At 71.0% G+C, this 50591-nt stretch carries 38 protein-coding genes and 2 pseudogenes; 21 read left to right on the plus strand and 19 right to left on the minus strand.

Annotation, left to right across the window (positions count from 1 at the left end; genetic code table 11):
* Positions 1-233 precede the first annotated feature (233 nt).
* The 3 genes from ACWGIG_RS07940 (at position 234) to ACWGIG_RS07950 (ending at position 5353) form a co-directional block, all read left to right on the plus strand.
* On the plus strand, positions 234-2741 hold the full coding sequence (locus tag ACWGIG_RS07940) for a protein phosphatase 2C domain-containing protein (protein ID WP_453320668.1): 2508 nt from the start codon (positions 234-236) through the stop codon (positions 2739-2741).
* A 75-nt stretch (positions 2742-2816) separates the two neighbouring features.
* The gene (locus tag ACWGIG_RS07945; protein ID WP_453320669.1) at positions 2817-4559 is read left to right on the plus strand and encodes a pyruvate dehydrogenase; all 1743 of its coding nucleotides are present in this window, start codon (positions 2817-2819) and stop codon (positions 4557-4559) included.
* Positions 4560-4807: 248 nt separating this feature from the next.
* Positions 4808-5353 carry an ATP-binding protein gene (locus ACWGIG_RS07950; protein ID WP_453320670.1) on the plus strand — a complete coding sequence of 182 codons (546 nt, stop codon included), beginning with the start codon at positions 4808-4810 and terminating at the stop codon, positions 5351-5353.
* Positions 5354-5411: 58 nt separating this feature from the next.
* Here the strand turns inward: ACWGIG_RS07950 and ACWGIG_RS07955 are convergent, their stop codons facing one another.
* Both ACWGIG_RS07955 and ACWGIG_RS07960 read right to left on the minus strand, forming a co-directional pair.
* On the minus strand, positions 5412-6485 hold the full coding sequence (locus ACWGIG_RS07955) for a DUF2637 domain-containing protein (protein WP_453320671.1): 1074 nt from the start codon (positions 6483-6485) through the stop codon (positions 5412-5414).
* 243 nt (positions 6486-6728) lie between these two features.
* Positions 6729-7607 (minus strand): (2Fe-2S)-binding protein, encoded by an 879-nt coding sequence (locus ACWGIG_RS07960; protein ID WP_453320672.1) that lies wholly within the window; start codon positions 7605-7607, stop codon positions 6729-6731.
* A gap of 175 nt (positions 7608-7782) precedes the next feature.
* Here ACWGIG_RS07960 and ACWGIG_RS07965 point away from each other — a divergent pair, with 175 nt between their 5' ends.
* Entirely contained in the window at positions 7783-8442 is a 660-nt protein-coding gene (locus tag ACWGIG_RS07965; protein ID WP_453320673.1) for a GntR family transcriptional regulator, read from the plus strand.
* A gap of 76 nt (positions 8443-8518) precedes the next feature.
* Here the strand turns inward: ACWGIG_RS07965 and ACWGIG_RS07970 are convergent, their stop codons facing one another.
* Both ACWGIG_RS07970 and ACWGIG_RS07975 read right to left on the minus strand, forming a co-directional pair.
* Entirely contained in the window at positions 8519-9340 is an 822-nt protein-coding gene (locus ACWGIG_RS07970) for a hypothetical protein (protein ID WP_453320674.1), read from the minus strand.
* Positions 9341-9512: 172 nt separating this feature from the next.
* Entirely contained in the window at positions 9513-11213 is a 1701-nt protein-coding gene (locus ACWGIG_RS07975) for a PucR family transcriptional regulator (protein WP_453320675.1), read from the minus strand.
* 319 nt (positions 11214-11532) lie between these two features.
* On the opposite strand from ACWGIG_RS07975, the gene ACWGIG_RS07980 reads away from it, so the two are divergent.
* The 5 genes from ACWGIG_RS07980 to ACWGIG_RS08000 all read left to right on the plus strand — a co-directional run bounded on the left by ACWGIG_RS07980 (position 11533) and on the right by ACWGIG_RS08000 (position 17734).
* Positions 11533-12426 (plus strand): FAD binding domain-containing protein, encoded by an 894-nt coding sequence (locus ACWGIG_RS07980; protein ID WP_453320676.1) that lies wholly within the window; start codon positions 11533-11535, stop codon positions 12424-12426.
* A 2-nt stretch (positions 12427-12428) separates the two neighbouring features.
* On the plus strand, positions 12429-13055 hold the full coding sequence (locus tag ACWGIG_RS07985) for a (2Fe-2S)-binding protein (protein WP_453320677.1): 627 nt from the start codon (positions 12429-12431) through the stop codon (positions 13053-13055).
* Positions 13056-13296: 241 nt separating this feature from the next.
* Positions 13297-14754, plus strand: a complete 1458-nt coding sequence (locus tag ACWGIG_RS07990) for an NCS2 family permease (protein WP_453320678.1) — start codon at positions 13297-13299, stop codon at positions 14752-14754.
* A gap of 58 nt (positions 14755-14812) precedes the next feature.
* Positions 14813-16027, plus strand: a complete 1215-nt coding sequence (locus ACWGIG_RS07995; RefSeq protein WP_453320679.1) for an XdhC family protein — start codon at positions 14813-14815, stop codon at positions 16025-16027.
* Positions 16028-16363: 336 nt separating this feature from the next.
* Positions 16364-17734 (plus strand): glycoside hydrolase family 6 protein, encoded by a 1371-nt coding sequence (locus ACWGIG_RS08000; RefSeq protein WP_453320680.1) that lies wholly within the window; start codon positions 16364-16366, stop codon positions 17732-17734.
* 30 nt (positions 17735-17764) lie between these two features.
* On the opposite strand, the gene ACWGIG_RS08005 is transcribed toward ACWGIG_RS08000, so the two are convergent.
* Both ACWGIG_RS08005 and ACWGIG_RS08010 read right to left on the minus strand, forming a co-directional pair.
* A complete protein-coding gene (locus tag ACWGIG_RS08005) occupies positions 17765-20209 on the minus strand; it encodes a SpoIIE family protein phosphatase (RefSeq protein ID WP_453320681.1) in 2445 nt (814 codons plus the stop codon).
* Positions 20206-24204, minus strand: a complete 3999-nt coding sequence (locus tag ACWGIG_RS08010) for a HAMP domain-containing protein (RefSeq protein WP_453320682.1) — start codon at positions 24202-24204, stop codon at positions 20206-20208. Before ACWGIG_RS08010 ends, ACWGIG_RS08005 begins: the two co-directional genes overlap by 4 nt.
* Before the next feature lie 584 nt (positions 24205-24788).
* Here ACWGIG_RS08010 and ACWGIG_RS08015 point away from each other — a divergent pair.
* Positions 24789-25361: a DUF6328 family protein gene (locus ACWGIG_RS08015; RefSeq protein ID WP_453320683.1), complete on the plus strand. Its 573-nt coding sequence runs from the start codon at positions 24789-24791 to the stop codon at positions 25359-25361.
* 81 nt (positions 25362-25442) lie between these two features.
* On the opposite strand, the gene ACWGIG_RS08020 is transcribed toward ACWGIG_RS08015, so the two are convergent.
* From ACWGIG_RS08020 to ACWGIG_RS08040, 5 genes and pseudogenes are all read right to left on the minus strand, one after another.
* A complete protein-coding gene (locus ACWGIG_RS08020) occupies positions 25443-26099 on the minus strand; it encodes a LysE family transporter (RefSeq protein ID WP_453320684.1) in 657 nt (218 codons plus the stop codon).
* On the minus strand, positions 26096-27532 hold the full coding sequence (locus ACWGIG_RS08025) for a B12-binding domain-containing radical SAM protein (RefSeq protein WP_453320685.1): 1437 nt from the start codon (positions 27530-27532) through the stop codon (positions 26096-26098). Before ACWGIG_RS08025 ends, ACWGIG_RS08020 begins: the two co-directional genes overlap by 4 nt.
* A 31-nt stretch (positions 27533-27563) precedes the next feature.
* On the minus strand, positions 27564-28994 hold the full coding sequence (gene amrS / locus ACWGIG_RS08030) for an AmmeMemoRadiSam system radical SAM enzyme (protein ID WP_453320686.1): 1431 nt from the start codon (positions 28992-28994) through the stop codon (positions 27564-27566).
* A 68-nt stretch (positions 28995-29062) separates the two neighbouring features.
* Positions 29063-29389, minus strand: a pseudogene (gene fdxA / locus ACWGIG_RS08035) (ferredoxin); the annotation flags it as partial.
* A gap of 390 nt (positions 29390-29779) precedes the next feature.
* Positions 29780-30904, minus strand: coding sequence for a magnesium and cobalt transport protein CorA (locus tag ACWGIG_RS08040; protein ID WP_453320687.1), 1125 nt, complete (start codon positions 30902-30904; stop codon positions 29780-29782).
* A gap of 264 nt (positions 30905-31168) precedes the next feature.
* Between ACWGIG_RS08040 and ACWGIG_RS08045 the strand changes: the two genes are divergently transcribed.
* Positions 31169-32329 carry a winged helix DNA-binding domain-containing protein gene (locus tag ACWGIG_RS08045; RefSeq protein ID WP_453320688.1) on the plus strand — a complete coding sequence of 387 codons (1161 nt, stop codon included), beginning with the start codon at positions 31169-31171 and terminating at the stop codon, positions 32327-32329.
* 25 nt (positions 32330-32354) lie between these two features.
* Here ACWGIG_RS08045 and lysA read toward each other — a convergent pair whose 3' ends face one another.
* The 3 genes from lysA to ACWGIG_RS08060 all read right to left on the minus strand — a co-directional run bounded on the left by lysA (position 32355) and on the right by ACWGIG_RS08060 (position 35061).
* Complete coding sequence (gene lysA, locus ACWGIG_RS08050) at positions 32355-33695, minus strand: diaminopimelate decarboxylase (RefSeq protein ID WP_453320689.1); 1341 nt, start codon at positions 33693-33695, stop codon at positions 32355-32357.
* Positions 33685-34062 carry an SAV_915 family protein gene (locus ACWGIG_RS08055; protein WP_453320690.1) on the minus strand — a complete coding sequence of 126 codons (378 nt, stop codon included), beginning with the start codon at positions 34060-34062 and terminating at the stop codon, positions 33685-33687. The genes lysA and ACWGIG_RS08055 overlap by 11 nt, the downstream gene beginning before the upstream one ends.
* Before the next feature lie 189 nt (positions 34063-34251).
* Positions 34252-35061: a response regulator transcription factor gene (locus ACWGIG_RS08060; RefSeq protein WP_453320705.1), complete on the minus strand. Its 810-nt coding sequence runs from the start codon at positions 35059-35061 to the stop codon at positions 34252-34254.
* 141 nt (positions 35062-35202) lie between these two features.
* Here ACWGIG_RS08060 and ACWGIG_RS08065 point away from each other — a divergent pair, with 141 nt between their 5' ends.
* The 4 genes and pseudogenes from ACWGIG_RS08065 to ACWGIG_RS08080 all read left to right on the plus strand — a co-directional run.
* Positions 35203-36744 (plus strand): AMP-binding protein, encoded by a 1542-nt coding sequence (locus tag ACWGIG_RS08065; RefSeq protein WP_453320691.1) that lies wholly within the window; start codon positions 35203-35205, stop codon positions 36742-36744.
* Positions 36745-36799: 55 nt separating this feature from the next.
* Entirely contained in the window at positions 36800-37708 is a 909-nt protein-coding gene (locus ACWGIG_RS08070; protein ID WP_453320692.1) for an aldo/keto reductase, read from the plus strand.
* Between the two features lie 17 nt (positions 37709-37725).
* Entirely contained in the window at positions 37726-39342 is a 1617-nt protein-coding gene (locus ACWGIG_RS08075; protein ID WP_453320693.1) for an AMP-binding protein, read from the plus strand.
* A gap of 220 nt (positions 39343-39562) precedes the next feature.
* Positions 39563-39895, plus strand: a pseudogene (locus ACWGIG_RS08080) (hypothetical protein); the annotation flags it as partial.
* Positions 39896-39912: 17 nt separating this feature from the next.
* Here the strand turns inward: ACWGIG_RS08080 and ACWGIG_RS08085 are convergent.
* Positions 39913-40494, minus strand: a complete 582-nt coding sequence (locus tag ACWGIG_RS08085) for a GNAT family N-acetyltransferase (protein WP_453320694.1) — start codon at positions 40492-40494, stop codon at positions 39913-39915.
* A 31-nt stretch (positions 40495-40525) separates the two neighbouring features.
* Complete coding sequence (locus tag ACWGIG_RS08090; protein ID WP_453320695.1) at positions 40526-41437, minus strand: hypothetical protein; 912 nt, start codon at positions 41435-41437, stop codon at positions 40526-40528.
* A 328-nt stretch (positions 41438-41765) separates the two neighbouring features.
* Here ACWGIG_RS08090 and gcl point away from each other — a divergent pair, with 328 nt between their 5' ends.
* On the plus strand, positions 41766-43550 hold the full coding sequence (gene gcl / locus ACWGIG_RS08095; protein WP_453320696.1) for a glyoxylate carboligase: 1785 nt from the start codon (positions 41766-41768) through the stop codon (positions 43548-43550).
* Positions 43551-44260: 710 nt separating this feature from the next.
* Here gcl and ACWGIG_RS08100 read toward each other — a convergent pair.
* From ACWGIG_RS08100 to ACWGIG_RS08110, 3 genes are all read right to left on the minus strand, one after another.
* Entirely contained in the window at positions 44261-45721 is a 1461-nt protein-coding gene (locus ACWGIG_RS08100) for a catalase (protein WP_453320697.1), read from the minus strand.
* Positions 45722-45956: 235 nt separating this feature from the next.
* Positions 45957-46847, minus strand: coding sequence for a 2-hydroxy-3-oxopropionate reductase (locus tag ACWGIG_RS08105; RefSeq protein WP_453320698.1), 891 nt, complete (start codon positions 46845-46847; stop codon positions 45957-45959).
* Between the two features lie 37 nt (positions 46848-46884).
* The gene (locus ACWGIG_RS08110) at positions 46885-47724 is read right to left on the minus strand and encodes a TIM barrel protein (RefSeq protein WP_453320699.1); all 840 of its coding nucleotides are present in this window, start codon (positions 47722-47724) and stop codon (positions 46885-46887) included.
* 123 nt (positions 47725-47847) lie between these two features.
* On the opposite strand from ACWGIG_RS08110, the gene ACWGIG_RS08115 reads away from it, so the two are divergent.
* From ACWGIG_RS08115 to pucL, 5 genes are all read left to right on the plus strand, one after another.
* Positions 47848-48102, plus strand: a complete 255-nt coding sequence (locus ACWGIG_RS08115; protein WP_453320700.1) for a hypothetical protein — start codon at positions 47848-47850, stop codon at positions 48100-48102.
* Positions 48099-48476 (plus strand): helix-turn-helix domain-containing protein, encoded by a 378-nt coding sequence (locus ACWGIG_RS08120; protein ID WP_453320701.1) that lies wholly within the window; start codon positions 48099-48101, stop codon positions 48474-48476. Before ACWGIG_RS08115 ends, ACWGIG_RS08120 begins: the two co-directional genes overlap by 4 nt.
* Positions 48477-48675: 199 nt before the next feature.
* Positions 48676-49203, plus strand: a complete 528-nt coding sequence (uraD, locus tag ACWGIG_RS08125) for a 2-oxo-4-hydroxy-4-carboxy-5-ureidoimidazoline decarboxylase (protein WP_453320702.1) — start codon at positions 48676-48678, stop codon at positions 49201-49203.
* A gap of 1 nt (position 49204) precedes the next feature.
* A complete protein-coding gene (uraH, locus tag ACWGIG_RS08130; RefSeq protein WP_453320703.1) occupies positions 49205-49606 on the plus strand; it encodes a hydroxyisourate hydrolase in 402 nt (133 codons plus the stop codon).
* A gap of 5 nt (positions 49607-49611) precedes the next feature.
* Positions 49612-50535, plus strand: coding sequence for a factor-independent urate hydroxylase (gene pucL / locus ACWGIG_RS08135; RefSeq protein ID WP_453320704.1), 924 nt, complete (start codon positions 49612-49614; stop codon positions 50533-50535).
* The last annotated feature ends 56 nt before the right edge of the window (positions 50536-50591 follow it).

The following is a 50591-nucleotide window of genomic DNA, read 5'->3' on the forward strand; positions in this document are numbered from 1 at the left end:
GCGAAGAAGTCGGAGGTCATGCCCCTAATCAGCGGTCAGTCAGTGCCTCCGGGACCGGTGACACCACCCCCCGGATCATGGTCAACAAGGGGGGGAAGTCATGCCGGTCCCGGAGGCCGGAAGCTCCGTTGCGGAGCCAACGAAAACGGTAATGGGGGGGGTGGGGTTGCCCGGCGGACCATTTTTTCGGCTTGCCCCGTTTCCGAATCGCCCCAGCGGTGGACAATAGGGGCATGAGTCAGCAGGGGGAGCGGCGCACGCACGCCGAGGACGACTGGTGGGACAGGCTGTACGACGAGGCCACCCCGGGAACCGGCCCGACGACGGGCACGGACCACACCGTGGACGACCACTTCGACTCGACACCGGGTATGATCTCCGACCGGAGGCCGGCCGAGACGTCGGGCCCGCCCGCACCACCGGAGGAACTACCGCGCCAGGAAAGGGGGTTGCCGGGCTTCTCCGAGCGCGGCGGCCCCTTCGCGGCGCCCCGCGACCGCGCTCCGTGGGAGCCCCCGGAGCCCCCCGGGCGCACGGATCCCCCGGAGCGCACGGATCCGCCGGGCCCGCCCCGCACTCTCGGACCGGACCCGCGCACTTCCGCGCCCCTGCGGGAGGGAGGGCGGACGGACGTGCCGGAGGGCGGACCTGGGGGCGGGCAGGAGGCGACCGGGGAATGGGATGCCTGGCTGCCGACACCCCGCCGAAGGACGGGAGTTGAGCCCGGCGGACCAGAGCTTGACGGCCGGATGGAGCGGGGCGGCGAGCCGGAGCGGGACAGCTGGGCCGAGTGGGGCAGCAGTACGGAGCAGGACGGCCGGGCCGAGCAGGACAGCCGGGCCGAGCGCGACGTCAGGGACGTGGGCGGCGGAGCAGGGCCGGAGGCCGTGGCGGAGTCCGCGCCCGAGTCCGTCGCGGAGCCCGCGGTGAAGCGCCCTGGTCCGCACGCTCCACCCGAGCCGGACGTGTCGACGTTCCCGTTCGCGAGGGGGGATGACACATCGCGGACCTCCTCGACATGGGGCCCGCCCCCTTCGCCGCCCGGCCCGCCCGGTGCCCCCGGGCCCCGTCCGGACCGCCACCGCACCCGCCGCCTGTGGGACGAACCAGGACCCCACGGAACGCCACCGCCCGGCCCCGACCCGGACGCGACCACCGTGACGGGCCCGGCCCCCGGCGTGATCCCGCCGTCCGATGCGAGCCCGGCCCCCGGCGTGAGCCCGCCGTCCGATGCGAGCCCGCCACCCGTCCGGAGCTCCGACGCGACGGCAGGGCCCGCCGACCCGGAAGCGGACACGGGCGCGGACGGCGCCCCGGGTGCGCAGTCCGCGCCCGTCCCCGACCCCCGGCGCTCCGAGCCCCGGCACACGGAGGTCCGGCGCTCCGAGCCCCGACACACCGAGGCCCCGCACACCGAGGCCCACCACACAGAAGCCCGCGCGGAGGCCCCCCGGCGCACCGGGACCCGCGCCGATGGCCACCTCCGCAACATCCCGCCCCTGCCCACCTCCTTCCCGCCGTGGTCCGGGAACCAGGACCACGCACCGGACCCGGTCGGCAAGGACCGTGGCAGCACGGACCGCAGCAGCTCGGTCGGCCAGGACCGCGGTAGCACCGCCGAGTGGGAGGCGCCCCCGGTGCCGCCCGCCGCCCCCCTCGTACCCCCGGCAACACCACCACCTCCGGCCGCACCCGCACCACCGTCCGCGGCCCCCGCCCCGCCTCCGGCCCCCTTCCTCGCCCCGCGTCCCGTCCTCGCCCACGTGGGCGACGGCCCGCCCACCTATGACGCCGAGCCGACCGCGCTCGCCGCCGCCGACCCGCAGAATCTGGACGGGCTCGTCGCGGACACCGTGCTCGACGGCGCGCAGTACGGGTCGTACACCCTGCGGGCGGCCTCCGTGCGCGGGGACTCCGCCCGGTACCGCGGCGAGCCCCGCCGCGACACCCTGCTCACCGCCCGCTTCGGCAGCGGCCCCGGCGGCCTCGTGCTGGTCGCCGTCGCCAGCGGTGCCCGCGCCGCCGAGGGCGCGCACCTGGCCGCCGCCGACGCCTGCCGGTGGATCGCCGGATCGGTCGGCCGCAGCCACGCCAGGCTGGCCGAGGACATAAGGGCCGGGCGGCGCGGCGACCTCAAGTCGGGGCTGCACCGGCTCACCGACCGCAGCTACGGCAAGCTCCGCGCCCACGCGGCCGAGCTCGGCCTGGAACCGGGGGAGTACACCGCCGACCTGCGCTGTCTCCTGCTCTCCGCCGACCCGGACTGCCGCACCCGGATCTACTTCGGCGTCGGCGACGGCGGCCTGTTCCGGCTGCGCGACGGGGTCTGGCAGGACATAGAGCCCCCGGAGCCCCGCCCCGACGCCCTCACCGGCGAACCGGTGGTCGGCTTCGGCTCCGTACCGGCGGACGAGGAGCTGCCCGAGGAGGGCCCGGACGGCGACCGGCTCACCATGGACCTCGGTATCACCACACCGCCGTCCCCGCACATCGACGGCGTGCCGCCCACCTCACCCTTCCGGTTCCGGGCCTCGGTGGCCAGGCCGGGTGACGTGCTGCTGCTGAGCAGCGCGGGCCTCGCGGAGCCGGTGCGCGGCGAGCCCGCCCTCGCCGGGGAGCTGGCCGCACGCTGGGGCGGGCAGCAGCCCCCGCCGGGCCTGGCCACCTTCCTCGCGGACGTCGCCCTGAGGGTCAAGGGGTACGCGGACGACCGGACCGCAGTAGCAGTCTGGGAGGCATAAGCGCATATTTCGTGGGTTCATGGACAGGCGAGGGGGGATCGTCACTTTGTCCTACCGAGAGGGTGTGCCCACGTCATGGCGAAGCAGAAGGTGGCCGAGCAGTTCGTCGACATCCTCGTCCAGGCGGGAGTCCAGCGCCTGTACGGGGTCGTCGGCGACAGTCTGAACCCGGTCGTGGACGCCATTCGCCGCAACGACGCCATCGACTGGGTGCACGTCCGGCACGAGGAGACCGCCGCCTTCGCGGCCGGCGCCGAGGCCCAGATCACCGGGAAGCTCGCCGCCTGCGCGGGGTCCTGCGGACCCGGCAACCTCCACCTCATCAACGGCCTCTTCGACGCCCACCGCTCGATGGCCCCGGTGCTCGCCCTCGCCTCGCACATCCCGTCCAGCGAGATCGGCCTGAACTTCTTCCAGGCCACCCACCCCGACAAGCTCTTCGACGAGTGCAGTCACTACAACGAGCTGATCTCCAGCCCCCAGCAGATGCCCCGGGTCGTCCAGTCCGCGATCCAGCACGCGGTCGGGCGCGGCGGTGTCGGCGTGGTCTCGCTGCCCGGCGACGTGGCGGGCGAGCCGGTCGTCGACGAGCCGTCCGAGCAGGCGCTGGTCACCTCGCGGCCGACGGTCCGCCCGGGCGACGCCGACCTCGCGAAGCTGACCGCGCTGATCGACGACGCCGAGAAGATCACCCTGTTCTGCGGCAGCGGCACCGCGGGCGCGCACGCCGAGGTGATGGAGTTCGCCGAGCGGATCAAGTCCCCGGTCGGGCACGCCCTGCGCGGCAAGGAGTTCATCCAGTACGACAACCCGTACGACGTCGGCATGAGCGGTCTGCTCGGCTACGGCGCCGCCTACGAGGCCATGCACGAGTGCGACCTGCTGATCCTGCTCGGCACCGACTTCCCGTACCACGACTTCTATCCCAGGGACGTGAAGATCGTCCAGGTCGACGTCAGGCCGGAGAACCTCGGCCGGCGCTGCAAGCTGGACCTCGGGGTCTGCGGAGACGTGCGCGAGACGCTGCGCTGTCTGACCCCGCGCGTGCGGGCCAAGAGCAACCGCCGCTTCCTCGACAAGATGCTCAAGAAGCACGCGGACGCTCTGGAGGGCGTCGTCAAGGCGTACACCCGCAAGGTCGAGAAGCACACCCCGATCCACCCCGAGTACGTGGCGTCCGTACTGGACGAACTCGCCGACGACGACGCGGTGTTCACCGTCGACACCGGCATGTGCAATGTCTGGGCGGCCCGCTACCTCACCCCCAACGGCCGCCGCCGCGTCATCGGTTCCTTCTCGCACGGCTCGATGGCCAACGCGCTGCCGCAGGCCATCGGCGCCCAGTTCGTCGACCGGAACCGGCAGGTCGTCTCCATGTCGGGCGACGGCGGATTCTCGATGCTGATGGGCGACTTCCTCACCCTGGTCCAGCACGACCTGCCGGTGAAGGTCGTCCTGTTCAACAACTCCTCGCTCGGCATGGTCGAGCTGGAGATGATGGTCGACGGGTTGCCGTCGTACGGCACCGCCAACCGCAACCCGGACTTCTCGGCGGTGGCCCGCGCCTGCGGTGCGTACGGAGTCAGGGTCGAGAAGCCCAAGCAGCTCGCCGGAGCCCTGAAGGACGCGTTCCGGCACCGGGGCCCCGCCCTCGTCGAGGTCGTCACCGATCCGAACGCGCTGTCCATCCCGCCGCACATCAAGGCCCAGCAGGTGAAGGGCTTCGCCCTGTCCGCCGGAAAGGTCGTACTGGACGGCGGCGTCGGCCGGATGGTCCAGATGGCACGCTCCAACCTGCGGAACGTACCGCGCCCTTGAAGCCGTACGGATCCCACGCCCTCAGGACGCACGGCCGGGACGGGGACGGCGGGGAGGTCTCCCCAGCCGTCCCCGGCGCGTGCCGTGTACGTCCGGAACGGCAGCCGTGCATCGGGCGATGGGGCCAACCGCCGTACTCGGTCTTCACTCCCTCCCGGGCGGACATGAGTGCCTTTCTCTGAGAGGGGCATCCATTCCGTGAGGGTGTTCGAGGGAGAAAGGGCCAAACAGGGGTGTGGGTGGGGGCTATGACGAGGCAACAGCCGGGCCGGGCCGGGCAGATCCCGTACGGCCGCTCGGTGCCGAAGGACCTACGAACGGTGTCGGAGGGGGCGCGGACGGTGCCGGGGGACGTGCGGGCGGCCGAGGCGGCCGAGACGACCGACAGGGCACGCGGGGCGCTCGACCTGCGGTGGCGACTGGGCCGGGCGGACCTGACCGCCGTACCCGAAGTGCGGCGCGCACTGCGCGAGTTGCTGCGGCACTGGGGACGCCCGGGCTGCGCGGACGTCGCGGAACTGCTCACCAGCGAGCTGGTGACCAATGCGCTGATACACACCGAGAGCGATGCGGAACTGCACGCGACCCTGGCCGCGTCCAAGCTCCGGGTCGAGGTGCACGACCATCTGTCCCGCCTTCCGGAGCCCCGGCCCGCGGGCCGCGACGAGAGCACGCACGGCCGGGGACTGCTCCTGGTCCAGTCCCTCGCGGACGCCTGGGGCGTACGAATGCAGGGGCACGGACCGGGCAAGGTGGTGTGGTTCGAACTGGACGGGGGCCCGGCCGGCGCCTGACCGGACCGGGCCCCCATTCCCATACTGCGAGCTGACGAAGCGTCAACTCAGGTGTCCACTAACCGAATTGCTGCTCAAGATCCTTGAGCTTCTGCTCAAGGGAGTCGAGCCGGGGCAGTGCCTGGGTGTCGTCCTCGGCGGTCAGGTCGACCGTCCGTGAGTCACCTCCCTTGGTCCCAGAGCCTTTCACGGCCTGGAGGGAGGGCCGGTTGCGAAGCGGCAGTTGTCCGGGTTCTGGTATGGCGGGCTCCGCGACGGCGTGCGGCGCGGAGCCCGATCCGCCGGTCCCCAGCGCCGGTACGTCCACCTGACGGCCGCCCCGGCTGCGCCCCCAGGCGCGGTGCTGCCGGTTGATGGCCTTCAGCTGCGCCCGCTCCAGCTTCTCGTGCTCCCGCCTGCGCATCCGGTTCTGCGTCTTCTGCCGCTGGTCCTCACGGACCTCGTCGACCGCCTCGTCCAGCGTCCGTACGTTCTCCAACAGCATCAGCGACCAGGCCCCGAAGGTCTCCCTGGGCGCCCGCAGCCACCGAACGATCCGGATCTGAGGCAGTGGGCGCGGTACCAGACCCTGCTCGCGCAGCGCCGCCCGGCGGGTCTGCTTGAGCGCCCGGTCGAAGAGCACCGCCGCCGAGAGCGACATCCCGGCGAAGAAGTGCGGGGCGCCCGCATGCCCCAACCCCCTTGGTGCGTGAACCCAGTTGAACCAGGCGGCGGCCCCGGCGAACGTCCACACCAGCAGCCGCGAGCCGAGCGCCGCGTCACCGTGGCTCGCCTCCCGCACCGCGAGTACGGAACAGAACATCGCCGCTCCGTCCAGCCCGAACGGCACCAGGTACTCCCAGCCGCCGGACAGGCTCAGATTCTGCTGCCCGAAGCCGACCAGCCCGTGGAAGGAGAGCGCGGCGGCGACGGCGGCGCAGCAGAACAGCAGGACGTAGGAAGCGCTCCCGTAGAAGGCCTCCTTCCTCCGGCGCCGCTCCTCGCTGCGTTCCCACGATTCCTCGCTGCTGCCGGCGGCGGCCTTCTGGCCCGCGCGCTTGCCGCGTGCGATCACTGCGACCGCCGCCAGAACACCCGCGATCATCACGACGCCAGGAAGCAGCCAGTCCAGCGATATGTCGGTCATTCTCATGCGGAGTCCCTTTGCGTCAGCGCAGCGGCGACCGCATCCATGCAGACGGATCACGGACCGCGGATCGCGCTCAGTGCGTTTCGGCGACATATTGGCTCACGTCGCGAGGTGCACAAGGGGTTTCCGGGCAAGAGGACCCCATGGGGAGTCCGCACCATGCGGATAGGTGGCAATAACTCGAACCACCGCTCTATCGGGTCGAGTTGGGTTCGAATAGCGCCACCCGCACGGGTGGCGTGGCGATCAGGCGGAGGTTACGGCCTCTGCGCTCAGCTTCTTCACCCGGTCCGCGTCGCAGGTACGGGGGCAGGTGGTGCAGGTGTCCTCGGGGCGCAGCGTGTAGAAGAGGCAGCAGGTGGCGCGGTCCCGGGTGGGCAGTGATTCGCCGTTCGGGCCCGTCAGCTCGCGGAAGCCCGCGGCGGCGCGGTAGGGGCCCGTCGCGCCGGGCAGCAGCAGTTCGAGCTCGGCCATCGCGCGCTGCTCGTCGCCCAGCAGATGGGCGAGGTACCAGAGGCCCTCGACGATCTCGTCCGTCGCCATGCCCCACAGTGCGTGCTTGCGGCGCCGCATGCGCGGCCCGAAGCCTTCGAGCACCGGCTCCAGCTGCTCCGCGAGGGCGGCCCGCGCCTCGCCGCGCAGCGCCTCCTCGTCCGGCACGACACGGGCGCCGGGCAGTGCCGCCGCGGGGTCGCCCGGCAGGCACGCGAAGCTGTCCACCCGTACGGTCATCCGGCCGAGCACCCGCTGGAAGGCGATGTCCTCGACCTTGATCAGGGGCACCCTGCGGTGCAGGAACCAGGGGATCGTCACCAGCAGGCAGGCGGGCCACGCGTACCGGTGCAGGCCGAAGCTGGCGATCACGTCGGGGCGGGCCTGCTGTCCGTAGTCACGTAGCACCTGTGCGTTGTCCCAGGCCAGGAACGCGTCGAGGGCGGGTCCCGCCGCGGCCAGCTCGTCCGCGCCGACCCAGCCGCCGCCGCGCGGCGCCCGCTCGGCCGGATCCGTCAGCTCTCGTACGACCAGCGAGGGGAAGACCTCGGTGAGGCGCGCATACGAATCCGCGACGGCGGAGGAGGCGGCGGGGCGCGCGGCGGGGGACGGCCGGAGGGCGGGGACGGTCATGCGGGGGACCACCGAATCGCATCGCGGGGGTGTGCAGCACGGACGGGCAACGCACGTGCACACGCGGGCTGTGCAGGTAAGCCTTACCTTACCCGATCACCGATGTGTTTGAACTGTCGGATGAGCCACCTAGGCTGCACACGGACATACGTACGCACAACGGAGGGTGGACCAGGTGGAGCAGCCCAGGGGGCGCCGGCCCGCCGCACCCCGGCTGGTCCGGCACTCCGTGCGCGGGCAGGTGCTCGACGCGCTGCGCGCCGCGCTGATCAGCGGTGAACTGGCCCCCGGCGAGGTCTACTCGGGCCCGGGGCTCGGCGCCCGCCTCGGGGTGTCGGCGACCCCGGTCCGCGAGGCGATGCAGCAACTGGCCCTGGAAGGAGCCGTGGAGGTCGTCCCGAACCGGGGCTTCCGGGTCACCGAACGCGGTGCGTCGGACCTCTCCGACCTGGCGGAGGTGCGCGCCCTGATCGAGGTGCCGATCATGCTCAGGCTCGCCCGTACGGTCGAACCCGGGTGCTGGTCCGCGCTGCGGCCCCTGGCCGAGGCGGCCACGGCGGCAGCGGCCAGGGGGGACAGGGCCGCGTACGCCGAGGCGGACTGCGCCTTCCACAGTGCCGTGCTCGCCCTGGCGGGCAACGCCCAGCTGGTGGACGTCGCCGCCGGGCTGCACCGGAGGGCGCAGTGGCCGACGGCGGGTGCGCGGGTGCCGCGCCAGGCCGATCTGGTGGCGGACGCAGCCGAGCACATGGCCCTGCTGGAGGCCCTGATAGCCCAGGACCTCCCGGTCGTGCAATCACTCGTACGAGAACACTTTGCCGGGGCGCCCCTCTAGGGCGCGGGGCTGTGCTGGATCCGCGGCTCGCCGCGTGGGCGCGACCAGCCCTCCACCGGCCCGCAGCTTCCGACGGTCAGACTGCCGCCGCCGGCGGCGGCGAAAGCTGGGCGGCCAGCCAGGTCGGGACACCGTCCAGCAGGTGGAAGAGCCGCGCCGCCTCCGCCCGCAGCCGACTCGCCTCCGGCTCCGGCTCCGCATCCGCCAGCGCTGCCAGCGCCGGCGCCGTGCCGACCAGGTAGCCCAGCTCCTCCCTTATCCGCAGCGACTCCGCGAAACCGTGCCGCGCCTCCGCCAACTCCCCCTCGCGCAGGGCGAGTCCGGCGAGGTGGCGCCAGGTGAAGGAGAGCAGCAGGGCCTTGTGGTGGGTGGTCGCCCCCGCGTGCGCCCTGCGGTACGCGGCCCGCGCCGACTGCGGGGAGTCCGAGAGGTGTTCGGCGACCAGGCCCCTGCGGAAGTCCAGGAGTGGGCGGTTGGGCGAGTTGGGGTGCAGCAGGGCCGCCGCCCTGCCGAGCGCGGAACGGGCCTCGTCGGCCCGGTCCTGGACGCCCAACACCGTTGAGGCGTAAGCGAGATGGCCGCGTTCGCAGGCGGCGCTGCCGCGCTCGTCGTCGTCCTTGGCGAGGGCTTCCGCACCGCGCAGGGCCTCCTCGGCCGCGGGCCAGCCGTGCTCCGTGAACAGACAGCGCTCCACGAGGAGCGAGGCCCGCTGGAGGGCGGCGGCGGCGCCGGGGCGCGATTCCAGCAGGGCTGCCGCGTCGGCCCAGCAGCCACGGGAGCGCAGCCGCCACACCGCCGTCTGGAGTGGCCCCCCGCCTCCCTCGAACCCCTCGAAGAACCTCTGTGCTCCGGCTCCTCCTGTGTCAGAAGTGGAACCCGACATGGCGGTGTCCGCCACATTGCCCTCCCCGAGCGCGCCATTGAGCTGTGAAGTCCGACCGGTCGACGTGCGGTCGTGCGCGCATCACAGCATGAAATGACGCATGGGGCCAAGGGGCCGGGTGAATGTTTTCACAAAGGGTGGTCCCCGCCCGGCAGTGGGGACCCGGTGAATTCGCGGTGACTTTTCGTCAGCTCATGCGCAGGGCCAGGAAGAAGTCCAGTTTGTCTTCCAGCCGGGAGAGGTCACGGCCCGTCAACTGCTCGATGCGGCCCACCCGGTAGCGCAGCGTGTTGACGTGAAGGTGGAGCCGGGTCGCGCAGCGCGTCCAGGAACCGTCGCTGTCGAGGAACGCCTCCAGGGTCGGAACGAGCTCCGCGCGGTGGCGCCGGTCGTAGTCGCGCAGCGGGTCGAGCAGCCGGGCGGTGAAGGCGCGGCGCACGTCGTCCGGGACGAAGGGGAGCAGAAGGACGTGCGAGGCGAGCTCGTGGTGTCCGGCGGCGGCGACCCTGCCGGGGCGTGCGGCGGCGACCCGGCGGGCGTGCCTGGCCTCCTCCAGCGCCCCGCGCAGACCCTCGGCCGAGTGCACCGGTGCGCTGACGCCCAGCGTCAGCCGGCCGTCGTCGGCGAGACCGCCCGAGAGCGGCGCCTGGACGGCGGCCAGGAGGGTCTCCGCGTGCAGCCCCGGGCTCTCGGCCCCCTCCGGCTGGCCGGCGGTGACGGCAGGGAGCGGGACGAGCGCGATGGCCTCCTCGCCGCTGTGGGCCACGGCGATGCGGTCGGCGGGCTCGGCCGCCGTCGAATCCGCCGGGACGGCGGGGTCGACCAGGATCTCTTCGAGGAGCGCCTGCGCCGCGGGGCCGCTGTCCACGGCGCCGCCCTCCCACTCGACGCGGGCCACCACCACCTGCCAGTGCGGGGCCGTACCGAGCCCCGGCAGCAGCACGGGGGCCGCGACGCGCAGCCTGGCGGCGATCTCCGAGGGGGCCGCCCCCGTCTGGACCAGCTCCAGGACCTCCTGCGCGAGCCTGCGCCGTACCGTACGGGCCGTGTCGCGGCGGTCGCGCTCCACGGCGATCAGCTGGGTGACGCCCTGGAGCAGGTCGAGCCGGGCGGCCGGCCAGTCGCCCGCGTCGGCCTCGACGGCCAGCAGCCAGTCGGACAGGACGGTCTCCCGGACGTCCCGGGAGGCGGCGGTCCCGGCGATCCGGTCGGCCCCCCTGCCCGCCGTACGGATGGGGAAGAGCGAGTACGCGGTGGAGCCCAGCGTCACCCGGTGCGGGCTGCGCCGTCCGGTGCGGCTGGCGGCCAGGTGCTCGGCGGCGAGCGCGGGGCCGACCCCGGCCGGCAGCGGGGTGTCGGATCCCGCGATCTGGCGGCCGACGGGGGAGAGCACCCAGGCGTGCAGGTCCAGGTCGGAGGTGAGCAGGTCGAGGACGACCTCCGGGCCGCCGCCGGTCGGGCCCGACGTCATCAGACGGCGGTGCCGGTCGACGACCGTCGCCAGGTCCCCGGCGCGCTCGCCCGACACCTGGCGCACGACGTGCTCGGTGATCGTCGCGAAGGCGACCGACTCGGCGACCGAGAAGAGCGGCAGCCGGTGCCGGACGCACGCCTCGATCAGGTCCTGCGGGACGCTGCCCAGCTCCGCCTCGCCCGCCGCGAGGCCGACGACGCCGGCCGAGGCGAGCAGCCGTACGAACGGCTCGGAGTCCTCGGGGGAGTGCCGCCAGGCCAGACCGGTCAGGACCAGCTCGCCGCCCGAGAGGTAGCGGCTGGGGTCGCGGAGGTCGGTGGTCATGACGCCGCGCACGGTGCGGTCGAGCTCGTCCTCGCCGCCCAGTAGGCGCAGGCCGAGCGCATCGGTGTCCAGGAGGGCGCGCAGCCGCATCGTCGTGTCGCCGCCATTTCTTTGTCGGTATCCGTGCGGAGAGTGTGCAGGGAGTGGCTGATAGTGAGTGGGTCGATGACTGTGTCATCCGGGACGCATGTGAAGAGCGGAGAGGGCGTTGACGCCCGTCTTTCGTTCGAATCTACAAGACGTGATGGGCGACCAGCCAACTCCTTCATGGTTTCGGTGACTGCACCGGACCTCCCCTGGCTTGTGTACTTGGGCCACCCCCGCATGAACAGGACATGAACCAGCTGTCCGAAAACTTGCGGAAGGCAACGACTCCAGGGTCACCCCACACACGAAGAGAGAGCCACTCATGGACTTCCTTCGCCCCGCCGGCTGGGAGGAGGCGCTCGCCGCAAAGGCCGAGCACCCCACCGCCGTTCCCCTTGCGGGTGGCACCGATGTCATGGTCGAGATCAACTTCGACCGCCGTCGTCCCGATCACCTTCTGGACCTCGGCCGCATCGGCGAACTGCGGGAGTGGGAGGTGCGTCAGGACCACGTGGTCCTCGGCGCCTCCGTTCCGTACACCCGGATCATGGATCACCTGCGCGCCGAGCTCCCAGGGCTCGCGCTCGCGTCCCACACCGTGGGATCGCCGCAGATCCGCAACCGCGGAACCGTCGGCGGCAACCTCGGCGCCGCTTCCCCCGCCGGCGACTCGCACCCGGCCCTGCTGTCCGCGGGCGCCGAGGTCGAGGCGGTGTCGGTGCGCGGCACGCGGCTGATCCCCGTCGAGGAGTTCTACACGGGCGTGAAGCGCAACGCGCTGGCGCCCGACGAGCTGATCAGGGCCGTGCACATCAAGAAGGCGGAGGGACCGCAGCAGTTCTCCAAGGTCGGCACCCGCAACGCGATGGTCATCGCCGTGTGTGCCTTCGGCATCGCCCTGCACCCGCGGACCCGGACGGTGCGGACCGGAATCGGCTCCGCCGCCCCCACCCCCGTACGGGCGAGGGCCGCCGAGGACTTCCTCGGCGCCGCTCTCGAAGAGGGCGGGTTCTGGGACAACGGCAAGATCATCACGCCGTCCGTCGCCAAGCGGTTCGCGGAGCTGGTCTCCGCCGCCTGCAGCCCGATCGACGACGTGCGGGGCACCGCGGACCACCGTCGGCACGCGGTCGCCGTCATGGCCCGCCGCACGCTCGGCTGGACCTGGGAGCAGTACCGCGGCAAGTCCGCCTTCACCCTGGAAGGAGCTGCCTGATCATGCGCGTCAACTTCACGGTCAACGGCCGGCCGCAGGAGGCCGACAACGTCTGGGAGGGCGAGAGCCTTCTGTACGTCCTTCGTGAGCGGATGGGGCTGCCCGGCTCGAAGAACGCCTGCGAGCAGGGCGAATGCGGTTCGTGCACGGTACGCCTCGACGGCGTGGCGGTCTGTGCCTGCCTGGTCGCGGCCGGACAGGCGGAGGGCCGCGAGGTCGTCACCGTCGAGGGCCTCGCCGACTACTCCAGGCACCGCGAGGACGCCCACCCGGGCGCAGCGTGCCGGTCGGGTTCCTGCGGTACGTCCCCGGACCCGGCCGGGGTCCGGCAGGCGCGCGTGCCCGGCGCGGAGAGCGGCGAGCCGGGCGCAGGCCCTCCCGGCGCGGAGCTCTCGCCGATCCAGCAGGCCTTCATCGACGCCGGCGCCGTGCAGTGCGGCTTCTGCACCCCGGGTCTCCTCGTCACGGCCGACGAAATGCTGGAGCGCAACCCCGCCCCGTCCGACGGGGACATCAGGGAAGCGCTCTCCGGCAACCTCTGCCGCTGCACCGGCTACGAGAAGATCCTCGACGCGGTGCGCCTCGCGGCCACCCGCCAAGCGCGTCAGGAGCCCCTCACCGTGACCTGAGCCATCCTCAGGTCCCCTCGACACCCCCGGGTGGCGCCGCCTCCAGGAACGTCACGCTTCCGTCCGCCCGCCACCCGGGGCCCCCAACGTCCGCCTCGCTAGCGGCAGTTCCACCGCACATCCCGCACCATGCTCACCCTCGGACCGTCCTCCGGGTCGTGCAGCCCTCGAACCGTCCCCGAATTCCCTTGCCGCACGCGGCACTTGGGATGCCCCTTTGAACCTTGGGAGACAAGGCACCATGACCCAGCAGTCCACTGAGCCGAAGACCACGGCGGAGGACGCCGGCGCAGGCACGCGCCAGCCCGCCGGCCGCTCCTGGCTCGACCGCTACTTCCACATAACGAAGCGGCAGTCCACCGTCGCCCGGGAGGTGCGCGGCGGCATCACCACCTTCATGGCGATGGCGTACATCCTCCTGCTCAACCCGCTGATCCTCGGCGGCAAGGACGTCGAAGGCGGCGTCCTCAGCCAGCCCGCCCTGATCACCGCGACCGCCCTCGCGGCGGCCGTCACCACCCTGCTGATGGGCTTCGTCGGCAAGGTCCCGCTGGCCCTGGCGGCCGGTCTCAGCGTCTCGGGCGTACTCGCCTCGCAGGTCGCACCCCAGATGACCTGGGGCCAGGCCATGGCGATGTGCGTCGCGTACGGCGTCGTGATCATGCTGCTGGTCGTCACGGGCCTGCGTGAGATGATCATGAACGCCATCCCGCTGGCGCTCAAGCACGGCATCACCATGGGCATCGGCCTCTTCATCGCCCTGATCGGTCTGGTGAAGGCCGGATTCGTCCACCCCGGCAAGGCGACGCCCCTCTCGCTCGGCCCGGCCGGTGAACTCGCGGGCTGGCCCGTGCTGCTCTTCGCGGTCACCCTGCTGCTGATCTTCATGCTCCAGGCCCGCAACGTCCCCGGCGCGATCCTCATCGGCATCGTCTCGGGCACGGTCCTCGCGGTCGTCCTCAACGCGATCATCGACATCGACCCCAAGAGCTGGACCGGCGGCGCTCCCGAACTCAAGGGCAGCGCGGTCTCGATGCCGGACTTCTCGCTCTTCGGCCAGGTGGAGTTCGGCGGCTGGGGCGACGTCGGCGCACTCACCGTCGGCATGATCGTCTTCACCCTGGTGCTGGCCGGCTTCTTCGACGCGATGGCCACCATCATCGGCGTCGGCACCGAGGCCAAGCTCGCCGACGACAAGGGCCGCATGCCGGGCCTGTCCAAGGCGCTGTTCATCGACGGCGCGGGCGGTGCCATCGGCGGTGTCGCGGGCGGCTCGGGCCAGACCGTCTTCGTGGAGTCCGCGACGGGAGTCGGCGAAGGTGCCCGTACGGGCCTGTCGGCCGTCGTCACCGGCCTCTTCTTCGCGGCCTGCCTCTTCTTCACCCCGCTCACCGCGATCGTCCCGGCGGAGGTCGCCTCCGCAGCCCTGGTCGTGATCGGCGCGATGATGATGCAGAACGCGCGGCACGTGGACTGGTCCGACCGGGCCACCGCCATCCCGGTCTTCCTGACCGTCGTCCTGATGCCGTTCACGTACACCATCACCACCGGTGTCGCCGCGGGCGTCATCGCCTGGACCGTCATCAAGGTGGCCCAGGGCAAGGCCCGCGAGCTGGGTGCTTTCATGTGGGCGCTGACGGCGATCTTCGTTGTCTACTTTGCCCTGCACCCGATCGAGAGCTGGCTCGGCGTCGGGTAGGAGCGACCGGGCACCGGGACCTCCGCGCATCCGCCGCCCGACTCCCGAGGAGACCGCCTTGCTGGACATCGCCGAAGAGCTGCACCGGTGGGCCCGGCAGGGTCGGGAGTTCGCGGTGGCCACGGTCGTGGCCACGCACGGAAGCTCGCCCCGGCAGCCCGGTGCCGCCCTCGCCGTCGACAGAGACGGCACGGCCGTCGGGTCGGTCTCCGGCGGATGCGTGGAGGGGGCGGTCTACGAACTGTGCCGACAGGCCCTGACCGACGGCGAGAGCGTGGTCGAGCGCTTCGGCTACAGCGACGAGGACGCGTTCGCCACCGGTCTGACCTGCGGCGGCGTCATCGACATACTCATCACGCCGGTACGGGGCGACTCGCCCGCCCGCGAGGTCCTCTCGTCCGCGCTCGCCGCCGCCGCGCAGGGGACGGCGGCGGCCCTCGCCCGGATCACCGAAGGACCGCCGGAACGCGTCGGGCGCGCCCTGCTCGTCCACCCCGACGGTACGTACGAGGGAGGACTCGGCGGACCCCACGAACTGGACCGCACGGCGGCGGCGGAGGCGGGCGCGATGCTGGACGCGGGGCGTACGGGGGATCTGGTGATCGGGGCGGACGGCTCGCGGTGCGGGCAGTCGCTGACGCTGTTGGTGGAGTCGAGCGTGCCCGCCCCGCGCATGATCGTCTTCGGGGCGATCGACTTCGCGTCGGCACTGGTGCGGGTGGGGAAGTTCCTGGGCTACCACGTGACGGTCTGCGACGCGCGGCCCGTCTTCGCGACGCGGGCACGCTTTCCGGGGGCGGACGAGGTGGTGGTGGACTGGCCCCACCGGTACCTGGACTCCGTCTCGGCGGACCTGGACGGGCGGACGGTGCTGTGCGTCCTCACCCACGACGCGAAGTTCGACGTACCGCTGCTGGAGCGGGCCCTGAAGCTGCCGGTGGCGTACGTGGGCGCGATGGGGTCGCGCGCGACCCACCTGGACCGGAACGAACGACTTCGCGAAGTCGGCGTCAGCGAGGGCGAGTTGGCGCGGCTGCGGTCACCGATCGGGCTCGATCTGGGGGCGCGGACGCCGGAGGAGACGGCGCTGTCGATCGGGGCGGAGATTGTGGCGGCGGGGCGGGGCGGGACGGGGGTTTCGCTCACCGGGGCGCATACGCCGATTCATCATGACGGGGGGCGCGCTACCCCTGCGGGTGCGGGTGCGGGTGCGGGTGCGGGTGCGGATGCTGATGTGTTCGCGCCTGCGGCGGGCCTGGTCCCTCCTGCCTGAACCGCCGGTCGCGGGGCCGGGGGTTTCACGGCTTGCGCCGGTGGGGGCCGGGGTTCCGGGCTGCGCCCGGTGCACGGCTGCGCCATGCGTCCTCAAACGCCGGACGGGCTGGGTGTGCCGGACGGGCTGGGTGTGTCGGACGGGCTGGGTGTGCCGGGTCGGCTGGGTGTCTCACCCGTCCGCCCTGTCCGGCTCGCCCGTGGTGCGTCTCTGACGCACCGTTAATTTCGCGGCCCGGGTGCACCAGAAGCTTCCTCACTCTTGACGCGCACATTGCCCTGGGCAACTCTCGTGCGGGAACCGCTCCCGCACGTCCTTGCGACCCAGGAGTGCCTCATGCGACCCGAACCACCCACACCGCCCACGCGTCCCGTGCCGACGTTCGGTCCCCCGGCGCACGCCCGCCCCCGGCGCCCCTTTCGCCGCCGTACCCTCGTTCTCGCCGCGCTGCCCCCGCTCGCCGCCGGTCTCGTCTGGGCCATGACGTCCGTACCCGCCTCCGGTGCGCCGGAGCCCGCCGCCGGGCCGCCCGCGCCGGCCCTCACCGGCAGCCCCCGCCTGTACACGCCGCTCGCCAACCCCGATGCGTACAAACAGGCCCTCAAGCTCGCCGGCAGCGGTCGCACCCTCAAGGAGGCTGCGGCCGTCATCCGTATGGTGCGGACGCCGCACGCCGTCTGGTACGGGGACCAGACGCCCGACGCGGTCGAGAAGGACGCGCGCGCCATCGCCCGGGACGCCGACATCGACGGCTCGATCCCCGTCTTCGCGCTCTACAACATCCCCGGCCGCGACTGCTCCAACTACTCCGGCGGCGGCGCGAGCACCACCGCCGAGTACAAGGAGTGGATCGACGCCGTCGCCCGCGGCATCGGCAAGCGGGACGCGATCGTCGTGCTGGAACCCGACGCGCTCGCGCTCCTGCCCTCCGACTGCGGGCAGGACGACGCGCAGGGCACGAAGACCGCCGCCCGGTACGAAGAGGTCAACCACGCCGTCGGCGCCCTTGCCGCACTCCGCCACACCCGCGTCTACCTCGACACCGGCCACGCCGCCTGGCACGACGTCGCCAGTATCGTCCCGCGCCTCGTCAAGGGCGGCATCAAGACCGCGACCGGCTTCTACACCAACGCCTCCAACTACCAGACCGACGCGGCCAACTCCTGGTACGGGAAGCTGATTTCGAGCTGTCTCGCCTATGTCGAGGCCGGCGGCAAGGCCGAGGCCTGTCCCTCCCAGAAGGGCCCGCGCGCCGAGGCCCAGGCATGGCTCGACAAGAACGTGACGACGCCGCCCTCGAAGATGAAGCACTTCGTCACCGACACGAGCCGCAACGGGAAGGGCGCCTGGACGCCGCCCGCCGGGAAGTACACCGAGCCGCAGGACTGGTGCAACCCGCCGGGGCGCGGGCTCGGCGTCCGGCCCACCACCCGCACCGGCGACCCGCTGCACGACGCCAAGCTGTGGATCAAGACGCCTGGCGAGTCCGACGGGCTGTGCCTGCGCGGTACGCCGGGACCGAAGGACCCGGAGCGGGACACCGTCGACCCCAAGGCGGGCGACTGGTTCCCCGACCAGGCCCTGGAGCTCGTACGACTGGCGAATCCGCCGATCCTGCCGGGAGGGGCGGGAGGGGGCTCAGGGGTGGCCGAGGGCGAGCCCGACCCGGCCGGGATCGCCGAGGGCGAGCCCGATCCCGGGCGGTGACGCGCCCGTCCGCGGCGGGAGGCCCGGCGTTCAGCGCACCTCGATGCCGATCAGACACGTGTCGTCGTCGGTGTCGGAGCGGCTGTGGGTCAGCAGCCGGTCCAGGTGCTTCTCCAGCTCGGGCGGCGCCGTGCCCGCCAGCGCCAGGAGCTGTTCCAGGGAGTCCTGCACGGTGCGGTCGCGCCGTTCGATCAGCCCGTCCGTGTACATGAGCAGCCGGTCGCCCGGCTCAAGCGCCAACTCGTTCTCGGTGTACGGGGCTTCGCCGACCGCACCGAGCAGGATCCCCGGCGGCATCGGCAGGGCCGCCGCGGCCCCGTCCCGGACGAGCACCGGCGGCGGATGACCCGCACGGGCCCAGCGCAGCAGTCGGGTCCGGGGGTCGTAGACACCGCAGATCGCGGTGGCGGTGACCTGCTCGGTGAGATGGTGGGCCACCGAGTTCAGCCAGCCCAGGAGCTGGGCGGGGCCCGCGCCGGTCGTGGCCAGGCCGCGCAGCGCGTTGCGCAGGACGACCATGCCGGTCGCGGCGTGGATGCCGTGCCCCGCGACGTCGCCGACCGCGAGGAGGACCTTGCCGTCGGGCAGCGCCACCGCGTCGTACCAGTCGCCGCCGACCAGATGCTCCTCCTCGGCCGGCCGGTAGCGCACCGCCACCAGCAGCCCGGGGGTGTCCACCGCGGCCCGGGTGGGCGGCATGATCGCCTGCTGGAGCTGGAGGGCGAGCCTGTTGCGGGCCGCCGACTGCTCCTCGGAGTCCGCGAGCCGGTCGCGGGTCGCGGCGAGCGCCACCTCCGTCCAGTGCTGGGACGACACGTCCTGGTAGGCGCCGCGTACGGACAGGATGTTCCCCGCCGGGTCGGTGACCGGCTCCGCGACTATCCGGATGTGCCGCATCACCCCGTCCGCGCGCCGCAGCCTGAAGGCCGTGGACGCCGAGTGGCGGTGGTGCAGCAGGGTGCGCAGGAAGCGGCCGATGGCCACCGAGTCGTCGTCGTGCGCGTGGCGGTGGAGACGGTCCAGCGGTACGGGGGACGAGCTGGGCGGCAGCCCGAACAGGGTGAACAGCTGGTTGTTCCACAGGACGTCGCCGGTGACGGTGTTCTCCTCGAACCCGCCGATCCGGCCCAGACGTTGGGCGTGCTGGAGCAGTGAGGCGAGCCGGGAGGCCTCGTCCTCCAGCCGCCAGCTCAGCAGCACGCTGTCGCCGTACCGGCCCGCCCCGACCGACGCCACCGACACCAACGGCACTTCGTCGACCTGTGAGTTGAGCGTCATCCGGCCGGCCCGAAACGGCTCACCGGTCGCATGCACCCTCAACAGGTGTTCGTACAGCCCTCCCTGATGGGCACTCAGCGGGTAGGCCTCCAGCCAGCGCATCCCCGTCAGCACGGCCCGGGAGCGGCCCGCGAGGTCGGCGAAGCGCTCGTTGGCGTACGCGATGTGGAAGTCCACGACGCCGTCGCGGTCGTCGAGCAGCGGCAGCAGCACCAGCGCCGGATCGAGCAGCCCGTCCGCGAGGTCGGCCAGCGGGCCCGCCTTCTCGTCGGCCGGGACCCCGGCCGACGCGGCGGACACGTCGGTGCCCGGCAGGGTGTGCGCACACAGGTCGGCGAGCGCGTCGAGCTGCCGGGTCGAGGCGGGCGTGAGCGGCGGCTGCGGCTGCGGCCAGCACACCTCCAGGACGCCGAGGATGCGACCGCCCACCTCGGCGGGCAGGATGCTGCGCGCACCGTCGGTGCCGTGCCGCAGACCGATGCCGGGGGTGCCGGCGGGCAGCGTCCCGTACCAGCGGGGGCGGCGCTCGGTCAGCACCTGCTGCGCCCAGGTCGCCACACCCGGCGGGACGTACCGCCAGCGTTCCGCCTCGCCGCGCGAGAAACCCGCGTGCCCGGCCAGTATCAGCGCACCGTCGCGCCCGGCCGCCCACAGCGCCAGCGCACTCGCGCCCAGCGGTGCGAGCGCCCGCTCGAAGAGCGACTGGGCGGCGGTCTGCGCGTCACCCGTCATCGACCCGGTCTCGGCGGTCCGCAGCCGCAGTACGGTGTTGGGCTTGGTGCCCGTGTCGTGCGCGGACGGCGAGCGGCGGCCGGGGGTGGGCAGCGCGTCGGCCATGAGGTCGCCCGCCGCGCCGTTGACGATGTCGGCGGCCAGTTCGAGCAGCGGCACCCGCGCCGACTCGGCGAGGCGCTCCAGCCGCAGCGCGGCCTCGGCGGGCCCGCCCTGCCCGCGCTCCACGAGGATGCCGGTGGCGATCCCGATCAGCGCGCGGGCGTCGGCGGACTCCTGGGAGAGGGTCAGATCCCGGCGCAACTGCTCGATGGTGGAGGCCAGCGCGTCCAGCGGCCGGGGCACGGTGGCCGTGGTGCGGGCCGGGGCAACAGGGGTGTCGTACTCCTGGGGTGCGGGTGCGGGTGCGGGTGCGGGTGCGGAAGTGGGTGCGGGTGCCGGACCCGGTGCCGGTTCTCCGTTCACCGGGCGAGCCACGTGCGCATGCGGTCCACGAGGTCGCCCGCGTCGACGGGTTTGGTGATGTAGTCGCTGGCACCGGCGGCCAGGCACTTGTCCCGGTCGCCCTCCATCGCCTTCGCCGTCACCGCGATGATCGGCAGGTCGGCGTGCGCGGGCATCGCGCGGATCGCGGCGGTCGCGGCGTACCCGTCCATCTCGGGCATCATCACGTCCATCAGGATCAGCTCCACCCCGCCGTGCAGGGCGAGCACTTCGAGTCCCTTGCGGCCGTTGTCGGCGTGCAGGACGCGCATGCCGTGCAGTTCGAGGATGCCCGTCAGCGCGTACACGTTGCGTGCGTCGTCGTCGACGACCAGCACCACCCGCCCGGTCAGGTCGAGCGACCCTTCCGGCGCGGGCTCCACCGCATGCTCCACGTCCACGGTGGGCGCGGCCGGACGCACCAACGGCAGTACGTCGGCGGGCCGTTCGGCCATCAGGTGCAGGGCGATCCGCTCCCGCAACTCGTCCAGGCTCGGCAGCAGTTCGAGGGGTTTCGACTTCGACCAGGCCAGGATCTGCCGCTCCTGCACCGCCTCCAGCGGCCGGGTGTGGTGGGCCAGCACCGGTACCTGGCGCAGCGCCGGATCGCCGTCCAGCGCCTCCAGGAGCCGCATCGCCGATCCGTCCGGCATGTCGAGGCCGATGACGACGCAGTGGCACGGGTCGGCGGCCAGCGCCGCGGCAGCCTCCTCGGGCCCGACCGCGGTCCGTACGTGCACGGGGCCCCGGGTGTCGGGCAGCGAACCGTCCGCCAGCTCCGCGACCGCGCTCTCCGCGACCAGCGAGAGCAGCCCGCGCGGCCGGTCCTCTATCACCAGCAGTCTGCGCTGCTGCGCGGGTACGGCGCCGGAGGGCAGGCCGAGCCCCGACGCGTCGGTGCCCCGGTGGGCGGCCGGATCCGCGTACGCGGCCGGGGACTCGAAGCGGGCCACCGGGATGTACAGCGTGAAGGTGCTGCCCTCGCCGGGAGTACTGGTCACCTGGATCGCACCGCCGAGCAGATGCGCCATCTCGCGGCTGATCGACAGGCCCAGGCCCGTACCGCCGTACTTGCGGCTGGTCGTGCCGTCGGCCTGCTGGAACGCCCCGAAGATCGCTTCGAGCTGCTGCTCGGCGATGCCGATGCCGGTGTCCATGACGCGGAAGGCGACCGCCGGGCCGTGCGGGCGTACGAGGGGCGGCAGGTCGGCGCCGATCGCCGGGTCGATGCGGAGCTCCACCGCGCCCGCCTCGGTGAACTTCACCGCGTTGGAGAGCAGGTTGCGCAGCACCTGGCGCAGTCGGGAGTCGTCCGTCACCAGCTCGGCGGGGGCGCCGGGAGCCACGCTGATCCGGAAGTCCAGACCCTTCTGCGCGGTCATCGGCCGGAAGGTCGCCTCCACGTAGTCGAGGAGCTTGCGCAGCCCCACCGGCTCCGGGTTGACGTCCATCTTTCCGGCCTCGACCTTCGACAGGTCGAGGATGTCGTTGATCAGCTGGAGCAGGTCGGAGCCCGCCGAGTGGATGACGCCCGCGTACTCGACCTGCTTGGGGGAGAGATTGCGGGTCGGGTTCTGGGCGAGCAACTGGGCGAGGATGAGGAGGGAGTTGAGGGGGGTGCGCAGCTCGTGGCTCATGTTGGCCAGGAACTCCGACTTGTACTTCGACGCGATGGAGAGCTGCTGCGCGCGGTCCTCCAGCTCCTGCCGCGCCTGCTCGATCTCCAGGTTCTTCGCCTCGATGTCCCGGTTCTGGGACGCCAGCAGGGCCGCCTTCTCCTCCAGTTCGGCGTTGGAGTGCTGCAACTCCTCCTGCTGAGACTGGAGTTCCTCGGACCGCGACTGCAACTCGGATGCCAGTCGCTGGGATTCGCCGAGCAGCTCGTCGGTGCGGGCGTTGGCGACGATCGTGTTGACGTTGACGCCGACCGTCTCCATCAGCTGTTCCAGGAAGTCCCGGTGCACCGGGGTGAAGCCGCCCACCGAGGCCAGCTCGATCACACCGAGGATCTGCCCCTCGACCGAGATCGGCAGCACCAGCAGACTGCGCGCGTCCGCCGAGCCGAGGCCCGAGGACACGGTGACGTACCCCGGCGGCAGGTCGTCGACGGCGATCGTACGGCGGCTGCGTGCCACCTGGCCCACCAGGGACTGGCCGAGCTCGAAGCGGACCGGGCGGTCCTGGGTGCCCATGAAGTGCCCGTACCAGCCGATGAGTTCCAGCTCGGCCTGGCTGCCGCTGTCGTGCGCGGTCTCGTGCGCGAGGTAGAAGGCGCCGTACTGCGCGCCGACCAGCGGCGTCAGCTCGTCCATGATCAGCTCGGCGACGACGGTCAGCTCGCGCTGACCCTGCATCAGGCCCGAGATGCGGGCCAGATTGGTCTTGAGCCAGTCCTGTTCCTGGTTGGCGCGGGTGGTCTCGCGCAGGGAGCCCACCATGGAGTTGATGTTGTCCTTGAGCTCGGCGACCTCGCCGGAGGCGTCCACGGTGATCGACAGCGTGAGGTCGCCCTCGGCGACCGCGCTGGTCACCTCGGCGATGGCGCGGACCTGCCGGGTGAGGTTCCCGGCCAGCTCGTTCACGTTCTCGGTGAGGCGCTTCCAGGTGCCGGAGACGCCCTCGACCTCGGCCTGCCCGCCGAGCCGTCCCTCGGAGCCGACCTCGCGGGCGACGCGGGTGACCTCGGCGGCGAACGACGACAGCTGGTCGACCATCGTGTTGATGGTGGTCTTGAGCTCCAGGATCTCGCCGCGCGCGTCGACGTCGATCTTGCGGGTCAGATCGCCCCTGGCGACGGCGGTGGTCACCTGGGCGATGTTGCGGACCTGCCCGGTGAGGTTGTTCGCCATCGAGTTGACGTTGTCGGTGAGGTCCTTCCAGGTGCCCGCCACGTGCGGCACGTGGGCCTGGCCGCCGAGGATCCCCTCGGTGCCGACCTCGCGGGCCACCCGGGTCACCTCGTCGGCGAACGCGGAGAGGGTGGTCACCATGGTGTTGATGACCCCGGCGAGCGCGGCGACCTCGCCCTTCGCCTCGACGTTGATCTTCTGCGAGAGGTCGCCCTTGGCGACGGCGGTCGCGACCTGGGCGATCGAGCGGACCTGCCCGGTCAGGTTCGACGCCATCACGTTGACGTTGTCGGTGAGGTCCTTCCAGGTGCCCGAGACGCCGCGCACGGTGGCCTGGCCGCCCAGATTGCCCTCGGTGCCGACCTCGCGGGCCACCCGGGTCACCTCGTCGGCGAAGGCGGAGAGCTGGTCGACCATCGTGTTGATGGTCTCCTTCAGCTCCAGGATCTCGCCACGGGCGTCCACCCGGATCTTCTGCGAGAGGTCGCCCTTGGCGACGGCGGTGGTGACCTGGGCGATGGAGCGCACCTGGGCGGTGAGGTTGTCGCCCATGACGTTGACGGACTCGGTGAGGTCCTTCCACGTACCGGAGACGCCCTGTACGTCGGCCTGGCCGCCGAGCCGGCCCTCGGTGCCGACCTCGCGGGCGACCCGGGTCACCTCGTCGGCGAACGACGACAGCTGGTCGACCATCGTGTTGATCGTGTTCTTCAGCTCGTGGATCTCGCCCTGCGCGTCCACGTCGATCTTGCGGGTCAGATCGCCCTTGGCGACCGCCGTCGCCACCTGGGCGATGTCGCGCACCTGGGTGGTCAGGTTCCCCGCCATCGCGTTGACGGAGTCGGTGAGGTCCTTCCAGGTGCCGTCCACGCCCGGCACCTCGGCCTGGCCGCCGAGCCGTCCGTCGGTGCCGACCTCGCGGGCGACGCGGGTGACCTCGGAGGTGAAGAGCGACAGCTGGTCGACCATGCCGTTGAAGACGAGCGCGATCTCGCCGAGCAGCCCGTCGCGGTCGTCGGGCAGCCGGGTGCCGAAGTCCCCGTCCCGTACGGCGGTCAGACCGGCGAGGAGCTGACGCAGCTCGGGCTCGCCGACGGATCCGGCGGAGCCGGTGGGGACAGGGGACACGGGGGAGGAAGGCGCGGAGCCGGCGGGTGCGGGGACCGCGGCGGCCCTGCCGTTCGGCTTCGCGGTCCTGGCCGTCCTGGCCGCCGTACGGCGGGCGGGGCGGGCCTTCGGAGCCGGAGCGGTGTCTGCTGCGGGGGGTGTGGCCGTGGAAGCGGGGGGTGTGGCCGTGGAAACGGTCCCGCCCGTGGTCGTGCTTGCGACTGTGGCCGTGGTCGTGTCCGGCGCCGGCTTGCCCGCCGGCTCTCCGGCCGCCGCAGCGGCCTTCGTGCTGCCGCGGGCCGCCGCGCGCCCACCCGTTTCGGAACCCCTAGTTCCCATGGTGCCCAACCCCTTTGCGACTTGCTCGAAACCGGCCCGCGCAGGGGGCGGTACCAGTACGACCAGCTCACTTCCGAACGGGCGTTCCGTGGGTCATGGTGCCACAGTTGTCGTACGGCAATTTATTGGTGCTCGCCGCCCGTCCGCCGGGCTCCCGCTGGCGTCGGGCAAGGAAGGGGGCTGTTCCCAGCATTCATGCCTGTCCCTCAAAAGGGTATGCGTTCGAGTGCATGCCCGACACCGATGCGTGCGAGGAGGGTCGAGCTGTGACGGAGACCGAGAGAGGCGCGAACAGCGACGAGGCGGGCGCGGAGAACGACGGGGCGGGCGCGGAGAACTCCGGGGGGACGGGTGCGAACCCGTCCCGGGGCCGGGACGAGAGCCCCGACGAGCGGGCGGACCGCCAGTGGGCCGAGCTCGTCCAGGAGATCCGGGTGGCGCAGACCGGTGTGCAGATCCTCTTCGGCTTCCTGCTCACCGTCGTCTTCACCCCGCACTTCCAGGACCTCGGGCAGACCGACAAGAACATCTACATCGCCACCGTGGTCCTCGGATCCCTCGCCACCGGTGCCCTCATCGCGCCGGTCCCCTTCCACCGGATCGTCTCCGGCCGCCGCATCAAACCCCAGGCCGTGTCCTGGGCGTCCCGGCTGACCTTCCTCGGCCTGATCCTGCTGCTCGCCACGCTGTCGGCCGCCCTGCTCCTGGTGACGCGGGTGGCCACGCACAACGCCTTCGCGCCGTGGATCGTGGCCGGAGTGGTCGGCTGGTACCTGTTGTGCTGGTTCGTGCTGCCCTTCTGGGCCCGCTGGAAGCACACCACCGCGGACACCGACTGACCGGGAGTCGTTCGGAGGCCCAGCGATCGGCATGCCTACGGCGCCCGGTCAGGCCGGTCAGGCCGGTCGGTGTCTGCCCGGTCAGCCCGCAGTCGCTGCCGTCCAGGCGAGCACGGCGGCGAGGACGAGAATCACCGTGTTCCCGGCCAGCGCCGTGACCAGCCGGCCGCGGGCCCCGGTCAGAGCGCGGCCGAGCAGCGCTCCCCCCGAGGCGAGGGCGGTCTGCCAGCTCACGGAGGCGGCGAAGGCCGCCGCCACGAAGAGCAGGCCGGGCCCCAGCGCCCCGGTCTCCGCCTGGCGGCCGACGACCAGCACCCCGAAGTAGACGAACGTGACGGGATTCAGCAGGGTCAGCCCGGCCATCCCGACGAAGGTGCGGAGCGGGGCCCTGGCGTGGGCGGTGGGGGGCTGCTCGCCGTCCGTTCCTGCCGTGCGGTGCCTGCGTACCGCCGACACCGCACCCCGTACCGCGATGGCCACGAGCACGGCGGCGGCTGCCGCCTGCAGCGCCGGGGCGGCCGGAGTGACCAGCGGTGCCAGGGCGCTCCCGCCCAGCACGGCGGCCAGCGCGTACAGCCCGTCCGCCGACGCCACTCCCAGTGCGGCGGCCAGGCCCTGCCGGAAGGAGACGTGGGCGGACAGGGTCACGATCAGGACGGACATGGCGCCGACCGGCATGGCGATGCCGTATCCGGCGAGCAGCCCCGCGAGCAGTGCTTCGGTGGCCGAGCCGGTCATGAGCGAGGCATCGAATACGAGTGCCGACGCGGTGAGATGGCCTCGATGGCGGCCTGCGCCGCGGCGCACTCGTCAAAGCTGACCTGGGTGAACTCCTCCAGCCACAGGGCGATCCGGCCCTGTACGTCCACGTCGAGCGGATCGCCGAGGTGACGGTCGCGGGCGCGGCGGGCCAGGCTGCTGAAGACCATGCTGCCCGGCATGGGGACGAGCATGTTGCCCTGTACGACGACCACCCGCTCGCCGAACATCTCGCTCACCCGCCGTACCGCCTCGACGCTGCGGGTGAGGCTGGCCGGTGTCTCGCCCTCCACGCCGAGGATCACCCCGACCTCGATCCTGAAGTCGTAGTGGTCGCGGAGCAGTTGGAGGCGCTCCCAGAGGGTGGGGACCGAATAGCCCTTCTCCAGGAATTCGAGGCCGTTGTCGCTGGTGCCGTCCACTCCCATGTAGAGGCTCCAGCAGTTCATCTCGCGCAGCGCGTCGAGCATGCGGGGCGTCATGTCGGCGACGCTGAGGTATCCCGAGTAGGTCATGGCGGAGTGGGCGGCGGGCCTGAGGTCGATGAGGTCCCGGAGCAGCCGGGGCGTAAGGCTGTCCCCCCAGTCCTTGATCGAGTTCAGCGGGGTGTCCAGGCGCTCCCGGCACAGCCGGTCGAGCACCCCGATCCGCTCCCACAGCTCGCCGGCGGGCCGGTAGGCGAGCTTGCGGGCCGGGATCGCACAGAACGAGCAGCTCTTGACGAGCGTGTTGTCGCGCCAGACGCGGTGCGGGCACCCCTCGTGGCTGAGTCCGCTGTAGGTGAGCGGCCGGTAGGGGTAGTCCGGGCGGGAGAGCTGGAGCGCGAAGTAGTCGAAGATTTCCGTGTACAGCTCGAACGGCAGCTGATCGAGGTACTCCTGCTGCCCGGGCCGCCCGGCGACCTTCCTGGAGCGGCGGATCCGTGGGACCGCCCGTGAACGGTCCAGGTGGACGAAGTTGGGGATCCGGTCCGCAGGCGTGTCGAGGAGCATGGCCTCGATGGTGTACTCGCCCGCGTCGGTGCAGGCCCCCACCACGGCTTCGGCGGCGAGTCCGATCCGGGCGGCGGCCCGCAGATACTGCTCAGGACCGAAGATCGCCCCTGCCCCGCCGAAGGCGATCCTGCGGCAGCCGTGCTGGGCCGCCAGCTCCACGAGCTCGAACGTGGCGTCCCGGGTGTGGTCGATGCAGTGGAAGCCGACCAGGTCGTAGTGCCGCTGCCGCAGCACCTGTCGGCACTCGTCCATGGTGCGGTGATTGCCGTCGCAGATCTCCAGCTCCAGCTCGGGGCCGAACCGCTTCTTGAGGTACGAGGCAAGGTAGAGGAGCCCTTCCTGCCAGAAGAAGTCGTTGATGTAGCCGTAGCCGTACTGCTGCGGCGGCACCATCAGCAGGACCGAGTGACGGGGCATCGCAGGGCTCCTCTCTGTCTCGTCGGCCCGGTCAGCGGACGATGGGCAGGAACGCGGGGAAAGGGGTCACGTCGTCGTTCCGGCTGCCGGCGGCCACCTCCACGGTGGGGAAGTGGGCGCGGTCGAAGACCTCGTGGAGGCTGGAGGTGCACTTTTCGGGGACGGCGACCCGCACCCCTGCCTCGTCGGCCGTGGACTTGGCGGCGATGAAACGGAAGCTCTCGCCGGGCGCGAGGCGGATCACCGCCCAGGACTCGGGCACCTTGGGGTCGCCGAACCTTCGCTGATAGACCGTCTCGGGATGCTGCGAGGGGTTGCTCACCTGGACGTGGAGCGCGCGGACGTCGCCGTGCCAGGAGAACGAGGCCACGTCGAGCCCCTCGGTGGGCAGGGTGGAGACGGCCGTGCGGGCCTCGGCTCCCGGCAGCAGGGTGAAGTGGGCGTCGGTGCCGCACTTCTGACAGTGGCCGTCGGGGGTGAGCCCGACGATCCGTGCGTTGAGGCCGTACCGGGTCACCTGGAGCAGACCGCAGTCGTGACACCGCGTGGTGGTCGAGTCGGTGTCGTACACGTTGCCGAGGTAGACGTGGTGCAGACCCATGTCCATGGCGACCCTGCGGGCGCGCTCCAGGCGGTCGACGGGGGTGCGGATGGTGTGGGTCATCTTGTAGTCCGGGTGGAACCGCACGAAGTGGGTGGGGACGTCGGGACCGAGCCGCTCGCCGACGAACTCGGCCATGCTCCGGGCGGTCTTCTCGTCGTCGCTGAGGTCGGTCACCATGAGGGTGGACACCTCGACGTGCTTGCCGGCCCGGAAGACCTGCTCGGTACCGGCGAGCACCGGCTCCAGCCAGCCCTTGGTGATCTTCCGGTAGTACTTCGGATCCATCGACTTGATGGAGATCGAGAAGATGTCGATCACCGGGATGAGTTCGTCTATCGCCGCCTCACTGATGAAGAACGCCGACTTGTAGAGGTTGACGATGCCTGCCTCGCGGGCGAGTCCTGCGGTCTCCACGACGAACTCGTGCCAGACCACCGGGTCGTTGTACGTCCAGGAGATGACCTTGATGTCGTGGCGCAGCGCGATGTCCACCACCTGCTCGGGCGTGTAGTGGTACACGTCCTTGTCCTCGACGTACCGGGCCTGCGAGGTCTTCCAGTTGTGGCAGTAGTCGCAGTTGAGCATGCAGCCGACATTGCCCATGGACAGGATCCTCGCGCCCGGCGCGTAGTGGAAGACGGCCTCGGTCTCGATGGTCTCCTCGGTCGCGTGCACCGAACGCCCGTAGTTGAGGCTCACCAGCCGGCCGTCCCGGTTCGCACGCACCATGCAGAATCCGTGCTGGCCGGGCCGGATGCGGCAGTTCCTGGGGCTCAGATGGCAGCGGACGACTCCGTCCTCCAGGCGCTCCTCAAGCCGTGCCGGGTAGGAGTTCTGCTGCCACGCGGGTGCGGTCATGTCCGGTTCTCCTCCGAAGGCGGGGTCTGGGAAGCGGGTCGGGGTGCGAGTGGGGACCGGGGCTCGGCCTGGGACTGGGGCCGGGGGAGTGCGGCGATGTACGGATGGTCGGTGTCGGCCGGAGCGAGACCGGCGGCGCCGCCCGGCGATCCCAGTCCGGAGGTGTCGAAGAATTCGGCGTTCACGGCGGTGAACACCCGCCACTCGGCGGGGACTTCCGCCTCGGGGAAGATCGCTTCGACCGGGCACACCGGGTCGCACGCCTGGCAGTCGATGCATTCGTCGGGGTGGATGTAGAGGCTGCGTCCTCCCTGGTAGATGCAGTCGACGGGGCACACGTCCAGGCATGCCTTGTCCATCACGTCGACACAGGGCTGGGCGATCACATACGTCATGAAGGCACCCTTCAGTTGTGCCTGGCTGCTCTTTCTTGGGGAATCCGGAGAATTACGTCGTCAGGGCGGGCGACGCGAGTCGGAGCCCGTGGGCAGGGACGCAGGAATGGCGTCTGCTGAATCGGGAAGGGGAATTCCCTCGATGAGCGTCGCTCGGGCTGCCGCTCGGAAAGAAGGTCACGAACGGCGAAGTCGCCGGACGCAACGGTAAATCCTCGACGGAACCTTCGGAGCCTCCCATGACCCTCCTGTTCCAGGAAGTCACCACCGCACCGACCGGCTGTGTGATCGATTATGCGGTCGGCAAATGAAACCATGGAGGAAAATATTGGGCGCCCTGACGGGTGTCAATAATTTCTCTGCAGGTTTCGGGCAGGCCCGACAGGCCTCCTACAGCCAGTCGCGCTTCTTGAAGACGACGTACAGACTCACGCACACCGCTGCCATCAGCAGGATCGCGAAGGGGTAGCCGAGCGTCCAGTGCAGTTCGGGCATGGTGTCGAAGTTCATGCCGTAGATCGTGCCCACCAGCGTGGGCGCGAAGAGAATGGCGGCCCACGCCGAGATCTTTTTGATCTCCTCATTCTGCTCGAACCCCGCGACCGCCAGTGCCCGCATTTCGGCGTTCTGCTGCTGGGTGACCAGGGTCGTGTTGACGGCGAGAATGTCGGTGAGCGCCTGCCGGAAGCCGTCCACACGCTCGCTGGTGTGGGTGACGTGGTCGGCGACGTCACGCAGATAGCGCTGGAGTTCCTCGTCCGTGCGATATTTGGTGAAACCCGCCATCAGACCGTTCAGCATGCCGATCAGCGGGCGGGTGGCGCGCTGGAACTCCACCACTTCGCGGGAGAGTTCGTAGATGCGCCGGGACACCTCGGGGTCGCCGCGGAAGACCTCGGTCTCGATCTCGTCGATGTCGGTCTGCACGCCGGAGACGACCGGCGCATACCCGTCGACCACCGCGTCCAGGATCGCGTACAGCACCGCCTCGGGGCCCAGGGCCAGGAGCTCCGGGGTCTCCTCCATCCGGCGTCGTACGGAGGACAGGTCGGGGGCTGCGCCGTGCCGCACCGTGATGACGAAGTCGTGGCCCAGGAAGACGTGCAGCTCGCCGAAGTCCACCTCTTCCGGGGCGTCGAGGTAGCGCGCCGCGCGCAGGACGACGAAGAGGGTCTCGCCGTAGCGCTCCAGCTTGGGCCGCTGGTGTGCTTCGAGCGCGTCCTCGATGGCCAGTGGGTGCAGGTCGAACTCGGCGGCCAGGGAGAGGAGTTCGGGCTCTGTCGGCCGGTGCAGGCCGATCCAGGCCATGCCGTCCGGGTGCTCGCGCAACTGGCGGAAGGTCTCGGCCAGGGAGTCGGGGGTGGCGACCCGGAGGCCGTCCCGGTAGAGCGCGGCGTTGACCACGCTGGCGTGGTCGTGCGGATCGGGCCGGCGGCGGGCGGGCTTCGGGGCGGCGGGGGCCGGGGTGGGGGTGAGGGCGGGCTGCCTGCGCCAGGTGCGCTTCTTCGCCGGCATGGGGTGTGGCCCGCCTCCTTCGTGCTTCCTCGATCGGCTGCGTGCTGCGTGCTGCGTGTCGGGTACTCCGTGCTGCCCGCTGCCCGCTGCCCGCTGTCTGCTTCCGGTGATCGGTGGCTGCGATCGGTGGCCGGTGGCCCGTGGCAGGCAGCCGGTGGATCACGAAGCAGGATATCCGGGCCATAACGCACCGGCGCGGTGAATCGGGCACCCGATCCCCCATCCGGACAGAACCTGTCCGCAAGTGCCGCTAACGTGCGCCGCATGACGACGATCGACACCACCCCCGGCCGGGGGCCGGTCCTCGGCTCCCGCGCCCTCGGCCGGGCCACCCTGGCCCGACAGCTCCTGCTGGCCCGTGCCGCGCTGCCCGCCGAGGAGGCCGTCCGCCACCTCGTCGGACTCCAGGCGCAGAACACCAGACCGCCGTACTACTCCCTCGCGGCCCGCCTCGAAGGCTTCGACCCCCGTGAGCTGTCCGGCCTGATGGCCTCCCGCGAGGTCGCCCGCATCGTCACCATGCGCTCCACCCTCCACACCCTCACCGCCGACGACTGCCTCGCCCTGCGCCCACTGGTCCAGCCGGTGATCGACCGAGAGCTGCGCGTCTTCCTCCAGCGGCTGCCGGGGGTGGACGCGGCCAGGGTCGCCGAGCTGGCGCGGCCGTTCACGGCGGAGCGTCCCCGCCCGCTGAAGGAACTGCGCGAGCTGCTGCTGAAGGAGTGGCCGGACGCCGACCCGCAGGCCCTGGTGACCGTCGCCCGCTGCACGCTGCCGCTCCTCCAGGCGACCCCGCGCGGGCTCTGGGGCGAGAGCGGCCAGGTCGCGCTGACCGGCTCCGGTGCCTGGTTCGACCGGCCCGAGCCCGAGCTGTCGCCCGAAGAGGCGGGGGAACTGCTGGACGCGACAGTGCTCCGCTATCTGGGCGCCTTCGGCCCCGCATCCGTCAAGGACATGCAGACCTGGTGCGGCTTGACCCGGCTGCGTACCGCCTTCGAACGGCTCCGTCCCCGGCTCCTGACCTTCCGCGACGAGCACGGCACCGAACTCTTCGACCTCCCCGACGCGCCGCGCCCCGACGCGGACACCCCGGCCCCGCCCCGCTTCCTCCCCGAGTACGACAACCTGCTGCTCTCGCACGCCGACCGCACCCGCGTCGTACCGCCCGAGTACAAGAAGCGCACCTGGTGCGGCAACTTCACCTACTGCACGTTCCTCGTCGACGGCCTCCTGGCCGGGATCTGGCGGCTGGAGGAGTCGGCGAAGGACGACGCGGCGACCCTCACCGTCGAGCCCTTCGCCGCCCTCACCCGCGCCCGGCGCGCCGAAGTGGCCGAGGAGGGGGCGAGGACGCTCGCCACCCTGACCTCGGCCACTTCACAGGACGTACGGTTCGGCGCGTTCTACGGTACGAAGGGGCAGTAGAGCCTGGACCCGCCTGCTCCGCGCCCTACAGCCCGACGTCCCTCCTCCGGTGGTCCTCGAAGGTCTCGCGCCGCACCAGCAGCCGCGCCCGCCCCTCGCGCACCGCCACCACCGGCGGCCGGCCGACGAGGTTGTAGCCCGACGCCATCGACAGGTGGTACGCCCCGGACGCGGGCACCGCGAGCACGTCCCCCGGCCTTACGTCCTCCGGCAGTTCGACGTCCTCGGCCAGGACGTCGCCCGCCTCGCAGTGCCGGCCGACCACCGTCGTCGTACGCATCGGGGCGGACGCCGGGCGGCCGACGAGCCGGACGGTGTAACGGGCGCCGTACAGTGCGGGGCGGGGGTTGTCGCTCATGCCGCCGTCGACGGCGACGAAGACCCGCCCGCCGGAGCGCTTCACGGCCAGCACCCGGTAGAGGGCGACACCCGCCGGGGCGAGCACGGACCGTCCGGGCTCGACGGTCAGCCGGGGTGCCGGGTAGTCGAACTCCGCGCAGGACGCCATGAGTTGACGCCTGATCAGCTGACCGTACGCAGCGGGCGCGGGCGCCGGGTCGCCCGGCCGGTACGCGACCGCGAAACCGCCGCCGAGGTCCAGTTCGGGAAGAGTGACGCCGTACCGCTCGCGCAGCCGTGCAAGGAAGGCGATCAGCCGGTGCACGGCCGCGCCGAACGGCTCGGGGGTGGTGATCTGTGAACCCAGGTGGCAGTGGATCCCGATGAGTTGAAGGCGCGGCTGGCCCAGTATCCGGGCCACCGCGTCCTCGGCGTCCCCCTCCGCGATCGACAGGCCGAACTTCTGGCCCTCCGCCCCGGTCCGTATCTTCTTGTGCGCCCCCGCCTCGATCCCGGGCAGTACGCGCACCATCACCTGCTGCGGCTCCGGTCCCGTGACCTGGGCGGCCAGCCGGGCGATTTCGCAGTCGGAGTCGATGACGATCCGCCCGACCCCGAACCGCAGGGCGGCCCGCAGATCGTCCGGCGACTTCGCGTTGCCGTGCAGCACGATCCGGTCGGCGTCGAAGCCGCGCGTGACAGCCAGCTCCAGCTCCCCGGCCGAGCACACGTCGAGCCCGAGCCCTTCCTCGCGCATCCAGTCCACGACGGCCCGGCACAGGAACGCCTTGGCCGCGTAAGCCACTTCGGCGTCCGGCAGCGCGCGCCGCCAGGCCCGCACGCGGTCCCGCACCTCCTGCTCGTCGAGTACGTAGGCGGGCGTGCCGAACCGGTCGGCGAGCTCGGCCAGGGACACGCCGCCGACGGTGAGGTCGCCGCCGGGGGCCGAAGTGGCGGAGGCCGGCCACACGGACGGCGCACCGAGCAGCTCCGCACCCGCGCGGTCGACCCTCGCCTCAGTCGACATAGCTGTGGATTCCCGTGACGGAGAACCAGGGCTCGGGCATCGGCTGCGTCGCCCGATGGGGCCCGGACCGCGGTGCGGGAGCGGTGAGTTGAGGATCGACGGTAAGCACCGTCACCCCGAGCGGCGCGGCCAGCGCCCGCAGCGCGGGTTCCCCGAGCCGCACCCAGGGCTGCTGCGCGCCCAGTACGTCACCGAGGCGCGCGGCGCTGCTGAAACCGACGGCCGTGCGGTGCCCGAGCGGGGTCCGCAGAAACCGGAGATACCGCCCACCGGCGGACCCGAGCCGCACCGGCACGTAGAGGGCGCCGCCCCCGGCCGATCCGGGTTCGTCGGGGTCCGCGTCGGCGGATGAGTGGAGGTCGTCCATGAGGTGCTCTCTCCTTGAAGAGGAGTTCGTACGGGGCGTGGGCGGTGTGCGCCCGCCACGTGGTGCTTCCGTACGAAGCTATGCCCGGCGGCGGCACAGGAAGAGGCGCCCTGACGCGGTGTTGATCGTGCGGCGCCGGAACTTGACGTGCCACTGACGGACGCGGGCGGAGCAGGCCCGTGAGTGGCTCTAGGGGAGCAGTCCCGCCCGTCGGGCTGCCACCACCGCCTCCAGACGGGTGTGGGCGCCCAGTTTCCGCATGGCTGTGCGGAGGTAGCCCTTCACCGTTTCCGGGCGCAGGCCCAGCCGCTCGCCCGCCGCCGCGTTCGTCGCGCCCGAGGCGACGCAGGCCAGGACGTCCGTCTCGCGCGGGGTCAGGGAGATCCGGTGGTCCCGTTCGGGCGGCTCGGCGGGCTGCCAGGAGGAGGCCAACTTCCCGCAGACCGCGAGGAGTTCACCCCGTAGGAGCGGGTCCATGACGCGGGGGGCCAGGGCGCGCAGTTCGGCGTGCGCCTCGCGGACCTCCTCCCAGGCGCCGGGGCCGATGCGCGGTTCCCGGGTCACTTCCAGCAGGCGCCGGACCTCGTCCCGTACGGCAAGGGACTGTTCCACCTCGCGGGCCGCGTCCAGGACCGCCGTGGCCACGCGGTCGCCGAGCGGCAGCGGCGTGCGCAGGGCCCCGTACAGCACGCCCCGCACCCGGCGCCGGACGATCACCGGTACCGCCAGCACCGAGCGCAGGCCCTCGGCGGTGACGGCCGCGTCGTACTCGTGGCTGATGTGCCGCGAGGACAGGTACTCGGTCACCGCACACGGCCTGGACAGGGCGACGGCCTTTCCGCCGAGCCCGATCCCCGTCGAGATCCGCAGCCCTTGCAACGCCTGGGTCGCCGCGCCGCTCAGTTCGCCGATGCGGAGCTCGCGAGGGTCGCGGAGCAGCCCGCCGAAGGCGACCGGCAGCCCGGTGGCGCGCCGCAGCCGCAGCAGCGCGGACCGCATTTCCGCCGCGTGCGGAGAGGCCGGAGCGGACGGAACGGGGTCGGACACGCGATCTTCCTTTCACCCCCGTCCGGGGGTAGTGGGATCCAGGTGACTGGAACAGGATGTTAAAACCACAGCCGGTACCAGGGAGAGTGCACGATGCGAACGCCCATGACCATCTCCGACTTCCTCGACCGTGCGGAGCTGGGCTTCGGATCGCGCCCCGGCGTGATCGACGAGCCTCTCCAGCCCGCCGTGCCGGTGCCGGACTCCACGTACGGACAGCTCGGTGTGCGGGTCCGTGCCTGGCAGGCGGGGCTCGACGCGCTGGGCGTGGCGGAGGGTGAGCGGGTGGCCGTTGTCAGCCACAACTCCGCCCGGCTGCTGGAGCTGTTGTTCGCGGTGACGATGAGCGGCCGGATCTGCGTACCGGTCAACTTCCGTCTCAAGCCGGACGAGATCGACTACATGGTGCGGCAGAGCGGCGCGTCGGTGCTGCTGATCGACCCGGAGCTGGACGACGCCCTGTCGGGGGTCAAGGCCCGGCACCGGTTCGTGCTCGGGGAGCAGACCGACACCGAGCTGATGCGGTACGGGGTGGAGCCGCGACCGTGGTCCCACCCGGACGAGGACGCGACCGCGACCATCAACTACACCTCGGGCACCACCGCGCGCCCCAAGGGCGTACAGCTCACCCACCGCAACATCTGGGTCAACGGCCTCACCTTCGGCCTGCACACCCGCGTCTGGGAGCGCGACGTCTACCTGCACACCCTCCCGATGTTCCACTGCAACGGGTGGGGAATGCCCTTCGTGATGGCAGGGCTCGGGGTCAAGCAGGTCGTGCTGCGGAAGGTGGACGGCGCCGAGATCCTGCGGCGCGTCGACGCGCACGGGGTGACGCTGATGTGCGGCGCCCCCGCCGTCTGGAACGCCGTGCTCGACGCCGCCGCCACCTGGGAAGGACCCGTTCCCGGCCGGGACCGGGTCCGGGTGGTCTGTGCGGGCGCCCCGCCGCCCACCCGCATGATCCAGCGCATGGACGAGGAGCTGGGGTGGGAGTTCACGCAGATCTACGGCCTGACCGAGACGTCCCCGCTCCTCACCTTCAACCGCACCCAGCCCGCGGACGCCGCCCTTCCGGCGGAGGAGCGCGCCCGCAAGCTCTCCCGGGCCGGAATCCCCGCCCTGGGCGTGCAGATGAAGGTCGCCGGTTCCGGCGAGGTGCTGGCGCGTTCGAATGTCGTACTGGACGCGTACTGGGAGAAGCCGGAGGAGACGGCCGACGCACTGGAGGGCGGCTGGTTCCACACCGGGGACGGCGGCACGCTCGACGAGGCGGACGGCCACCTCACCATCTCCGACCGCAAGAAGGACGTCATCATCACCGGCGGCGAGAACGTCTCCTCGATCGAGGTCGAGGACACGATCTTCAGCCACCCGGCGGTCGCCGAGGTCGCCGTCATCGGCGTCCCGCACGAAAAGTGGGGGGAGACCGTCAAGGCCCTGGTCGTCCTCGCCGAAGGCGCGGAGGCGGCGGAGGCCGACATCATCGCCCACTGCAAGCAGCGCATGGCGGGCTACAAGGCCCCCACGTCGGTCGAGTTCCGCGACGTGATCCCGCGCACCGCCACCGGAAAGATCCAGAAGTTCAAGCTGCGGGAGCCCTACTGGGCGGGTCTGGGCCGGGAGATCGGCTGAACGGGCAGGGACAGGACCGGTGTTGTTACGTTCACACAGAGAGGTACGCGACTTCATGACCGCAGGCATCACCGGGGGCGCCACCGCAGGCACCTTCCGCATCGGCGGCGCACGCACCGTCGGGCGTCTCGGCTTCGGCGCCATGCGCCTTCCGACCTCGCCGGCCGAGGCCAGGGAGACGTCCAAGGCGGTGGTCCGCCGCGCCGTCGAGCTGGGTGTGACGTTGATCGACACCGCGCAGATGTACGGCTGGGGCGAGAACGAGGCCCTGCTGGCCGAGGCGCTCCACCCCTACCCCGAAGACCTCCTCGTCGCGACGAAGGTCGGCGTCAGGCCGTCGGGTGAAGGGCAGGAGGCGGACCTCGACGGCCGCCCCGAGTTACTGCACCGGCAGGTGGACGAGGCAATCGGCAGGCTCCGCGTCGAGCACCTCGAACTGCTCCAACTCCACCGCGTCGACCCGAAGGTCCCGTTCGCCGACCAGGTGGGCGCGCTGCGCGAGTGCCAACTCGCGGGAAAAGTACGGCACATCGGCCTCTCCGAGGTCACCGTCGACCAGCTCGCGCAGGCACGCGAGATCGTCGACGTCGCGAGCGTGCAGAACCGCTACAACCTTCTGGACCGCGAGTACGAGGCGGTGCTCGACACCTGCGAGGAGGCGGGCATCGCGTTCCTGCCATGGCGCCCGATCCACACCGTGGCGTCGTCCGTGGCCTCTTCCGCGGCCCCTTCCGCGGCGTCGGAGACGACGGACGGCATCGCCGCCGTGGCCGAGGAGCTCGGGGCGACGCCCGCCCAGGTCGCGCTCGCCTGGCTGCTCGCCCGCTCTCCCGTGATGCTGCCCATTCCGGGCACCGGCACGGTGGCGCACCTGGAGGAGAACCTCGCCGCGGCGGACCTCCGGCCGACCGACGAGCAACTGCGGCGGCTCGACCAGGCGTCCGACCAGTCCCCGCCGCACTGAACGAGGGAGAATTTCCGTTGAACGAGACCTCGCAGCCGTCCCTGTCCTACGCGCACGGCACCGGTACCGTTCCGCTGCTCGGGGACACCGTCGGCGACAACCTGCGCCGTGCGGTGGACGCGTACCCGGAGCGGGAGGCGCTGGTCGACATGGTGTCGGGGAGGCGCTGGACATACGCCCAACTCGGCTCGGACGTCGACGAGTTGGCGCGCGGGCTGCTGGCGAGGGGGGTCGTCAAGGGGGAGCGGGTGGGAATCTGGGCGGTGAACTGCCCGGAGTGGGTGCTCGTGCAGTACGCCACCGCCCGCATCGGCGCCGTCATGGTCAACATCAACCCCGCATACCGTGCCCACGAGTTGGCGTACGTCCTCCAACAGGCCGGGGTCGCCGTACTGGTGGCCTCCCTCGCGCACAAGGGAAGCGACTACCGCGCGCTGGTCGCCGAGGTCCGAGAGGAGTGCCCCGAGCTGCGCTCCGTACACCACATCGGTGATCCGAGCTGGGAGGAACTGACCGCGAAGCTCGCGCCGGAAGAGCAACTTGCCCTCCGTGCATCCGAGTTGACCTGCGACGACCCGATCAACATCCAGTACACCTCGGGCACGACGGGCTTCGCGAAGGGCGCCACGCTCTCCCACCACAACATCCTCAACAACGGCTACTTCGTCGGCGAGACCGTGGGGTACGGGCAGCAGGACCGGATCTGCCTGCCGGTGCCCTTCTACCACTGCTTCGGCATGGTGATGGGAAACCTGGCCGCCACCTCGCACGGGGCGTGCGTCGTCATCCCCGCCCCGTCCTTCGAGCCGGCCGCCACCCTGCGCGCGGTCGCACAGGAGCGGTGCACCTCGCTGTACGGCGTACCGACCATGTTCATCGCCGAGTTGGGCCTGGCGGACTTCGCCTCGTACGACCTCTCCAGCCTCCGCACCGGCATCATGGCCGGGTCCCCGTGCCCGGTGGAGGTCATGAAGCGGGTCGTCGCCGAGATGCACATGGCGGAGGTGTCCATCTGCTACGGCATGACGGAGACGTCGCCCGTCTCCACCCAGACCCGCCGCGACGACGACCTGGAACGGCGCACCGGCACCGTCGGCCGCGTCCTGCCGCACCTGGAGCTCAAGGTCGTCGACCCGGCGACCGGCGGCACCGTCCCGCGCGGCGAACCGGGCGAGCTGTGCACCCGCGGCTACAGCGTGATGCTCGGCTACTGGAACGAGCCGCAGAAGACCGCCGAAGTCGTCGACCGGGGCCGGTGGATGCACACCGGCGACCTCGGGGTGATGCGCGAGGACGGCTACGTACAGATCGTCGGCCGGATCAAGGACATGATCATCCGGGGTGGCGAGAACGTCTACCCGCGCGAGATCGAGGAGTTCCTGTACGGACACCCCAAGATCGCCGACGTCCAGGTCGTCGGCATCCCCGACGCACGCTACGGCGAGGAGATCCTGGCCTGCGTCGTGCCGCGCGACCCGGCCGACCCGCCGACCCCCGAAGAGGTGGCCGAGTACTGCCGGGGCAGGCTGGCGCACTACAAGGTGCCCCGCCGGGTGGAGGTCGTGGACGGCTTCCCGATGACGGTCAGCGGCAAGGTGCGGAAGGTCGAACTGCGGGATCGGTACGGCAACTGATCAGGAAACGCCCGGTAGTGGGGATGAATCCCCTGCGGGAACGGCCAGGCGATGCCGGATTCCGGCGGGCTGCGCCGCGAGTGACGATCGAGGCCCGACAAGCCGAGGGAGCCACCACGGTGCACAGTGATCACACGCAACACCGAGGGCGGCCTGCGCAGTTGGCCGCCGACCACGCCGGCGCGCTCGTCCGGCCGGCGCCGCCGCTTTGGCGACGGCGATGGCCCTCGTGGGCGCGGAGGCGTCGGCCGCGACCACAGCGTTGGCGACGACAGCCACCGCGTGCACGACCGCGTACCCCGTGCAGCACGTCGACTGGCAGGGCGACCGACCCCGGTGCCCGGGTCGGCTCGATGGTGTTCGGTCCCGGCGGGCCGGGGGACAGCGGGGTCCGCCGGATCGTCACGGGCATGTCCCGCTTCAGCGAGCGCCTGCGCAGCAGCTTCGACATCGTCAGCCTCGACCCGCGCGGGGTCGGCGGCTGGGCCGGGGCGCCGCCCTGCTCACGTACGAGGGCTGGGGCCACGGCACGTACCACAGCAGTCCGTGCGCCAGGCGGCAGATCGACGACTACCTGATCTCGGGCACCGCTGCGCCCCGGGGCAGTTCCTGCCCCGCCGTCGAACCGACGGAGTGGGGGGAGGCCGGGCCGGGTGACCTGTCGCGCATCATGCACACGCGCGGCCACCGGTCGAGGCCCAGCGCCGCCTCCTCGGCGACGATCTCGCGCAGTCCTTCGGTGAGTTCGGCATCCGCGAGGACGCGGAAGCCCAGCCGGGCGTAGTACGGCGCGTTCCACGGCACGTCGGCGAAGGTGGTCAGGGTCAGCGCCATGGGCCCGACCACCTTCGCCAGGTGCTCGATCAGGGCGCGGCCCGCTCCCCGTCGTGCGATGCGCGGGTGCACCGACACCTGGTCCATGTGCGCGGCCCCGTCCACCTCCTGCCAGATCAGATACCCGTCGGGGCGGCCCCCGGAGTCCTCGAACACCCAGGCAAGGCCGTCCCGTTGGTAGGAGAGGAGCAGATCGAGCGGCGGCGGGTCGTCGTCCGCGATCTCGGCCATCCCGAGTGCGCGGAAGGGCTCACCGGCCGCGCGCTCGATGTCCTGGAGCAGGGGAAGGTCGGCGGCGGTGGCGGGGCGGATGGGCATGCGGCCAGTATCCCGCCCCCGGCGTCGCGGCTCAGCCGTCCGAGCCCACCAGCTCGTCCGCCGCGCCGTTGGCGGGCTGCGGAGTGCCGGTGAGGTCCATGACGAACAGCGGGACGCCGAGGTCCTCCGCGCGGGCCCGTGCCTCGGGGACGTACCCCGTGAGGGAGAAGAACACCGATAAGGACGACGAATTGAGCCCGTGCAGCCAGAGGCACTCCACGTCGCGGAGGGTGGACGGTTCGGTGCGCGGGTCGACCTGGGCGACCAGGCCGCGGGCGCGCAGGTCGATGCCGGAAGCGGGGTGCTCGGGCGACTGGAGGATGTCGCGGAAGCCGAGCCACTTGAGATAGAGCGCCGCGGCGGTGACGGCGTCCCGGGCGGTACGGATGGTGAGAGGGCGGAACGGCGGCCTGGGGCGGGGAGCGGGGGAGCCGTCGCCGGCCCGGCTGCCGTCCTCGCCGTGGGCGGGCGCGGTGCGCGTGGCGGCAGCGGGACCGGCGCCACCGCCTGCACCGGCGCCACCGGCGGGGGCTTCGGTACCGGCTTCGACGTCGGGGCCAGGGGCGTCCGCGCATCCGGCGTGCCCTGCGCATCCCGAGTGAGATGCGTGCGGTGCGTGCGAGGTGTTCGGTGCGTGCTCTCCCGGTTCCGGCCACCGCGGGCCGGTCGGGGGCACCGTCGGGGCCGGGCGTACGGGAATGCGCAGGACCGTGCCGCAGCCGCAGCCCAGCTCCGGCTGGGGCCACTGGTCCTGCCGACCGCAGGACGGGCAGCGGACCGTCACCCAGGAGTCCGTCCAGGTGCGGTGCGTGATCGGCTCCGGCGGGGCGCCGCGCAGCAGCGGCGGAGCCAGTGGCGCGCCGCACGCGCAGGGAAAGACGGGCGGTACGTACGCGTGATCACGGCGGCAGGCGGGGCACCGCACCGGCACGCTGCTTCCCATGGTGCGACCTCCGGCACTGGGTCCCGGCGCGACGGCTCGACAAGGAGCGGCCGGGCCGTGAACACATGAACGACTGATGCGCTGTGTCGTCCATGGTCACACCAAGTGTGCGGAGTTGGCAGGCACTTCGGCTCTTTTCTGTCCACCGGACGGGTCAGCCCGTGGAACCGCCCCCGGAGCCGTCGCCACCGCCTAGGCGCCGCCGCCCCCGACGCCCGAACCATGGACTCCTCTCTTGACGCCGTGACCCCCGCATCTTATGTTGCTTCCACATAGCAGAACAGTACTTCCGCATTACGGAAAACCGGCCTGAAGCAGGAGTGACCCGATGCCCCGTATGACCGCTGCACTCGCAGCAGTTGAAATCCTCAAGCGCGAAGGCGTGAGCCACGCGTTCGGCGTGCCCGGCGCGGCGATCAACCCCTTCTACAAGGCCCTCCAGGCCGGTGGCGGGATCAAGCACACGCTGGCCCGCCACGTGGAGGGCGCGTCCCACATGGCCGAGGGCTACACGCGCAGCAACGCAGGCAACATCGGCGTCTGCATCGGCACCTCGGGCCCCGCCGGCACCGACATGATCACCGGGCTCTACTCGGCCATCGCCGACTCGATCCCGATCCTCTGCATCACCGGCCAGGCCCCGGTCGCGAAGCTCCACAAGGAGGACTTCCAGGCCGTCGACATCGCCTCGATCGCCAAGCCGGTCACCAAGAAGGCCACCACGGTGCTGGAGGCCGCCCAGGTCCCCGGTGTCTTCCAGGAGGCCTTCCACCTGATGCGCTCCGGCCGTCCGGGCCCGGTCCTCATCGACCTGCCGATCGACGTGCAGCTCACCGAGATCGAGTTCGACCCCGAGACGTACACGCCGCTGCCGGTCTACAAGCCGGTCGCGTCCCGTGCCCAGATCGAGAAGGCGATCTCCTTCCTCCTGGAGTCGGAGCGCCCGCTGCTCATCGCCGGTGGCGGCATCATCAACGCCGATGCCTCCGAACTCCTGGTGGAGTTCGCCGAGTTGACCGGCACCCCGGTCATCCCGACCCTGATGGGCTGGGGCATCCTGCCCGACGACCACGAGCTGAATGCCGGCATGGTCGGCCTGCAGACCTCGCACCGCTACGGCAACGCGAACTTCCTTGAGTCCGACTTCGTCCTCGGCATCGGCAACCGGTGGGCCAACCGCCACACCGGCGACCTCGCCGTCTACACCGAGGGCCGCAAGTTCGTCCACGTGGACATCGAGCCCACCCAGCTCGGCAAGATCTTCGCCCCGGACTACGGGATCGCCTCCGACGCGAAGGCCGCCCTGGAGCTCTTCGTCGAGGTGGCGAAGGAGCTCAAGGCGGCGGGCAGGCTGCCCGACCGCAGCGCGTGGGCCGAGTCCACCCAGGACCGCAAGGCCAAGCTCCAGCGCCGCACCCACTTCGACAACGTGCCGATCAAGCCGCAGCGCGTGTACGAGGAGATGAACAGGGCCTTCGGCCCGGAGACCCGGTACGTCACCACCATCGGCCTCTCCCAGATCGCCGGCGCGCAGATGCTGCACGTGTACAAGCCGCGCCACTGGATCAACTGCGGCCAGGCGGGCCCGCTCGGCTGGACGATCCCGGCCGCGCTCGGCGTCGCCACCGCGGACCCCGAGGGCCAGGTCGTCGCCCTGTCCGGCGACTACGACTTCCAGTTCATGCTGGAGGAGCTGGCGGTCGGCGCGCAGCACAACATCCCGTACGTGCACGTCCTGGTGAACAACTCCTACCTGGGCCTGATCCGCCAGGCCCAGCGCAACCTGGACATCAACTTCCAGGTCAACCTGGAGTTCGAGAACATCAACTCGCCGGAGCTGGGCGTCTACGGCGTCGACCACGTCAAGGTCGTCGAGGGCCTGGGCTGCAAGGCCATCCGGGTCACCGACCCCGACCAGCTGCTGCCGGCCTTCGAGGAGGCCAAGAAGCTCGCCGCGGAGTTCCGGGTGCCGGTCGTCGTGGAGGCGATCCTGGAGCGCATCACGAACATCTCGATGAGCGGTGCGGGGATCGACGCGGTCAACGAGTGGGAGGACGTGGTGACGGAGGCGGGTCACGCGCCGACGGCCGTCCGGCCTTTCGTGGCGCAGTAGTGCTCTAGATACGTACCTCTAGGTACGCCCAGAGGGCCGGTCACCGGACAACGGTGGCCGGCCCTCTTTGGCGTGTGCGGCGGGGGGCGTGTGCGGTGTCGGGGACGGGCGGTCGTGGAGGGGCGTGCCGCGGTGGGGGCCGCCCCCTTGCCCACCCGTCCCGCCCCAGGGGGCTGCCCCTGTGCCCAAGGAGGCGGCGGTGGCCGCCGAGAGGGTTAGGGGTTCGGGGGCAGGCAGTTAGGGGCGCGGGGAACTGCGCGACCAGCCACGACGCACCCGCACGACGCCCATCCTGCCCGCAGGCAAGCCCGGCCCGGCCCGCAGGAAGGCCCTGCCCGCAGACAAGCCCGGCCCGGCCCGCAGGAAGGCCAAGCCCGCAGGAGTGCCCTGCCCGCAGGAGTGCCCGCCCCCCCCGGCAACGCCGAAGGGCGCGAAGTACGGGACCGTCCGTACTTCGCGCCCTTCGGCATATCTGACCTGCTGCATGCACAGGAATGAGGCCGCGGCGGCGACGATGAGCCCCCGGGCAGACCTTCCCTCAGGTCGAGAAGGAGTCCCCGGTGGCCTTCACCACCGCACTGGCTCGCCCACCGCCGCGGGCCTCGTTCGTGTCCGTACCGCCGGCCACCCCTCATTCGGGCCGACGACACGGACAGCGGCAAAGACCTGACCTCCCGTCAGGTCCCGTCCGCAGTCGGGGAGTCGAGGACTCAGCGGTCCTCGCGAAGCTCGCGGACCGCTTCCTCGACGCGCTTGCCGTACTCCGGGTCCGCCGCGTGGAAGTGGGCGAGGTTCTTCTCGACCACGTCGTCACGGGTGACCTGGGAGAGACCGCCCGCGATGTTGGCGATCAGGCGGGCCTGCTCCTCGGACGACATCAGCCGGTACAGCTCACCGGCCTGGAAGAAGTGGTCGTCCTTGACGTGCTGGGCGGCGGTGTAGGTGCCCGTCCAGCCGGTCAGCTCTGCGGGGGCGCCGAGCGGCGCGTCCGTCTGCGCGGGACCGTCGTACGAGTTGGGCTCGTAGTTCTTGTCGTGGCGCGAGCCGTAGCGGGTGGCGTAGGAGCCGTCCCGCCCGTAGTTGTCGGCGGGCGCGTTCTTCGGCGCGTTCACCGGCAGCTGGGTGTGGTTGACGCCCAGGCGGTAGCGGTGCGCGTCCGCGTAGGCGAACATGCGGCCCTGGAGCATCTTGTCCGGGGAAGCCGTGATGCCGGGGACGAAGTTGTTCGGCGAGAACGCGGCCTGCTCGACCTCGGCGAAGACGTTGTCCGGGTTGCGGTCGAGTACCAGCCGGCCCACGCGCTGCAGCGGGTAGTCCGAGTGCGGCCACACCTTCGTCACGTCGAACGGGTTGAAGCGGTAGCCGGCCGCCTCCGCCGCCGGCATGACCTGGACGTACAGGGTCCAGGACGGGTTCACACCGCGCTCGATCGCCTGGAGCAGGTCCGTCTGGTGCGAGTTGGCGTCCTGGCCGACGATCTCCGCGGCCTGCTCGGCGGAGAGCGAGCGGATGCCCTGGTTCGTCTTGAAGTGGTACTTGACGAAGAAGGCCTCGCCCTCGGCGTTCGTCCACTGGTACGTGTGCGAGCCGTAGCCGTTCATGTGACGGTACGAGGCGGGGATGCCGCGGTCGCCCATCAGCCAGGTGACCTGGTGCGTGGCCTCCGGGGCGTACGCCCAGAAGTCCCAGACGTTGTCCGGCTCCTGCTTGCCCGTGAAGGGGTCGCGCTTCTGCGAGTGGATGAAGTCGGGGAACTTGATCGGGTCCTTGATGAAGAACACCGGGGTGTTGTTGCCGACGAGGTCGTAGTTGCCCTCTTCGGTGTAGAACTTCAGCGCGAAGCCCCGCGGGTCGCGGACCGCGTCCGCGCCGCCGAGGTTGTCCGCGACGGTGGAGAAGCGGATGAACGTCTCGGTGCGCCTGCCGACCTCACCGAGGAAGTGGGCGCGGGTGAAACCGGTGACGTCGTCGGTGACCTCGAAGTAGCCGTAGGCGCCGGAACCGCGGGCGTGCACGACACGCTCCGGGATGCGCTCACGGTTGAATCGGGCGAGCTTCTCCAGCAGGTGCTGGTCCTGGAGGAGGAGCGGGCCACCGACACCGGCGGAGGCGGAATTCTGGTTGTCGGCGACCGGGGCGCCTGACTCGGTCGTGAGCACACGCTTCGACATGGTGACCTTGGGACCTTCCTGCGGGAGCTGCTGGCGGCGTGAGGAGCGTAAGTACGCACCGAACGTGACGTCAACAGTTTGTTGAAGTTGATATGGCGAGAAGTCTGGCGAGAAGTCCGGCGAGAAGTCCGGGTGGAACCCGGGCCGCGGCGGCGCCTGGGCGCGACAGGACAGGTGTCAGCGCCACCGCAGCCCGGAGATCAAGTAGCCCTGGACAAACGGGCGTGGGGGAGGGTCAGACCTGCGAGCCGGACAGCCGCTCGACCGCGCGCAGCAGCGCCGAGTGGTCCAGGCCGCCGTCGCCCTGGGCGCGCAGCGAGGCGACCAGCTGGGCGACGACCGCGCCGACGGGGAGGGCCGCACCCACATTGCGGGCGGCGTCGGTGACGATGCCCATGTCCTTGTGGTGCAGGTCGATCCGGAAACCGGGCGCGAAGTCGCGCTTGAGGAAGTTGTCCTTCTTGCGGGTCAGGACCGTGGAGCCGGCCAGACCACCGTTGAGGACGTCGAGGGCGGCGGCGAGGTCCACGCCGGACTTCTCCAGGAAGACCACGGCCTCGGCGCACGCCTGGATGTTGACCGCCACGATCAGCTGGTTGGCGGCCTTCACCGTCTGGCCCGAGCCGTGCGGACCGCACAGCACGATGGTCTTGCCGAGGGCCTCCAGGAGCGGCTTGGCGGCGTCGAAGTCCGCCTGCTCGCCGCCGACCATGATGGAGAGGACCGCCTCGATCGCACCGGCCTCGCCGCCGGACACCGGGGCGTCCAGCACGCGGATGCCCTTGTCCTTGGCGGCCTTCGCGAGGTCGATCGAGGTCTGCGGGGTGATCGAGGACATGTCGATCAGCAGCGCGCCCGACCGCGCGTTCGCCAGGATGCCGTCCTCGCCGTAGGCGATGGCCTCGACCTGCGGCGACGCGGGCACCATCGTGACGATGACATCGGCGTCCTTGACGGCGTCGGCGATGGAGGAGGCGCCCTTGCCGCCGGCGGCGGCGAGGCGGTCGATCTTCGCCTGCTCCAGGGTGAACCCGGTGACGTCGTAGCCGGCCTTCAGCAGGTTCTCGGACATGGGCGAGCCCATGATGCCGAGGCCGATGAATCCGATCTTGGGAAGCGTGCTCATGAGGGTGCTGCCTCTCTCAAAAACCGTGTCGAAAAGTTCAGTTGGCGGCGCGGAGCGGCTTGTCCAGCCACTCGAAGGCGTCCGCGCTGGGCTTGTCGCCCGGCTTGTACTCCAGCCCGATCCAGCCCTCGTAACCGGCCTTCCGCAGGCGGCCGAGCAGGTCGGTGAAGTCGAGCTCGCCGGTGCCCGGCGCGCCGCGGCCCGGGTTGTCGGCGATCTGCACGTGGCCGGCCTTGGCGGCGTACGCCTCGATCACCTGGTGCAGGTCCTCGCCGTTCATCGACAGGTGATAGAGGTCGAGCAGGAACTTGGCGTTGCCGAGCCCCGTCGCCTCGTTGACCTTGTCGACGACCTCGACGGCGGACGGCGCGCTCACCAGCGGGTAGAGCGGCGACTCCGGCTTGTTCAGGGCCTCGACCAGCAGGATCGCCCCGACCCGGTCGGCCGCGCGGGCCGCCGTGACGAGGTTCTCCAGGGCCAGGTCGTCCTGGACCCGCGGGTCCACGCCCTCGACGCGGTTGCCGTACAGGGCGTTCAGTGCCTTGCAGCCGACCGAGGCGGCGAAGTCCGCCGCGACGTCGATGTTGGCGCGGAACCGCTCGGACTCCTCGCCGGGGAGCGAGAGCGCGCCGCGGTCCGGGCCCGGCAGCTGTCCGGCGTAGAAGTTCAGGCCCACGAGCTGGGTGCCGGCGTCGCCGAGCGCCTTCCTGAGGGCGTCGAGCTCCGACTTTTCGGGGGTCGGTGCGTCGATCCAGGGCCACCACAGCTCGACCGCTGTGAAGCCGGCCGCGGCTGCTGCCGCGGGACGCTCCAGGAGCGGGAGTTCCGTGAAGAGGATCGAGAGATTCACATTGAAGCGGTGGTCCGAGTAGCCCATAGGGTTCGGTGCTCCTTCCGTATCGCGGAAGTTGTTTTCTGCTTGATGGAAGGTTGCACGCAGGTCGGGAGGGCTGTCAAGAGGGGCTCCCTGAATTCGTCGTACGCGCAGTAAGTTGTGCGCGTGCGATTGAGAGTGGAGTTCACGACCGAGCCCTTCGATCTCGACGAGGCGCCGCCGCATGCGGTGGCGGCCCGAGAGGTGATCCAGGCGGCCGAGCTGGACGCCGTCGACGTGGGCCCCTTCGGCAATACGGCGGAAGGCGGCGGCGACGCGGTGCTCACGGCCGTCGACGCACTGCTGCGCAAGTCGCTCGCCGCCGGAGCCACCCGCGTCTCGTTGCAGGTCAATGTGATCGGGGAGGGCGACAAGAAGTGACGGAACCCGGAGACCACCCGCTGGTCACGGCGGTCAAACCGCTCGTCGACGCCATGGGCGCCGAAATGCTGGAGCCCGCGCGGGCCGGCCGGGACGACGTGGTTCTCTCCTGGGAGGGCGAGGACGTCATAGCGGTGCGGCTGCCCCAGCTCTCGGACTCCCTCGACCACATCCTGGCCGCGCTGGAGCGCAGGCACGGGATGCCGCTGGCAGATCTCGACCGCAAGACCAAGCAGGCGGTCGTACGGACTCTGGAGGCACGCGGTGCCTTTTCCGTGCGGCACGGTGTGGAAACGGTGGCGGGCGCGCTCGGCGTGTCCCGCTTCACCGTCTACAACTACCTGAACAGGGAAAACGCCGCCAAGGCGGACTAGTTGCTCCTCCTGGGAGGGGCTCCGTGCCGGATTTGCGCCGTTCCAGGACCCCCTTTTGATCGATCATTTTCGGACGCCGCCGCCCCCGCTTGGGGGCGGCGGCTTTTGTCTTCGCGAACTTTCAACAAACTGTTGACGTCCAGTTGTTGAGAGCGTTAGCTATGCGCAGCCCGTCCAGCACAAGGCCACGGAGGCTCCCGTGACTTCGGTCCAGACACCGGGCCTTACCCGGTTCAACACCCTCTCCGAGAGCGCGGCCCAGGCCGAACTCCACGAGGTGTGTGCCAGTACGGCGTGGGGGAGCAAGCTCGTCGCTCAGCGCCCGTACGGCACCGCAGAAGAGCTGTTTCTCGCCAGTGACGCCGCCCTCGCGGAACTCACCGACGAGGACCTCTCCGAAGCAATGGCGGGACACCCGCCGATCGGCCGCCCGAAGCCCGGGGATCCGACCTCCTCCCGCGAGCAGCGTGGAATGGCCGGCGCCTCCGAGGAACTCAAGGCCGAGATGCTCGAACTGAACCTGGCGTATCAGGAAAAGTTCGGACATGTATTCCTGATCTGCGCCACCGGCGCCACCGGCGAGCAGATGCGCGACGCGGTGCGTGAGCGGAGCGGGAACTCGCCCGGGACGGAGCGGGAGATCGTCCGCACCGAACTGGGCAAGATCAACCGCATCCGGCTGACCCGCCTCGTGGAATCCCCCGCGGATTCAGGAGAAGAGAACTGAGATGAGTACAGCAACCACCGCCTCGGTGTCCACGCACATCCTGGACACCAGCATCGGCCGCCCCGCCGAGGGCGTCGCCATCTCGCTCACCGCCCGCAGCGGCAGTGACGCCGAGTGGGTGACGCTCGGCGGATCGAAGACCGACGCGGACGGGCGCTGCAAGGACCTCCCGGCCCTGCCGGAAGGGACGACCCACGTCCGGCTCGACTTCGAGACCGAAACGTACTTCTCGAACAAGACCAGCGAGACCGAAGCCGAGGACCAGCAGGACGCCCCCCGCGTAAGGGACAGCGGCGCGTTCTTCCCGGAAGTGGCGATCACCTTCGCCGTCGTACCGGGCGAACACTTCCACGTACCGCTGCTGCTCAACCCGTTCGGCTACTCCGTATACCGAGGGAGCTAGCACCGATGCCCACCATTCTCGGCCAGAACCAGTACGGCAAAGCAGAGAACCGCGTCGTCAAGATCACGCGGGACGGCGACACCCACCACATCAAGGACCTGAACGTCTCGGTGGCCCTCTCCGGCGACATGTCGGACGTCCACCTCTCCGGCTCCAACGCGAACGTCCTGCCGACGGACACCACCAAGAACACGGTGTACGCCTTCGCCAAGGAGTACGGGATCGAGTCCGCCGAGCAGTTCGGCATCCACCTGGCACGCCACTTCGTGACGTCGCAGGAGCCGATCAAGCGCGCCCGGATCCGCATCGAGGAGTACTCCTGGGAGCGCATCGCGACCTCGGACAACAACTCGAAGTTCATCGGCTCCGACGAGGTGAACCACTCCTTCGCCCGCAAGGGCCAGGAGCTGCGCACCACCCAGATCACCTACGACGGTACGAACTGGGAGGTCATCTCGGGCCTCAAGGACCTCACGGTCATGAACTCCACCAACTCGGAGTTCTGGGGCTACGTCAAGGACAAGTACACGACGCTGAAGGAGGCGTACGACCGCATCCTGTGCACCGACGTCTCCGCCGCCTGGCGCTACAACTGGACCAGCGACGAGATGCGGATGCCCCACTGGGACAAGTCGTACGACCAGGCCAAGAAGCACATCCTCCAGGCCTTCGCCGAGACGTACTCCCTGTCTCTCCAGCAGACGCTCTACCAAATGGGTTCGCGGGTCATCAACAGCCGGAGCGAGATCGACGAGATCCGCTTCTCGCTGCCCAACAACCACCACTTCCTGGTCGACCTCGAACCGTTCGGACTGAAGAACGACAACGAGGTGTACTTCGCCGCCGACCGCCCGTACGGCCTCATCGAGGCCACCATCCTGCGGGACGGAGTCGAGCCGCAGATCCCGGTCGACATGACCAACCTCTGACGCGGTCGGGGGCGGGGGGGGGGTGTAGGGGGGGGGGCGGGGGGGGAGCGTCGTGG

The organism is Streptomyces sp. NPDC054863, assembly GCF_053610825.1.

Coding starts and splice junctions, on each gene's coding strand:
- ACWGIG_RS07940 (WP_453320668.1), top strand. CDS start 234: ATGAGTCAGCAGGGGGAGCGGCGCACGCACGCCGAGGACGACTGGTGG.
- ACWGIG_RS07945 (WP_453320669.1), top strand. CDS start 2,817: ATGGCGAAGCAGAAGGTGGCCGAGCAGTTCGTCGACATCCTCGTCCAG.
- ACWGIG_RS07950 (WP_453320670.1), top strand. CDS start 4,808: ATGACGAGGCAACAGCCGGGCCGGGCCGGGCAGATCCCGTACGGCCGC.
- ACWGIG_RS07955 (WP_453320671.1), bottom strand. CDS start 6,485: ATGAGAATGACCGACATATCGCTGGACTGGCTGCTTCCTGGCGTCGTG.
- ACWGIG_RS07960 (WP_453320672.1), bottom strand. CDS start 7,607: ATGACCGTCCCCGCCCTCCGGCCGTCCCCCGCCGCGCGCCCCGCCGCC.
- ACWGIG_RS07975 (WP_453320675.1), bottom strand. CDS start 11,213: ATGCGGCTGCGCGCCCTCCTGGACACCGATGCGCTCGGCCTGCGCCTA.
- ACWGIG_RS07980 (WP_453320676.1), top strand. CDS start 11,533: ATGGACTTCCTTCGCCCCGCCGGCTGGGAGGAGGCGCTCGCCGCAAAG.
- ACWGIG_RS07985 (WP_453320677.1), top strand. CDS start 12,429: ATGCGCGTCAACTTCACGGTCAACGGCCGGCCGCAGGAGGCCGACAAC.
- ACWGIG_RS07990 (WP_453320678.1), top strand. CDS start 13,297: ATGACCCAGCAGTCCACTGAGCCGAAGACCACGGCGGAGGACGCCGGC.
- ACWGIG_RS08000 (WP_453320680.1), top strand. CDS start 16,364: ATGCGACCCGAACCACCCACACCGCCCACGCGTCCCGTGCCGACGTTC.
- ACWGIG_RS08020 (WP_453320684.1), bottom strand. CDS start 26,099: ATGACCGGCTCGGCCACCGAAGCACTGCTCGCGGGGCTGCTCGCCGGA.
- ACWGIG_RS08025 (WP_453320685.1), bottom strand. CDS start 27,532: ATGCCCCGTCACTCGGTCCTGCTGATGGTGCCGCCGCAGCAGTACGGC.
- amrS (WP_453320686.1), bottom strand. CDS start 28,994: ATGACCGCACCCGCGTGGCAGCAGAACTCCTACCCGGCACGGCTTGAG.
- ACWGIG_RS08040 (WP_453320687.1), bottom strand. CDS start 30,904: ATGCCGGCGAAGAAGCGCACCTGGCGCAGGCAGCCCGCCCTCACCCCC.
- ACWGIG_RS08045 (WP_453320688.1), top strand. CDS start 31,169: ATGACGACGATCGACACCACCCCCGGCCGGGGGCCGGTCCTCGGCTCC.
- lysA (WP_453320689.1), bottom strand. CDS start 33,695: ATGTCGACTGAGGCGAGGGTCGACCGCGCGGGTGCGGAGCTGCTCGGT.
- ACWGIG_RS08055 (WP_453320690.1), bottom strand. CDS start 34,062: ATGGACGACCTCCACTCATCCGCCGACGCGGACCCCGACGAACCCGGA.
- ACWGIG_RS08060 (WP_453320705.1), bottom strand. CDS start 35,061: ATGCGGTCCGCGCTGCTGCGGCTGCGGCGCGCCACCGGGCTGCCGGTC.
- ACWGIG_RS08065 (WP_453320691.1), top strand. CDS start 35,203: ATGCGAACGCCCATGACCATCTCCGACTTCCTCGACCGTGCGGAGCTG.
- ACWGIG_RS08070 (WP_453320692.1), top strand. CDS start 36,800: ATGACCGCAGGCATCACCGGGGGCGCCACCGCAGGCACCTTCCGCATC.
- ACWGIG_RS08085 (WP_453320694.1), bottom strand. CDS start 40,494: ATGCCCATCCGCCCCGCCACCGCCGCCGACCTTCCCCTGCTCCAGGAC.
- ACWGIG_RS08090 (WP_453320695.1), bottom strand. CDS start 41,437: ATGGGAAGCAGCGTGCCGGTGCGGTGCCCCGCCTGCCGCCGTGATCAC.
- gcl (WP_453320696.1), top strand. CDS start 41,766: ATGCCCCGTATGACCGCTGCACTCGCAGCAGTTGAAATCCTCAAGCGC.
- ACWGIG_RS08100 (WP_453320697.1), bottom strand. CDS start 45,721: ATGTCGAAGCGTGTGCTCACGACCGAGTCAGGCGCCCCGGTCGCCGAC.
- ACWGIG_RS08105 (WP_453320698.1), bottom strand. CDS start 46,847: ATGAGCACGCTTCCCAAGATCGGATTCATCGGCCTCGGCATCATGGGC.
- ACWGIG_RS08110 (WP_453320699.1), bottom strand. CDS start 47,724: ATGGGCTACTCGGACCACCGCTTCAATGTGAATCTCTCGATCCTCTTC.
- uraH (WP_453320703.1), top strand. CDS start 49,205: ATGAGTACAGCAACCACCGCCTCGGTGTCCACGCACATCCTGGACACC.
- pucL (WP_453320704.1), top strand. CDS start 49,612: ATGCCCACCATTCTCGGCCAGAACCAGTACGGCAAAGCAGAGAACCGC.